This window comes from Streptomyces sp. NPDC006197 (assembly GCF_040613865.1).
Taxonomy (GTDB): Bacteria; Actinomycetota; Actinomycetes; order Streptomycetales; family Streptomycetaceae; genus Streptomyces.
The window spans coordinates 1-44,498 of sequence record NZ_JBEXSZ010000062.1 but is presented as its reverse complement, the minus strand read 5'-3'; the positions used below and the strand labels follow the sequence as shown (position 1 = coordinate 44,498).

Sequence of the window (44,498 nt, the reverse complement as noted above, 5' to 3'; positions counted from 1 at the left end):
CACGCCTCGGTGTGAGTGGAGTACAGACGGGTCCCCTTCCCACCGGCCCACCCGTACGGGACGAGGGGGTGGCCGGCGCCGGCCACCCCCTCGCTTCGTGCGGAACGCGGAACCCCGCGACTCAGGCCGTCCGCGCCCGGCGGGAGACCACCGCGCGCAGCACCCGGCCGCCCTCGACGGAGAGTTCACGCGCCCGGCGCAGTCCGGTCGGGCCGTGGGCGGCCGTTTCGAGGACGGCCTGCTGACGGCGGAGCTCCCCCGCGAGCAGCGGGCCCGCGCCGTCCGCGTCCCCGGCCCGGCAGCGCTCGACGAGCCCGTCGGACACCCCGGCCGCGTCGTACCGCCCGTGCAGGGCGAGCGCCGCGACGGAGCAGTCGCCGGCCCAGGCGCGCAGGGCCTCGGCGGTCCAGGCCGCCGGGGCCTGCGCGAGCATGCGGCGTACGGCCTCGGCGTCCTCCGTGCCGTCGCCGTCGAGGTCGACGCGGGCCTTGGCGACGGCTTCGCCCCACGCGCCTCCGTCGCCGCGCGCGACGGCCGCCCACACGGGGCGCAGGGCGTCGGCCCGGTCGGGGGCGAGCAGCGGCAGACAGCGGTCGAGGCAGGCGAGTCCGGCCGCGGCCAGCCCTCGCTCGTCGGCCCCGTCGATCAGTTCCAGCAGGCTCCGGCCGTTCCCCGACGTCATGGACGCCTCCTCGCCACCCGATGCGGACGCAGTACTTCCACTACTGCGCCGAGGGGCGCTTTTTCGTCACTGCGCGGCCGGAATCATGCCAGTGGCCTTGGCGTGCTGCATAGAGGTCAGACGCCGGACGACGAGGATCGCGAGGACGGCGGCGACGGCGTCGAGGACGTAGCTCGCGAGGGACCACTGGGCCGCGAGGACGTAGGCCTCGGGGACCTCCGTCGCTTCGGGGGTCTCCGCCGGGACGTACATCTTCTCGGCGATCCAGTCCACCAGGGTGCTGACGAGCCAGAGCGTCCACCAGCCGTTGAGCAGCGCCAGCTCCCGCCTGCCGTCGGCGGCGTACGGCTCCCTGCGGCCGGCCCGCCAGATCTCGACGGCGATCGACCGCGGGATCCAGAGGTTGCCGAACGGGATGAACCAGCAGCCGATGGCGTAGCCCGGCGTCCGGGTCTGCAGGTCGGCGGCCCAGACCTCGGCGTTCTTCCGCAGCCGGTGGAACCAGACGATGAAGACGATTCCTGTCGCCAGGAACAGCGTGAACGACATGCCGTGGAGCACGCCCAGGTCCGCCCCGCCGAAGGTGGTCGGTTCGGCGTAGCCCCAGGCTCCGCCGATCAGGTCGCGGACGTCGGCCAGGCCGAGCACGACGTCGAAGAAGATGTTTCCGGCCAGCAGGGCCACGACGGCCTTCGCGAGGCCGTTCGGATCCTTGAGCGCGAGCAATTGGTTCCCCCCAGGAACGTGCGGCGGCCCGATGGCCGCCGCCGGGGGAACGTACGTGATCCGGACCGATCGCGTCCACGGCAGGAGGTCAGCGCACCTTCGCCGCCAAGGCCTTGAACTGCGTCCAGGTCAGCGTCGGTGGCGTCGGGTCCCAGACCTTCTGGGCGAGGGCCGCGAGCGGCAGGCGGATGCCGTCCGCCACCTGGGCCGGCGTCTGCGCCCGCGAGATGTCGCACCAGACCGCGAGCCGGCCGCCGAGGATCTGGGGGTCGTACCGCGCCGGCACAGGGGTGGAGCCGCGCAGGACGCGCGGGGTCCACTGCTCGTAGATCCGGCGGCCGGTGGGGTACGGGAACTTATTGGGCTCGCCCAGGATGTAGTAGAGGTAGTCGTCGTTGAGGTTGACCAGCCTGCGGCCCTCGTTCAGGTACGAGACGGGCAGCCGGGCGCCGATCTCGCGGCCCGTCCAGTACTCGACCTGGAGGTCCTTGTCCGGGCCCACCACCCCGCCCGTGAAGAAGCCGTCGTTCCAGGCCTTGAGGGTCTTGCCGGTGGGCCGGACGACGGCCGCGCGGTCGTTGAGCCAGCCGGTGGCGAGGTCCTGGACGCGGCCGGAGGGCCCGTACTTCGCGACCGCGGCCCGCGCCAGCTTCGGGTAGCTCGCCTCGGGGTTCCTGGACATCAGGGCGACGTACTCGTCGCCGCCGAGGTGCCAGTACGCCCCGGGGAAGAGCCCGGTGTACTCGCGCAGCAGCTCGTCGACGATCTTCGCCGCGTCCGGGTTCGAGATGTCGACGGTCCCGCGCGGGGTCCGGCCGCTCCCGCTGACGAGCTGGAGTCCGGGGTGGGCGGCGATGACGGCGCCGAGGTGCCCCGGGGAGTCGATCTCGGGGATCACCGTGACGTGGCGGCTCGCCGCGAGGGCGAGGATCCGGCGGACCTCGGCCTTGGTGAGGTGCTGGGCCGAGACGACCTCGGGGTGACTGGAGGACTCGATCCGGAAGCCCTGGTCGTCGGAGAAGTGCAGCCCGAGCTGGTTGAGCTTCAGGTCGCTCATCTCGCGGATGCGGTCCTCGATCCAGGCGGCGGTGAAGTGCTTGCGGGCGATGTCGAGCATGAGGCCGCGCTGCGGTTTCGCGGGCCGGTCGGTGACGGTCCCCTCGGGCATGGCGCCGGTGGCCTTCACCGACTGCTTGAGGGTGCGGGTGCCGTAGAAGACCCCGGCCTCGTCGGGGCCGGCGATCCGGACGCGGCCGCCCGTGACCGTCAGGGTGTACGACTCGGGGGCGCCCGTCCCGCCGAGGGCCAGTTCGACGTCCCCGGGCGCGGCCGCGGCGGCGCCGCGGTACGGGACGCCGAGCTCCCCGGCGAGCAGCCGCCCCTCGTCGGCGAGGGCCCCGCTGTTCGCGGCGAGGACGACCCCGCCCGTGGGCGCGGGCTTCCAGCCGGGGCCGCGGGCGGCCTGGTGGGCGCGGACGGCGGGGACGGCGCGGGGCGCGGTGGAGAGGGGGTAGCTCTTCGAGGGCGTGGGGGTGGGGGTGGGGGTGGGCGTCGGTTCGGGACTGGGCGGCGCGGCGCTCGTGGGCGCGGCGCTCACGGACGCGCCCGTGGCGGCCGGGCCGGAGGGCGGGCCGGACGGAGAACTGTTCGAGCAGGCCGCCGCGGTGGCCAGCGCCACCACGGTCGCCAGGAGGGCGGGGGCCCGACGAGGCCCTCGGGGGGAGTACCGCATCATTCGGAATCCTCCCGTAAGGACGGGGGTCCGACCAGTCGACGGGGCGGAAGCCGATCGTCCATCATCTGTTCCGAAACTCTCCCTTCCGGGTGAAAATCGCGCATCCGTCGGACACTTCCCTCTTCCCGTCGATAACGTTGAGTCACGTCCACCCCACCCGTCCCGGAGTACCGGAGTCCACGCTGACCAGCGACACCCACGCCCCCTGCCGGAAGCCGGGCGCCGCGGACACCCCTGCCATACCTGCCCAGCAGACCCACTCCCGGCACACCGGCGGTCTCGTCGGGTTCAACGCGGCCTCACCCGCCGAGGCGGTGGCGCTGCTGCTCTCCTGCTGCCACAGCACACGTTGGGCCGAACGGGTGGCGGCGCACCGCCCGTACCCGACCGTGGACGCCCTGCTCGCCGCCGCCGACGAGGCCGGATACGACCTCTCCCGCGCCGATCTGGACGAGGCCCTGGCCGCCGAGTCCTCCGCGCTGCCCCATCCCGACGCCCCGCCGGCCGCCCGGACCGCGCTGCGGGCCGCCCACGCCGCGTACGAGAGCAGCTTCGGCCACGCGTTCGTGATCAGCCTCGACGGAGTGCGCCCCGGGGAGCGCCTCGACCAGTTACTGGCCGGTATCCGGTCACGTCTCGGCAACGAAGCGGAGGAGGAGCGGGTGGTCGCCGCCGACGAGCTCCGCCGGCTCGCCCGCGCCCGACTGGCCTTCCGGGTCACCCAGGGGCTCACACCACGACACCCCGGGCCGTGATTTCGTCCGCAATGCGGTGATTCAGGCCTGTGCGATAGCCCGTCCGTGCCTGTTTGATCACACCGATGGACCCCGGGCGAGCGAACCGACAAGTCGTCGCTACGATGACCGGGGCCGGTGGACCGTACCCGGCCGGGTCTGACCGACAGAGAAGCCGGCCGGCCCTGATCCCCGCTCCCGGAGGGTTTTTCCGTGCCGGCTGGAACGCTGTACCGCGGCCGGGAAGGAATGTGGAGCTGGGTGGCTCATCGAGTCACCGGCGTCCTCATCTTCTTCTTCCTGTTCGTACACGTGCTGGACACCGCTCTCGTCCGCGTCTCCCCCGAGGCGTACGACGAGGTCGTCGCGACCTACAAGACGCCGATCGTCGCTCTTCTGGAGTACGGCCTGGTCGCCGCCATCCTCTTCCACGCGCTGAACGGCCTGCGGGTCATCGCCGTGGACTTCTGGTCCAAGGGCCCGCGCTACCAGAAGCAGATGCTCTGGACCGTCGTGGGCATCTGGGTCGTGCTGATGGCGGGCTCCCTGTACCCCGTCCTCGGCCACGCCGCACGTGAACTGTTCGGGAGCTGACGCCAGACATGTCGACTGACACCACCTCCGCGATCGGACCCGTCGAGGGCGGCGCGCGCTACGACGCGGACAACCCCGCGCCGTACATCGAAGCCCCCCGCAAGCGCACGGGCAAGACCCCGCGCGCGACCCGCGGCAACTTCGAGATGGCCGCGTGGCTCTTCATGCGCCTCTCCGGCGTGGTCCTCGTCGTCCTGGTCCTCGGCCACCTGCTGATCCAGCTCTTCCTGGACGGCGGCGTCTCCAAGATCGGCTTCGCCTTCGTGGCCGGCCGCTGGGCGTCCCCGTTCTGGCAGGTCTGGGACCTGCTGATGCTCTGGCTCGCCATGCTGCACGGCGCCAACGGTCTCCGCACGGTCATCAACGACTACGCGGAGCGGGCCAACACGCGCCTGTGGCTCAAGGGCCTGCTGTACACCGCCACGGTGTTCACCATCCTTCTGGGCACGCTGGTGATCTTCACCTTCGACCCGAACATCCGCTAGGCACGGGGCTGAGGTAATCCACGTCATGAAGATCCACAAGTACGACACCGTCATCGTCGGCGCCGGCGGCGCCGGCATGCGCGCCGCCATCGAGGCGACGAAGCGCAGCCGCACCGCCGTGCTGACGAAGCTCTACCCCACCCGCTCCCACACGGGCGCCGCGCAGGGCGGCATGGCCGCCGCGCTGGCGAACGTGGAGGAGGACAACTGGGAGTGGCACACCTTCGACACGGTCAAGGGCGGTGACTACCTGGTCGACCAGGACGCCGCCGAGATCCTGGCGAAGGAGGCCATCGACGCCGTCCTCGACCTGGAGAAGATGGGCCTGCCGTTCAACCGGACGCCCAACGGGACGATCGACCAGCGCCGCTTCGGCGGTCACTCCCGGAACCACGGCGAGGCCCCGGTCCGCCGGTCCTGCTACGCCGCGGACCGCACAGGCCACATGATCCTCCAGACGCTGTACCAGAACTGCGTCAAGGAGGGCGTGGAGTTCTTCAACGAGTTCTACGTCCTGGACCAGCTGATCACCGAGGTCGACGGCGTCAAGAAGTCCGCCGGCGTCGTCGCGTACGAGCTGGCCACCGGCGAGATCCACATCTTCCAGGCGAAGGCCGTGATCTACGCCTCCGGCGGCACCGGCAAGTTCTTCAAGGTGACGTCGAACGCGCACACCCTGACCGGTGACGGCCAGGCCGCCTGCTACCGCCGCGGTCTGCCCCTGGAGGACATGGAGTTCTTCCAGTTCCACCCGACGGGCATCTGGCGCATGGGCATCCTGCTGACGGAGGGCGCCCGCGGTGAGGGCGGCATCCTCCGCAACAAGGACGGCGAGCGCTTCATGGAGAAGTACGCGCCGGTCATGAAGGACCTCGCGTCCCGTGACGTCGTCTCCCGCTCCATCTACACGGAGATCCGCGAGGGCCGCGGCTGCGGTCCCGAGGGCGACCACGTCTACCTGGACCTGACGCACCTCCCGCCGGAGCAGCTCGACGCCAAGCTCCCGGACATCACCGAGTTCGCCCGTACGTACCTCGGCATCGAGCCGTACACGGACCCGATCCCGATCCAGCCCACCGCGCACTACGCCATGGGCGGCATCCCGACCAACGTCGAGGGTGAGGTCCTGAGCGACAACACGACGGTCGTCCCCGGCCTGTACGCCGCCGGCGAGGTCGCCTGCGTGTCGGTGCACGGCGCCAACCGCCTCGGCACCAACTCGCTGCTCGACATCAACGTCTTCGGCAAGCGCTCCGGCATCGCCGCCGCCGAGTACTCCGCCAAGAACGACTTCGTCGAGCTGCCGGAGGCCCCCGAGGCCTTCGTCGTCGCCCAGATCGAGAAGCTCCGCAACTCCACGGGCAACGAGCGGGTCGCCGACCTGCGCCGCGAGCTCCAGGAGACGATGGACGCCAACGTGATGGTGTTCCGCACGGAGCAGACCATCAAGACGGCCGTCGAGAAGATCGCCGAGCTGCGCGAGCGCTACGAGAACGTGTCCATCCAGGACAAGGGCAAGCGCTTCAACACCGACCTCCTGGAGGCCATCGAGCTGGGCAACCTGCTCGAACTGGCCGAGGTCATGGCCGTCTCGGCCCTGGCGCGCAAGGAGTCCCGCGGCGGTCACTACCGCGAGGACTACCCGAACCGTGACGACGTCAACTTCATGCGCCACACCATGGCGTACCGCGAGGTCGGCGAGGACGGCTCCGAGACCGTCCGTCTCGACTACAAGCCGGTCGTCCAGACCCGCTACCAGCCGATGGAGCGTAAGTACTGATGGCTACCCCCGTACTGGACAAGGTCGAGGCGGACTCCGCCGCCTCCCCGTACATCACGGTCACGATGCGGATCCGCCGCTTCAACCCCGAGGTGTCGGACGCCGCGGTCTGGGAGGACTTCCAGATCCAGATCGACCCGAAGGAGCGTGTGCTCGACGCCCTCCACAAGATCAAGTGGGACGTCGACGGCACGCTGACCTTCCGTCGCTCGTGCGCGCACGGCATCTGCGGCTCGGACGCGATGCGGATCAACGGCAAGAACAGGCTCGCCTGCAAGACGCTGATCAAGGACATCAACCCCGAGAAGCCGATCACGGTCGAGGCCATCAAGGGCCTGACGGTCCTGAAGGACCTGGTCGTGGACATGGAGCCGTTCTTCCAGGCGTACCGGGACGTCATGCCGTTCCTGGTCACCAAGGGGAACGAGCCGACCCGCGAGCGCCTGCAGTCCGCCGAGGACCGCGAGCGCTTCGACGACACCACCAAGTGCATCCTGTGCGCCGCGTGCACGTCGTCCTGCCCGGTCTTCTGGAACGACGGCCAGTACTTCGGTCCGGCCGCGATCGTCAACGCGCACCGCTTCATCTTCGACTCGCGTGACGAGGCGGGCGAGCAGCGCCTGGAGATCCTGAACGACAAGGACGGCGTGTGGCGCTGCCGCACGACGTTCAACTGCACGGACGCGTGCCCGCGTGGCATCGAGGTCACGAAGGCCATCCAGGAAGTGAAGCGCGCGCTGATCACGCGTCGTTTCTGACCACCGGTGTGGCGGGAAAGCCCGCTTCTGTACGCTGCGGCGTGCAGGAGCGGGCTTTTCCATCGCCGGGCTCTCCCTTGCCGGGCTTTTCCAATGCACAGAGAATCGGGGACTGATGAGCGAGCCGAACCCTTACGCGGACGGTGAGTACAAGTGGGGGCCGGGGCAGCAGGGCGGGACGCCCGGGAGCCCGGCGTACGGATATCCGCAGGACGCGACGCCCGGGTACGGGTACCCGCAGACGCCGCCGCCCTACCAGCCGACCCTGCCGGGTGGCGTGCCGGTGCCGCCGCAGCACGGGCCCGCGGGCGGGGGCGCACCGGTGCTGAGCCTCGGTGACATCACCGTGGTCGGCGACCAGATCATCACGCCGGCCGGGAACATGCCCCTCAAGGGCGCCGTGTGGAACGCGATGGACATGTCGCGGACCGAGGAGAAGATGCCGACGGTCGCGATCGTCCTCGCGGTCATCTTCTTCCTCTTCTGCCTGCTCGGCCTGCTGTTCCTGCTGATGAAGGAGAAGCAGACCACCGGCTTCATCCAGGTCACGGTGACCAGCGGCGGGCGCCACCACTCGACGATGATCCCGGCGACGGGCCCGGACACCTTCCACTGGGTCATGGGGCAGCTGAACTACGCGCGCTCGCTCAGCGTGTGACGCGCCGGGAGCCGGGGGTCAGCCGCCCACGAGGGGGACGAGTCTGAGGAAGACGACCTCGGTCTCCGGACCCACCGTCACCGTCTCGTCGAGCTCCTCGACCTGACGGTCGCCCACCAGGACCAGGAAGCCGTTGCGCCCAAAGGCCTCGACGGCCCGGGTGAAGGCCGCGTCACCGGCTTCCTCGTGCTCGACCCTGCGGCGGATCAGCTCCCGCAGGGTGAGCCGTTCTTCCGCGACGGGCAGGCGGGGGCCGGCCGTGCGGCCCCCCGTGGTCGTCTCGTCGACGAAGGTCACCGTTCCCATGCCGAGCAGGGTAGGGACGGCCACTGACAACGCCCCCGTCAGGCGTGCCAGCCCTGGGCGGGGCCGCCCGCCTCCGCCTCGACCATGATCCGGCGCAGCATGCCGTTGAGCAGGTCGCGTTCCTCGGGGGTGAGGACGCCGAGGAGCCGTTCCTCCTCGTGGCCGAGGACGTCCATCGCGCCGAGCCAGGTCTCGCGGCCGGAGGCGGTGAGTTCGACGACGACCCGGCGGCGGTCGGTCGTGGACTGGGTGCGGCGGACGAAGCCGCGTTTCTCCAGGGCGTCGAGGCGCCCGGAGACAGAGGCGGGGGCCAGGTCGAGGTCCTGGGCGAGTTCGGAGGGGGCGGCGCTGCCGCCGCGCCCCGCGAGCTTGTGGAGGGTGTCGAACTCGTGGCGTTCCAGGTCGAAGTCGACGAGGGACTGCTCCCTGACCCGGCGCAGATGGACCGAGAGCTTCTTCATCCGGGTGACCGCGCCTTCGACGACGGGGTCGAGGCGGGGCAGGACGGGCTGCCAGCGGGCGACGTGCTCGTCGGTCCAGTCGCGCGGTTCCTGCTGTTCCTCGGGGTGCGCCATGGGGTGATCGTACGTCGGCGGCGGCATCCGCCCCCCTCGAAGTATTTCGTTGACGAATTATTCGGCACCGAAATACTCTGCGGTCCATGGCCACCGCCCCCGAGCGCTCTCTCGTGTCCCCACCCGTCCCCCACCCCCTCCGCACCCGCCCCTTCCGCCTCCTCTTCACCGGCCGCGCCCTCTCCCTCCTCGGTGACGCCGCCATCCCCGCCGCCCTCGCCCTCGCCGTCCTGGAGGCCACCGGCTCCACCTCGGCGCTCGCCCTGGTCCTCGGCTGCGCGATGGTCCCCAAACTGCTCCTGCTGCCGCTGGGAGGCGTCGCCGGAGACCGCTTCGACGCCCGCACGGTCGCGCTCACCACGGACCTCGTACGCTGCGCCACCCAGCTCCTCGTCGGCGTCCAGCTGCTCGGCGGCGCCCCCAGCCTCGCCGTCCTCGCGGCCGCCGAGGCCCTCGGCGGCGCCGCCGGAGCCTTCGCCATGCCGACCGGCTCGCCGCTCGTGAAGGGCACGGTGCCGGAGGAGGCCCTGCACCGGGCCAACGCGGCGATGGGCGTCGCCCAGAGCGCCACCCGCCTCGCGGGACCCGCGCTCGCCGGCACCCTGGTCCTGACCGTCGGCCCCGGCTGGGCGTTCGTCCTGGACGCGGCCACCTTCGCCGTCAGCGCCCTGCTCCTGACCGCCGTACGGGTGAAGCGGGTCCCGATCCCGCGCCGCTCGCTCCGCGCCGACCTCGCCGAGGGCTGGCAGGAGGTCCGCTCCCGGGACTGGTACTGGACCAGCCTCGTCGGCCACAGCGCCTGGAACGGAGCCGCCGCCGTCCTGATGACCCTCGGCCCCGCCATCGCCGTGGACCGGCTCGGCGGCGGCACCACCTGGGTCGTCCTCCTCCAGGTCGGCGCCGTCGGCTTCCTCCTCGGGACGCTGCTCGCCGACCGGGCCCGCCCCCGGCGCCCGGTCCTGACCGCGAACCTCGGCCTCGCCACGTACGCGCTGCCGCTGGTGCTGCTCGCCCTCGCCGCGCCCGCGCCGGTGACGATCGCGGCGTACGGGCTCGCGCAGGCGGGGCTCGGCTTCCTCTCCCCCGTCTGGGAGACCGCCGTCCAGCGGGCGGTGCCCGTCCACGCGCTCGCCCGGGTCACCTCGTACGACTGGCTGCTCTCGCTCGCCGCGATGCCCCTGGGGTACGCCCTCGCCCCGCTCGCCGCCTCGGCCTGGGGCCCCGAAGTACCGCTCCTGGCAGCGGCGCTGGCGGTGGGCGGCTGCTGCGTGGGGACGGCGCTGGTGCCGGGGGTGAGGCGGTTCAGGTAGGGCTGTCAGTGGGGTCCTCTAACGTCGTGGGCATGGTGGGGATCACGGGCAGCGGACTGGATGAGGCGCTTGCGGAAGGGCCGGAGGTGGTCGGTGAGTTGATCGGCTCCCTGGGAGCGGAGGGGCGCCGGGAGTGGGCGCTCGCGCTTCATCTGCGGGCGTGCGGCCGCAGGCCGGACCAGGCATCGGCGGTCCTCGACGACCTGTCCCGGCAGGAGTTGGGCTGGAGCACCGAGGAGTCCGACGAACTCCTCGCGCGGCTCGTCGGCCGGGACGCGAAGGTCTCCCCGTACGAACTGCGGGGTTCGTTCATGACCCTGGTGCCGATCGCTCTCTCCGCGGCCGAGCAGGCGCAGGAGTTCGACTGGGCCCGGATCCGGGCGCTGCGCCGGACGGCCGAGTCGCTGCGCGCGTACCAGAGCGCCGAATTCGCCGTGATACGGGACCGGATGGACGTCCTGCTGCGCCGCGGGACAACGGCCCCGCAGGGCAGCCTCCCCCGCCACCTCCTCGACGGGCTCGACGAGTACGGCCCCGCGATGCGGGCCGCGCACCCGGAGCTGCTCACGGGAGCGGGGGTGGCGGACTTCCTCGGGCACTGCGGCCTCCTGGACAAGCCCAGGGCGACGCGGGCCTGGCGCAGGCGGGCGGCAACCCTGCTCGCGGAGACCGAGCGCGGGACGGAAGTGGTGCGGCTGCTCCTCGAAGGGATCGCCGCACAACCGGAGCACCGGGTGACCGACCTCAGCGAATTCGGCATGCCTCTTTCCCATCTCGCCGGCGACACCAACACCTCCCTCGTCCGCGGCCTGATGTGGGCGGCGCTCGACGTCGACGCCGACTGGGTCGTGCCGCTCGTCGGGGCCGTCGCGCTGCACGCCGGGACCGGGCTCGGCGGCTCCGGCGGGTTCTGCCGCAGCCAGACGCTGGCCACCACCGCCGTCGCGGTGCTCGGGGAGTGCGGCGGCGCCCGGGGCGAGGAGGCCGTGCAGTGGCTCGGGCGGCTGCCGAAGAAGGTGAAGAACCGGACGGTGAACAAGGGCATCGCGAAGGCCCTGGAGGCGGTGGCGGCCCGCTCCGGGCTCACCCCCGCGATGCTCCGCGAGCGCGGGGTGGCGACGCTCGGTCTGGACGGGCGCGGGGTCCGGGAAGTGCCGCTCGGGGCGTACACGGCGGAGCTCTCGGTACGGGAGCCGGGCGCGGTCGCGCTGTCCTTCAGGGGCCCGGAGGGGAGGCCCCTGAAGACGGCGCCGAAGGCGGTCCGGGAGGCGCGCGCGGAGGAGCTGAAGGAGGTCAGGGCGGGCCTGAAGGAGCTCAAGGGCCTGGTGGCGGCCGAGCGGTCCCGGCTGGAGGAGCACCTCGCGGCGGGGACGGTCTGGCCGGCGGAGGACTGGCAGCGGTACTACGTCGACCATCCGGTGACCGGGGCCCTGGCCCGTGCGCTGCTCTGGGAGGTCGCGGAGGGTTCGGCGGACGGCGGGTGGACGGCCGGCGTCCCGGAGCGGGCGGGCGGCGGCTGGACCCTCGCGGGGTACGACGGGACGGCGTGCCCGGTCGGCCCGGGCGCCCGGCTGCGGCTGTGGCATCCGCTGCGGGCCGGTGGCGAGGAGGTCGCCGAGTGGCGGGCCGCGCTGGCGGAGCGGGAGGAGCGCCAGCCGTTCAAGCAGGTCTTCCGCGAGGTGTACCCGCTGACTCCGGCGGAGCTCGCGACCGGCTCGTACTCCAACCGCTTCGCGGGGCACGTCCTGCGGTACGGGCAGGCGCGGGCGCTGATGGCCGAGCGCGGCTGGGCGGGGAACCACCTGGGGTACTTCTCGGACGGCTGGTCCTCGGAGCTGGTGAAGGAGCTGCCCGCGCCGGGTGAACTGCCGGCCGGGGAGGGGACGCGCTGGCGGGCCCGGTTCTTCGTGGAGCTGGTCGACGAGGGGGCGCGCGGGGGCGGGGTGGCCCGGCTCTGCTCCACGGACCAGGTGCGCTTCGAGTGGCGGGCGGGCGCGGCGGGGGCGCGGGGCGCCTGGACGGCGGCCGCGCTGACCGACGTACCGGCGCTCGTGCTCTCCGAGGCGCTGCGGGACGTCGACCTGTTCGTGGGGGTGGCGTCGATCGGGGCGGATCCGCAGTGGCGGGACCGGGGGGAGGACCGGGCCTACGACGGGTACTGGGAGAGCTGGTCGTTCGGCGAGCTGACGGAGTCGGCGCTGATCCGGCGCGAGACGCTGGCCCGGCTGCTGCCCCGGACGCGGATCGCGGACCGGGTGGAGCTGACCGACCGCTTCCTGCGGGTCCGGGGCGAGCTGCGCGCGTACCGGATCCATCTGGGCTCGGGGAACGTGCTGATGGAGCCGGGCGACACCTATCTGTGCGTGGTGGAGGACCGCGTGCGGGACCGGGGGAAGGTGTTCCTGCCGTTCGAGGAGGACGGCGGGCTGCTGTCGGTGATCCTGTCGAAGGCGCTGCTGCTCGCCGCCGACGACCGGATCACCGACCCGACGATCACCTCGCAGATACGCCGCGGCTGAGCTCGGCGGCCACCTCCGCGAGAGCCGTATCCGCGAGAGCCGCCTCCGCGAGAGCCGTCTCCGCGAGAAAGGCGACGAGCAGCCGGGGTGGTCGAGGAGCTCGCGCACGTCCTCGACGTGGGTGTGCGGGGCGTCCACGGGGCCGTCGCCGGCCAGGTCGTGAGAGAGCGTCACCCTCCGGTCCCCAAGGGGCGGTGCATGACCGGGACATCTCATCCCCCAAGCGACTTGAACACGTTCAAGAGGAGGTCTACAGTCATGACTGCCAGCTTTTGAACGCGTTCAAGGGAGGGTGGGGCATGGACCTCACTGTCGTCGCGTACATCGTCTACCTGCTGATCAGCGTGGCCCTCACCATCTGGGTCGCCCGCACGCTCAGCCGCAACGGAAGGATCTTCCTCTCCGACGTCCTGCACGGGAACGAGAAGCTCGCGGACGCCGTCAACCACCTCCTGGTGGTCGGCTTCTACCTCGTCAACTTCGGCTTCGTCGCCCTCTACCTGAGCCAGGACGCCGCCGTCGTCGACGCCCGGGCCCTCTTCGAGGCCCTCTCCGTGAAGCTCGGAGTGGTCCTGCTCGTCCTCGGCGTGATGCACCTCGGAAACGTCTACGTGCTCAACAAGATCCGCCGCCGCGGGGTCATGGAGCGCGAACAGGTGCCGCCGGTCGGCCCCCAGGGCTGGACCGCCACCCCCAAGGGCGGCCCCTGGGCCCCGCCCGCACCCCAGGGCTGACCGCGATGCCGGGACCGGTGACCCCCACGACCCCCGTGGGACGTTTGACCGTGCTGTACGACGCCGACTGCCCGCTCTGCGTGCACCTCAGGCACTGGCTGCTGCGCCAGCGGCAGCTCGTCCCGCTCGACTTCGTACCCGCCGGCTCGCAGCAGGCACGACGCCTCTTCCCGGCCCTCGACCACACCGCCACCCTGCGGGAGATCACCGTGATCGGGGACCGGGGCCAGGTCTACCGCGAGACCTCCGCCTGGATCGTCTGTCTCTGGGCCCTGGCCGACCACCGGCCCAAGGCCCACTGGCTGGCCACTCCCGCCGGACAGCCCTTCGCCCGGGTGACCGTCCTGGCGGCAGCGAAGTGGCGCGAGGCCCTCAAGGCGCAGGGGCCGGACGACGGGCCCTGCCGGGACGGGCACTGCGAGGTGCCCGGTCCGCCCGGTTAGGCTCGGCCCTGTGAAGGACGTGAAGGAAGAGACGAAGGCCGACGAGAAGAAGGCCCCCAAGAGCGAGCAGACCCGCACGCTCATCCTCGAAACCGCGCTCCGGCTGTTCAAGGAGCGCGGTTACGACAAGACGACGATGCGGGCCATCGCCCAGGAGGCCGGGGTCTCCGTCGGCAACGCGTACTACTACTTCTCCTCCAAGGAACACCTCGTCCAGGGCTTCTACGACCGGATCGCCGAGGAGCACCAGGCGGCCGTCGAGCCCATCCTGACCGGCCCCGAGAAGGACCTGACCGCCCGGATCCGCGGGGTCTACCTCGGCTGGCTCGACATCGCGGAGCCGTACCACGAGTTCGCGGCCCAGTTCTTCAAGAACGCCGCCGACCCGGACAGCCCGCTCAGCCCCTTCTCACCCGAGTCGGAGGGCCCGCGCGAGGCGGCGATCGAGGTCCACCGGCGGGTCATCTCCGGCGCCTCGGTCAAGGTCGACCCGGAACTGAAGGAAGCGCTCCCGCAGTTGCTCTGGCTCCAGCAGATGGGCCTGGTGCTGTTCTGGGTGTACGACCGCTCGGAGGGCGCGGCGAACAGCCGGCGCCTGGTGGAGCGCCTCGCGCCGGTCACCGCCCGCGCGATCTCGCTCTCCCGCTTCCGGATCCTGCGCCCGCTGGTCAAGGAGACGCACGAGCTGCTCTCCGACTTCATGCCGACGGCGGCCGGAATGGCGGCCTCGGGCAAGCCCAAGAAGCGGACGAGCCCGAATCCGCAGGGCACCCCCTAGGGGGCGTCTTGCCCCTGATCCACCGGGCGGGCCCTAGACCCAGTTGAGCTCCCACAGGCGCCAGATGCCCGTGCCGTCCGACAGGTACTGGGAGCCGGTGACCGCCTCCGTGGAGAGGACGTAGTCCTTCTTCTGCCACAGCGGGACGAGCGGCACGTCGGCGGCGACCTCGTTCTGGATCTCCTTGAAGTCGTTCGTCGCCCGGCCCCGGTCGCTGTACTGCTGCGTCGAGGCGATCAGGTTGTCGATCCGCTTGCTGGAGAAGCCGTTGTGCAGGGTGTTCGCGGTGCCGACGAGCGGGGCGGTGAAGCTGTCGGAGTCGGGGAAGTCGGGGAGCCAGCCGACGGGGTAGGCGTCGTAGCTGCCCTTCGCGTACCCCTTCTGGAAGCTCTTCCAGTCGACCTCGAGGACCTTCACCTTGAAGAGGCCGGTCCCGTCCAGCTGCCGCTTGATCTCGGCGGCCTCGGCGACGTAGGTGGCGTCCTTGCGGACGCCGAGGGTGAACTCCACCGGCGTCTTGGTCCCGGCGTTCTTCAGGAGCTCCTCGGCCTTCTTCCGGCTCGGCTCCGGGTAGACGTCGAAGAAGGCGGTGCTGTGGCCGACGAAGCCCTGCGGGATGAGGGAGTAGAGCGGCTCGACCGTGCCCTTGTAGGCGCCCTCGGTGATCGCCGGGCGGTCGAGGACGGCCGCGACGGCCTGCCGTACGGCCTTGTCCGCCATGGGCGAGCCGGGCCGGACGTTGAAGTTGAGGTTGCGGATCTCGGCGCTCTCCGCCTCGGTGATCCGGGTCCCGTCCTTGGTGCCCAGGGACGAGATGAAGTCCGGCGGGAGCTGCCGGTGCGTCACCTGGACCTCCTTCGCCTTCCAGGCGTTGGCGAGGTCCTCGGACTGGCCGAAGTACTTCACCAGGACCGTGTGACCGGTCCTGGTGATGGCGCCCCTGTACCGCGGGTTGGGCTCCAGGCGCGCGGACTTGCCCTCCTTGTACTCCTTGAGGACGTACGGCCCCGAGCCGTCGACCGCGGAGTCCGTCCGCAGCCGGTCGGCCGGGTAGTGGTCCTTGTCCACGATCGAGCCGGCGCCCGTGGCCACCTTCAGCGGGAACGTGGCGTCACGGCTGCTCAGGTGGAAGGTGACGGTACGGCCCTGGGCCGAGACGTTCTTCAGGGTCGGGAAGAGCGGCTGCGGACCGACGTCGGTCTTGATGCGCAGCATCCGCTCGAAGGAGTACTTGACGTCCTCGGCGGTGATCTTGCGCCCGCCGGAGAAGGTGAGGTCGTCGCGGAGCGTGCACTGGTACGTGGTGAGTTTGGTGCCCACGAACTTGCAGCTCTCGGCGGCGTCCGGGACCGGCTGGGTGAGTCCCGACTTGAACGTCAGCAGCGACTGGAAGACGTTGCTGTACATGGCCCAGGAGCCGGCGTCGTAGGCGCCCGCCGGGTCGAGTGAAGTGACCTCGTCGGTCGTGCCGACGGTGATCGGATCGGTCCGGACGCCGTCGGAGGGCAGGAGTTGCCAACCCCCCACTCCGGCGGCCACCAGTACTCCACAAGTGATGAGGATCCGCAGACGGACCGTCGACCGCATTGCCGTGCTTCCTTTTTTTGATACCACCCCAGATGCGACGGCCCCCGGAAAACGCCGCGTGGCTGCATCCCATCACACGGCTTTCACATGGGGAAGGGGAAACTTTCACACGACAGGTATATGTCCGGGATATGAGAATTTAAGTCGATGAGCAGTACGCGTCGGTCTCAGCGCGAGGAGTGACCGCGTCCGCTCAGGCCTGCTTCGAGGCGAGTTCGACGATCGTGATGTCGGAGGGCGCCCCGACCCGGACCGGGGGTCCCCAGGCGCCCGCGCCCCGCGAGACGTACAGCTGCGTGTCCCCGTACCGCTCCAGGCCGGCGACGGTGGGGTTGGCGAGCTCGGCGAGGTAGTTGCCGGGCCAGAGCTGGCCGCCGTGGGTGTGCCCGGAGAGCTGGAGGTCCACGCCGTGGCGCACGGCGTCGTGGACGACGATCGGCTGGTGCGCGAGGAGCACCGCGGCGCGGGCCCGGTCGCGGTCGCCGAGGGCCCGCGCGAAGTCGGGGCCCTGGCCCTCGTTCTCCCCCGCGACGTCGTCGACGCCGGCGAGGTCGAAGCCGGCCGGGATCTCCACGCGCGCATTGCGCAGGGGACGCAGGCCGAGCTCGCGGACGTGGTCGACCCAGGCGTCGGCGCCCGAGAAGTACTCGTGGTTGCCGGTCACGAAGAAGGAGCCGTGACGGGCCCGGAGCCGGGCGAGCGGCTCGGCGGCCGGGCCGAGGTTCTCGACGGTCCCGTCGACGAGGTCGCCGACGACCGCGATCAGGTCCGGCTGGGCGGCGTTGATCGAATCGACGATCCGCTGGGTGTGGGCGCGCCCCAGGATCGGCCCGAGGTGGATGTCGGACACGACGGCGATCCGGTAGCCGTGCGCGGCGCGCGGGATCTTGGCCAGCGGCACGGTGACCCGCTTGACCCGGGGACCGCGCAGCACGCCGTACGTCCCGTACCCGACGGTCCCGACGGCGACGGCGGCCGCGGAGCCCCCGACGACCCGGGAGACGAACAGCCGCCGGGAGAGCTCGGACTCCCGCGGCCCGGCCACGGGCGCGGGCACGTGCTCCGCGGGCTCGGCCACGGGCTCCGCCGGAGCTGCCGTCACGGGCACGGATACGGGCTCCGCCGGGGCGGCGACGGCGGCACGGCGGCCCGTCCAGGCGCGCAGGAGCGGCCGGACGGCCTCGCCGACGACCAGGGCCAGGACCAGGTACAGGAGCACGGCGAGCCAGAGGAAGCCCGGCCAGGCGACCGCCTGCTGGAGCCGGAAGGGCGCGCCCGCCCGCGAGGAGACCAGGGCCGCGAGCGAGAGCAGCGGCAGGGCCACGACGACGCCCGTGCCGAGCCGGCGCGCGAGGCTCCCGGCCGTCGTGACGTCGCGCACGAGACGCCGCCACACGTACCAGTGGACCGCCCCGAGCAGCGCGAGCACCACGACCAGGACCAGCAGAAAGACGACCACGCCCCCGGAACCCCTCTTCTAGGCGTCCGCGCGGCGCGCGGCGCGCACCCCGCGCAACCCGATCACGCCGATCGTCGTCCCCGGGACAGAGGACGTGACGGCAAGCAGCAGATGGACCCAGAAGTAGGCCGTCGGGTCGCCCGCGTCGTCGAAGGCGGGGCCGCTCCCGTCGTTCCAGAGGTTCTTGACGAAGGTGATCCACAAGCAGCTCACCACTAGCGTACAGAGACCCAGCCGCAAGATCGCGGCAGGCCCGTTCGATACTGGCAGGGCACGGCCACCCCACTCCGAAGGGCACCCCATGAAGCTCAGCCGCCGCGTCTCCTGGTTCCTGCTCGCGTTCGGCGTCTGGTCTTGGGTGATCTGGGTGACCTTCGCGAAGAACCTCTGGAAGGACGGGAGCGGTCTCGCTTTCGACGACGCGGGAAACCCGACGGCGTACTTCTGGGTCCACCTCGCCCTCGCTGTCACGTCGTTCATCCTAGGGACGGCCGTCGGCGTGATCGGACTGAGGGGCGTGCGAGCGAACGCGGGCAAGTAGAAGTCCCGCCCGTGCGCTACGAGGGAAGCGCACGGGCAGGGCTTCCGGGGAGTCGTCCCGCTCAGTGCTCGCGCCGCCGGACCGGCTGACGAGTGGCGGCGTCGCGCAACCACCACAGCCCCCGGCAGACGTTCTCTGCGTGCCCGCCCCCGGACTCGAACCGGGAACCTTCGCGGTCTAAGCGCGACGCCTCTTGCCTCTGGGCCAGGCGGGCCGGTGGTCGTGTCTCGGATTCGTGGAAGTCGTTCATCAGGGCATGAAGAAGATCGTTACTGCTGCTCTTGTCGTCGCGGGCGTTGCCCTCGCGGCCCCTGCCCACGCCGACGACGACGCGAATGTCGCCAGTCCCTTCGGCTCCGCCGGCGCCGTGTGCACCCTGGAGGCCGCCGTCGTACCCGTACTCGCGGACACCACGGGCTATGTCGGGGACCACAACGACAACTGTTCCAACGGCAACGTGCTCGACACCCCGTAGCCAGAGCAGCGAACTGGCGTGGCCGTCCTCGCCGTACTCCCTGCGGGTGACATTGCGGATGGTCGCCGCTGCCTCGGGTACGCAGTTCGCCGACAGCCAAGCAGCAGCGAAAGGCGAGAACTGTGCAAGCGAACGTCGGAGACCGGATCATCATGGCCGTACACGGTCGTGAGCAGAGCGCAGAGGTAGTGGAGGTGCGAGGAACGGACGGGTCCCCTCCCTACCTCGTGCGCTTCCCCGATGGACGGGAACAGCTCGTCTACCCCGGCCCGGACACGCAGGTCACCCCTGGCGCTTAGCGCGCTGTCGGCCTCGCCGGCGGGGCCGGGCCGGACACGGTGGGGACTGCACGCGCTTACAACCCCTTTCGGCGACTCGCGGACGAGCCGTTGCTCATGGGCGGTGCAGTCCCCCACGCTCTGCCACACGCCCCCTGCGGCCACCCCGGTGACGCGGGGGCGTGGTGCACGGGCAGAGCTGGTGTGAGGGTCGGGCACTCGGTCCGCCGAGATCCCCCTTGGGGTGGGTGCGCGGTAGTCCCGCCCTCACCGTGGTGTTCAGAGAGCGGCCGGCGTCTCTTCGTCGTCCTCGTGGTCCTCATCCGTCTCGAGGTGCCGCCAGTGGAGCGTCACGCGTTCCTCGATCGCGATGTACTTGCGGGACTCCGGGTCCCGGCCGGGGCCGATGGAGACGCCGGAGAGGAAGAGGTCCAGGAACTCGCGTCGCTTGAACACGTCCCACGCCGCCCAAGGGGAGCCGGCGCCCAAGGGGTCCTCGCCCGGTTCGAACCAGTCCGGGGGAACCTGAACCGCTGCCGTGGTCTGCTCGTCCAGTTCTTCCAACCTGACCGTGCACCGGTCCTCGAAAGTCCGGTACTGCGTCATCGTCGCGCGCCACATGGCCAGCTCGTCCCGCCCCCGGTAGAGCCCCGCCTTGCGGTCGGCCTGGAGTTCGGCGACGGAGTTCCGGACGTGCTCAAGGTGCGCCGCCGTCTCGCGCCGCTCCTCCCGGACTCCGGACAGTTCGCGCTGAAGCGCGAATCGGAGTGCCGCCTCCGCCAGCCATTCCCTGTCCTCGTGGTCGTCGACGTCCGCGGCGGCAAGACGTGCCCAGACGCGCCGGGCCACGTAGTCGTCGGCGTCTTTGCGCTTGATGCTCAAGCCGCCGTGGCCCTTGGGATTGGCGCACATGTAGTAGTCCTGCCCGCCGTTGTTCTTGGTCTGTCCCATGGACCCCGTGCAGATTCCACAGGTGGTGAAGCGCCACCCGCTCAGGAGTGTGGGTGCGGCCTCTCCGCCGGGCCGCCTATTGGTCTTGTTGCGCTTGCTTCGCTGTTCCTGGAGCTCCAGCCACTCGGCTCCCGCGATGACACCCCGGTGGGGAGTCAGGGGCGACCCGCCCTCATCCCGGGCGATCACGTTCACGTATGCCTTGCCCCGCTTCACTCGTTCGCCGGCGAAGCCTCCGATGGCCGGGTGGGAGAGGATCCACCGCACTGTCTGGGCACGCCAGCGGATCGGGCTGTCCTCCGTCGACACGCGACGCTTCTTGATGGACCGCATCCGCTTCTCGGTGGCGCGCCGCTCCGCCTCGCCGGGGGCCGGGACTCCTTCTGAGTCCAGCGTCGTCGCGATCCTGTTGTCCGAGACGCCGTCGAAGGACATCTCCACCATGCGCTCCACGATCGCGACATGCTCCGGGTTGTCCTCGTCCGGCTCAAGGACGGACACCACGAGGTTGCCGATCTTCTCCCGCACCGCCCTCATGCCGTACGGGGCCGAGCTGGAGTGCCGGCCGCCGACCGCCCTGATCTCGTCCTTGGCTCCGCGCAGGCGCTCCGCCTTGGTGTCGCTGTCCTGCTTCGCAAGAGTGTTGATCAGAGCGAAGATCGCGACGCCGACCGGATTCGAGGTGTCGAGGAACGGCTCCAGTACGGAGACGAAGCGGACTCCGTACTTCTTGAACTCCTTGTCGATCTCCAGGGCATCGTGTGCGCCCTTGCGGGTCAACCGGGACAGTTCGTTGACCACCACCACGTCGACCTCGCCCGCGCGGACAGCGGACATGAGGTCTTCGAACCCCGGGCGGATGGCGTGGGGATCCCAACCGGACCGACCGACGTCCTTGAAGGTGTGAACGACCTCCCACCCCCGGCTCACCGCCAACGCCTCGCCGGCTGCCACCTGCGCTTCCGGCGACGCTTCGGACGAGTCCGGGCGCGCCTTGGACTGCCGGGCGTAGACGGCCACCCGCACCGTGTCCGGTTGCCCGGCTCCCACGGGCGAAACGAGGGGGGTCAAGGTCTCTCACCTGATCTTCTCTGTCGTTGAAGCTCTACAGGTTAACTACATGTGAAAAGCGTGCCAGATGAACCAGAACCACACCCCGAACGCGAGCAGGAACCAGGAGACGCGGCGGCTGAGCTTCATGGCCCCGGTACCACCATCGGCCTCCCGGCCCCCGCTTCCGGGTGGAGGAGGGCGGGCGAACCGCCTGCCGGGGTTCGGATCGGTTGCGCGTACCTGTACGTTCTCGACCGTGTCTGCTTCGAAGAAGACCGCTTGGGCGGTCGCCGCTGCTGTGCTCCTGCCTCTCGTCACCGCCGCGCCCGCGGCACACGCGGACGGAAAGGACGAGAAGGACAAGCAGCCCAAGCCTCCGGCCGTGATGTCCAAGGTCGGCGGCGCCCTGCTCGGCAAGCCGGGGACGCAGGTGCGGCTCGGTCCCGGTGCTCCGGTGCTGCCGAAGGAGCTGTCCGGCCGCTCCTGGATCGTCGCGGACGCGGAGAGCGGGCAGATCCTCGCCGCGCACAACGCGCACTGGCGGCTCGCCCCGGCCTCCACGCTCAAGATGCTCTTCGCGGACACCCTGCTGCCGAAGTTCGGCAACAAGACGCAGAACCACCTGGTCACCACCGCGGACCTGGCCGGGATAGGGGACGGCTCCAGCCTGGTCGGCATCAAGGAGAAGCAGACCTACAGCGTCCGCGACCTGTGGCTCGGGGTGTTCCTCCGCTCCGGCAACGACGCCGTGCACGTGCTGACCAGCATGAACGGCGGTCTCCAGCGGACCGTGACGGAAATGAACGAGCAGGCGGCCGAACTCCAGGCCCTCGACACCTTCGTGGTCACCCCGGACGGCTACGACGCCCCGCGCCAGGTCTCCTCCGCGTACGACCTGACGCTCATCGCCCGCCACGGGATGCAGAACCAGGACTTCCGCGCGTACGCCGCCACGGCCCGCGCCGCCTTCCCCGGCGAGGCCAAGCCGGGCAAGAAGCGCGAGACCTTCGAGATCCAGAACACCAACCGGCTCCTCACCGGAGACATCGGCGTCGCCCCGTACCAGGGCCTCGCCGGGGTCAAGAACGGCAACACCACGCACGCGGGCGCCACCTTCACCGGGATCGCCGAGCGCAACGGCAGGGTCCTGCTCGTCACCGTCATGAACCCCTCCTCGGAGGAGCAGCACGCGGTCTACCGGGAGGCCGCCCGGCTGCTCGACTGGGGCTTCGCCGCCTCCGGGAAGGTGACGCCGGTGGGCGAACTGGTGCCGCCGCTCTCGGCGCGCACGGCGTCCCCCGCGCCGAAGGACGTCACGGCTCCGGCGCCCGGGAAGGACGCCCTGCAGAAGCCGGTCCACGCGGCCGCTCCCGCCGGGTGGGCCGACGGGGTGGGGATCGCGCTGGCCGTGGCGGGGGGCGTCCTCGCCCTCCTGGCCGCGGCCGCCTTCCTGGTCAACCGCCGCTGGCCGCTGGCCGGGGCGGCGGCGACCCGTCGGCGCCGTTCCCCGTCCCCCGAGGAGCCCCTGGAGAAGTCCCCGGAGCAGACCCCGGCTCCGGATCGGGAGGGCTCTGCCGACGCGACTCCGTAGCCGTCCAGGCCGCGCAGAACAGCAGCAGTTTCGCGGTGAAGTTGATCCAGAGGAGCAGGGCGACCGGGACGCCGAACGCCCCGTACATCGACTTCGCCGCGACCCCCTTCATGTAGCCGCCGAGCAGCAGCTTCAGCAGCTCGAAGCCGACCGCGCCCACCAGTGCCGCCGTCACGAGGTCCCGGCGGCCCGGTTCCACGCCCGGCAGCAGCGTCAGCACGTACAGCAGGATCAGGAAGTCGGCGACGACGGCGACGAGGACGGCGGCCACCTGGAGCAGGATGCCGCCCGCTCCCCCGCCCGAGATGCCGAGCCGGTCGGCGCTCCAGCCGACGGCGGTGGAGCCGAGCCAGGACGCGGCGAGGGAGCCGAGCGCGACGCCGCCGAGGCCGAGGAGGATCAGCGCGTCCTTGCCCTTGAGCAGGATCGGGTTGCCCTCGACGCCGTCGAGTCCCCAGACCGCGCGCAGGCACTCCCGCATGGAGCCGATCCAGCTGATGCCGGTGACGAGCAGGACGGCGCCGGCGACGATCCCGATGGTGCCGGCGTTGGCGACGAGTCCGCCGATGTCGAGCTGGTCGGAGATGCCGGGCACCTGGTCGCCGATCTTCTTCTCGATGGTGTCGAGCTGGTCGTCGGTGAGGAGTGCGGCGCCGATCGCGGCGGCGACCGTGATCAGCGGGAAGAGGGCGATGAAGGAGACGAAGGTGATCGCGGCGGCCAGCCGCGTCCAGTGCGCCGCGTCGAGGGTCTCGTACGCGTGCCAGCCGTGGGTCCGCATGAGGCGGGCGATCCACGGGCCGATGACGGGGAGTCCGGTCAGCCAGTCCATGTCGTACGTCTGCTCCTCGCGCCGTCGATCACTCGGGTCACTCGGTCACTCAGGTACGAGAATCCCCCGTCGGGGCTCGGGGGCCCGCGACCGACATCCCGTACGGAGCGGCCGGTGCCGGGCCGTGAGGGTTCCTTCCCGGTGTTCCTTGCGTTCCTTCGGGCATCCGTTCCGACGAGCCGCTCAGCAATACCGGCATAAGCGCCATATCCGGCTATACGGTCACCTCCATGGCTGTCGAGACCCGCGTCCCGGACGAGGACTGCGAAGCGATCAGCGGCTGGGGCCGCACCGCCCCCACCCTCGCGCGCGTGCACCGGCCCCGCGGGCACGCCGAGGCCGTCGAGGCCGTCCTCGCCCCCGGCCGCCGGGGCGTCGTCGCCCGCGGCCTGGGCCGGGCGTGCGGCGACGCCGCGCAGAACGCCGGCGGCACCGTCCTCGACATGACCGGCTTCGACCGCATCCTGGCCGTCGACACCACCGCCGGTCTCGTCGCCTGCGAGGCGGGCGTCACCCTGCACCGGCTGATGGAGGCGCTGCTGCCGTTCGGCTGGTTCCTCCCCGTCGCCCCCGACACCCGGTACATGACCGTCGGCGGTGCGATCGGCGCCGACGTCCACGGCGGGAACCACCCCGACTCGGGTTCCTTCGGCCGGCACGTGACCGCGCTCGAACTCCTCACCGCCGACGGACGGATCCGCACCGTGCCGCCGGGGACCCCGCTCTTCGACGCCACCACCGGCGGCCTGGGCCTGACCGGCGTGATCCTCTCGGCCACCCTGCGGCTGCTGCCCGTCGAGACCTCCCTGATGCGCGTGGACACCGAGCGCGTCCCCGACCTCGACGCGCTGATGGCCCGACTCGCCGACGGCGGCCCGCGGCACCGCTACTCCGCCGCCCGGATCGACCTGCTCGCCCGGGGCGCCGCCACCGGCCGCGCCGTCCTGACCCGCGGCGACCACGTGCCGTACGACGCGCTGCCCCGCCGCCACCGGGCCCGCCGCGCGCCGTTGGACTTCCGGCCGGGGCGGCTGCCCGCGCCGCCGCCGTACGTCCCCGGCGGACCGCTCGGCCGCACGTCCGTCGGGCTCCTCAACGAGCTCTGGTACCGCGGGGCTCCCCGCGCCGCCACCGGCCGTCTCCAGCCGCTGCCGGCCTTCTTCCACCCCCTCGACCGCATCCCCCACCGGAACCGGATCCACGGGCCCGAGGGCTTCGTCCGGTACCGGTTCGTCGTCCCGTACGGGCAGGAGGACGCCCTCCGGCGGATCGTGCGGCGGATCGCGGACCGGGGCCTCCCCTCCTTCCCCGCCGTCCTGAAACGGTTCGGCGCGGGCGGCCCCGGCCCGCTCTCCTTCCCCCTCCCCGGCTGGGCCCTCTCCCTCGGCCTCCCCACCGGCCTGCCCGGGCTCGGGCGCTTCCTCGACGCGCTCGACGAGGAGGTCGCGGGCGCCGGCGGCCGGGTCGACCTCGCCGAGGACTCCCGGGTCCGGCCGGAGGCCCTGGCCGCGATGTACCCCCGGCTCGACGAGTTCCGGGCGCTGCGCGCGGCGCTCGACCCGGGGTCCGTCCTCACCTCGGACCTCGCCCGACGTCTCGGCCTCTAGAACCTCTAGGGCCCCAGGACCTCAAGGAGTTCACGTGAAGGACGCCTTCGGTGCCCCGCAGTCGCTGCTCGTCCTCGGCGGCACCTCCGAGATCGGGCTCGCCACCGCCCGCCGGCTGATCGCACGCCGCACCCGCACGGTCCGGCTGGCCGGCCGCCCCTCCCCCGCGCTCACGGCCGCCGCCGACTCGCTGCGCGGGCTCGGTGCGGACGTGTGCACCGTGCCCTTCGACGCGCTCGACACCGCGTCGCACGAGGAGCGGCTCGGGAAGGTCTTCGCCGAGGGGGACGTCGACATGGTGCTGCTCGCCTTCGGGGTCTTCGGCGACCAGGCGCGCGACGAGTCGGACCCGGCCGCCGCCGTCCGGGTCGCGCAGACCAACTACACGGGCGCCGTCTCGGCCGGTCTGGTGTGCGCGGGCGCGCTCCAGGCGCAGGGGCACGGTTCGCTGGTGGTGCTCTCGTCGGTGGCGGGCGAGCGGGCGCGCCGCGCCGACTTCATCTACGGCTCGTCGAAGGCGGGGCTCGACGCCTTCGCGCAGGGCCTGGGGGACGCGCTGCACGGCACGGGCGTGCACGTCATGGTCGTACGGCCCGGGTTCGTGCGCTCGAAGGCGACGGCCGGGCTCGCGGAGGCGCCGCTCGCGACGACCCCGGAGGCGGTCGCGGGTGCGATCGAGCTGGGGTTGCGGCGGCGATCGGAGACGGTGTGGGTGCCGGGCTCGCTGCGGATGGTGATGGCGGCGGTACGGCACGTGCCGAGGCCGCTGTTCCGGCGCCTGCCGGTGTGACGTACGGCTCCGGCCCGCCCGGAAGGCCGGGCCCGGCGGGTCAGAAGGCCCGCCCGGCGGGTCAGGCCGTCGGCGTCGGGGTGTCGACCGGGCTGCCGCCCTGGGCGGGGACGGCGGCGATCGGGCGGCCGCTGCCGAACTCGTAGTCGTACAGCTTCCGCCAGATCCCGTCCGGGCCCTGCTCGTACAGCGCGAAGGAGCGGCAGGTCCAGGCCGCCTCGTACCCCGCCAGCTCCTCGAACGCCCGGTCCATCCCCTCCTCGGAGATGCCGTGCGCCACGGTGACGTGCGGGTGGTACGGGAACTGGAGCTCGCGCACCAGCGGCCCGGCCTCGTCGCGGATCCGGTGCTGGAGGCGGTGGCAGGGGGCGACGCCCTCCTCCACCTTCACGTAGACGACCGGGGAGAGCGGGCGGAAGGTCCCGGTGCCCTTGAGGCGCACGGGGAACGGCTGGTGTTCGGCGGCGACGCCCGCGAGGTGGGCCTCGATCTCCGGCAGCCGCTCCTCGGGGACCTCGGTCGGCGGGACCAGGGTGACGTGCGTGGGGATGCCGTACGCGGCCTGGTCCCCGAAGCCGGCGCGCCGCTCCTGGAGCAGGCTGCCGTAGGGCTCCGGGACCGCGATCGAAACGCCGAGCGTTACGGTCCCCACGTCGTTCTCCTCCGTCGTCCGTCGAGATGTGTACGGGTGGTGCAGCGCCAGTGTGCGGCCTGCACCACCCTTTCGGCCAGGGTCCTCGGACTCAGTGCTTGGCGGGCAGGAAGCCCATCCGCTCGTACGTCTGCGCCAGCGTCTCCGCGGCGACCGCGCGGGCCTTCTCCGCGCCCTTGGCCAGGACCGAGTCCAGCGTCTCCGGGTCGTCCAGGTATTCCTGCGTGCGGGCCCGGAAGGGCGTGACGAAGTCCACCATGACCTCGGCGAGATCCGTCTTCAGCGCGCCGTACATCTTGCCCTCGTAGCTCTTCTCCAGGTCCGCGACGGACGTGGCGGTGAGCGTGGACATGATGGTGAGCAGGTTGGAGATGCCGGCCTTGTTCTCCGGGTCGAAGCGGATCACCGTGTCGGTGTCGGTGACGGCGCTCTTGACCTTCTTGGCGGTGGTCTTCGGGTCGTCCAGGAGGTTGATGAGGCCCTTCGGCGTGGACGCCGACTTGCTCATCTTGACCGCCGGGTCCTGGAGGTCGTAGATCTTCGCCGTCTCCTTGAGGATGTACGGCTTGGGGAGCGTGAAGGTGTCGCCGAAGCGGCCGTTGAAGCGCTCCGCGAGGTCGCGGGTCAGCTCGATGTGCTGGCGCTGGTCCTCGCCGACCGGGACCTCGTTGGCCTGGTAGAGCAGGATGTCCGCGACCTGGAGGATCGGATACGTGAAGAGGCCGACGGTGGCGCGGTCGGCGCCCTGCTTGGCGGACTTGTCCTTGAACTGGGTCATGCGGGAGGCCTCGCCGAAACCGGTGAGGCAGTTCATGACCCAGCCGAGCTGCGCGTGCTCCGGGACGTGGCTCTGGACGAAGAGGGTGCAGCGCTCCGGGTCGAGGCCGGCGGCGAGCAGCTGGGCGGCGGCGAGCCGGGTGTTCGCCCGCAGCTCGGCCGGGTCCTGCGGCACCGTGATGGCGTGCAGGTCGACGACCATGTAGAAGGCGTCGTGGGTCTCCTGCAGGGCGACCCACTGGCGGACGGCGCCGAGGTAGTTGCCGAGGTGGAACGAGCCTGCCGTGGGCTGGATTCCGGAGAGCACGCGGGGACTGTCAGAGGCCATGCACATCATTCTCTCAGGTGCGGGAGGCGATCCCCGCCCGCCGGTGCGTGAGACCGGGAACACGGTGCGTCCCGGCGGCCCCGCGCTCCTGTGGACCGGGAGCGCGGGAGCCGTCGGGGCGGGCGGTCAGACCGGGAGGCCCGGGGCGGGGTGGGCGGCCATGAGGTCGGCGACCTCGGCGCGGACCGTGCGGAGGGTGTCCTCGTCGCCCGTGCCGGCGGCGGTGACGGCGCGGTCGATCCACTCGGCGACCTTCGCCATGTGGTCCGGCCCAAGGCCCCGGGAGGTGAGGGAGGGGGTGCCGATGCGGATGCCGGAGGGGTCGAAGGGCTTCCGCGGGTCGTAGGGGACGGTGTTGTAGTTGACGACGATCCCGGCCCGGTCGAGGGCCTTCGCGGCGATCTTGCCCGGGACCTGCTTGGGGGTGAGGTCGATCAGGATCAGGTGGTTGTCGGTGCCGCCGGAGACCAGGTCGAAGCCGCGGGCGAGGAGCGCCTCGGCGAGGGCCTTGGCGTTGGCGACGACGGCGTGGGCGTAGTCGCGGAAGGAGGGCAGGGAGGCCTCGCGGAGGGCGACGGCGATGGCGGCGGTGGTCTGGTTGTGGGGGCCGCCCTGGAGGCCGGGGAAGACGGCCTTGTCGAGGGCCTTGGCGTGCTCCTCGGTGGACATCAGCATGGCGCCGCGCGGGCCGCGGAGGGTCTTGTGGGTGGTCGTGGAGATCACGTCGACGTGGCCGACCGGGGACGGGTGGGCGCCGCCCGCGATGAGGCCGGCGATGTGGGCGACGTCGGCGACGAGGACGGCGCCGGACTCGCGGGCGATCTCGCCGAAGGCGGCGAAGTCGATGGTGCGGGGCAGTGCGGTGCCGCCGCAGAAGATGACCTTCGGGCGCTCCTTGAGGGCGAGGTCGCGGACCTGGTCGAAGTCGATGAGGCCGGTGTCTTGGCGGACGCCGTACTGGACGCCGCGGAACCAGCTGCCGGTGGCGGAGACGCCCCAGCCGTGGGTGAGGTGGCCGCCCATGGGCAGGGCCATGCCCATGACGGTGTCGCCGGGCCGCGCGAAGGCGAGGTAGACGGCGAGGTTGGCCGGGGAGCCGGAGTAGGGCTGGACGTTGGCGTGGTCGACGCCGAAGAGGGCCTTGGCCCGCTCGATCGCGAGGGTCTCGACCTGGTCGATGTTCTGCTGGCCCTCGTAGTAGCGGCGGCCGGGGTAGCCCTCGCTGTACTTGTTCTGGAGGACGGTGCCGGAGGCTTCGAGCACGGCGGCGGAGACGTAGTTCTCGCTGGGGATGAGGCGCAGGGTCTCGGCCTGGAGCCGTTCCTCGGCGCCGACGAGGGCGGCGAGCTCGGGGTCGGCGGCGGCGAGCGCGGGGTGCTGCTGCGGGGCGGTCATGGCGGTGTCCTCCGGGCGTTCGGCGGATCGGTCCCGGGGCGGGGTGCCGCACGGGACGGGGGTCCCGTGATACCCAGGCGAGCGGCACCTCGTGTTCGTGGAGCGCGCGCGGCTCCCCCGGGGTCGCTTCCCCGTACGCCAGTCGCCGTGCGTGTTTCCACAGTAGCTGGCGTGCCGCCGCCGAGGTTTCCCTGTCCGGCATCCGAGCGACGATAAGAAGGGGGCCACAGCCCCCTGGGGGACGAGCACTCCCCGAGCCGCAGGACGAACGGAGATCCCGTGTCGAGGACAGAAGAGGCGATCGCTTCCGCGGACGCGCACAGCGCGCACAACTACCACCCCCTTCCGGTCGTCGTCGCCTCGGCGGACGGCGCCTGGATGACCGACGTCGAGGGCCGTCGCTACCTCGACATGCTCGCCGGGTACTCGGCGCTCAACTTCGGGCACGGCAACCGGCGTCTGATCGACGCGGCGAAGGCGCAGCTGGAGCGGGTGACGCTGACCTCGCGCGCCTTCCACCACGACCGGTTCGCCGAGTTCTGCGCGCGGCTCGCGGAGCTGTGCGGCAAGGAGGCGGTGCTGCCGATGAACACCGGGGCGGAGGCGGTCGAGACGGCCGTGAAGACCGCCCGGAAGTGGGGGTACGAGGTGAAGGGCGTGCCGGACGGGCACGCGAAGATCGTGGTGGCGGCGAACAACTTCCACGGCCGGACGACGACGATCGTGAGCTTCTCGACGGACCACGAGGCGCGGGACCACTACGGGCCGTACACACCGGGGTTCGAGATCGTGCCGTACGGGGACCTGACGGCGATGGAGGCGGCGGTCACCGAGAACACGGTGGCCGTGCTGCTCGAACCGATCCAGGGCGAGGCGGGGGTCCTGGTCCCGCCGGCCGGCTACCTGGCGGGGGTGCGGGAGCTGACGCGCCGGCGGAACGTGCTGTTCATGGCGGACGAGATCCAGTCGGGCCTGGGCCGGACGGGGCGGACGTTCGCGTGCGAGCACGAGGGCGTGGTGCCGGACGTGTACGTCCTGGGGAAGGCGCTGGGCGGCGGGGTGGTCCCGGTGTCGGCGGTGGTGGCCGACCGCGACGTGCTCGGGGTGTTCCGGCCCGGCGAGCACGGTTCGACGTTCGGCGGGAACCCGCTGGCCTGCGCGGTGGCCCTGGAGGTCATCGCGATGCTGCGGACGGGCGAGTTCCAGGAGCGGGCGGCGGAGCTGGGCGAGCACCTCCACGCGGAGCTGGGGCTGCTCGTGGGCGGCGGCGCGGTGGAGGCGGTGCGCGGGCGCGGGCTGTGGGCCGGGGTGGACGTCGTGCCGTCCAGGGGCACGGGGCGGGAGATCTCGGAGAGGCTGATGGAGCGGGGGGTCCTGGTGAAGGACACGCACGGGTCGACGATCCGGATCGCGCCGCCGCTGGTGATCTCGAAGGAGGACCTGGACTGGGGGCTGGAGCAGCTGAGGTCGGTGCTGTCGGCCTGAGGCCCGGGACGGCGCCCCTGCCGGGGCGGCGGCCCCGGCCGTACCGGGGCGGCGGCGGTCACAGGATCACGTGCGGGAGGAAGCGGGCGTATTCGTCGGTGACGAGGCCCGTCGACTCCCGGATGCCCAGCCCCGCCGCCTCGTCCTCCACGACCCACGCCCCCAGCACCACCCGGTTGCCGTCGAAGTCCGGCAGGGGGGCCAGCTCCTGGTAGCAGCAGGCCTCCCCGTCCCGTACGAAGGGTGCCGTGCCGGCCTCGTGCAGGGTGACGCCCGCGCCCTCGCGGCCGAGCAGCGGCTTGGCGACCCAGCCGGTGGTGGAGGCGAGTTCGCGCGGCCCGTCGAGGTAGGCGGGCAGGAGGTTGGGGTGGCCGGGGTTCAGCTCCCACAGGATCGCGAGGAGTGCCTTGTTGGAGAGCAGCATCTTCCAGGCGGGTTCGATCCAGCAGGTCGTGCCGGTGCCGCCGCCGTTGTCGAGGGTGGCGAGGACGTGCGGGCCGAAGCGGTCGGTGGTCAGCCACTCCCACGGGTAGAGCTTGAAGCAGCTGCGGATGAAGCGGAGCCGGTCGTCCACGAAGCGGCGCGAGAGCCGGTCCCAGCCGATCCGTTCGACGGAGAGCGCCTCGGTGTCGAGTCCGGCCTGTTGGGCGGTCTCGCGCAGGTACGCGACCGTCATCAGGTCCTCGCCGAGTTCGTCGCCGTCCGAGTGTGCGAAGTGGACGGGGCCGGGCGGGAGGAGGTGGGCCTGGCGCTTCCAGGCGTCGACGAGCCGCTCGTGGAGGGAGTTCCACTGGTCGGCGCCGGGGAACCGCTCCTCCATCCAGAACCACTGGGGGCTCGCCGCCTCCACCAGGGAGGTGGGGGTGTCGGCGTTGTACTCCAGCATCTTGGCCGGTCCCGTGCCGTCGTAGCGCAGGTCGAAGCGGCCGTACAGGGAGGGGAGTTCGGCCCGCCGCCGCCAGGACTCGGCGACCAGCCCGGCCAGCTTCGGATCGGTGATCCCGAGCTCGGCGAAGCGGTCGTGCTCGACGATGTGCGCGGCCGCCGTCAGGCACAGCGCGTGCAGTTCCTCGACGACCTCTTCCAGGGCCTCGACCTCGGGCAGCGAGAAGGAGTAGTACGCGCTCTCGTCCCAGTACGGGCGCAGCGAGCCGTCCGGGTAGCGGGTCAGGGGGTAGACGAGTCCCTGTTCCTCGACCGTCCGCTGCCAGTCGGGCCGGGGCTCGATGGTGTGGCGTTCCACGGTGCCGTGCCCGTCTCAGCCGCCGCCGGTGCCTGAGCAGCCGAAGCCGCCGCTGTCGACCGCGGTCTTGTCGAAGCTGCCGCCGCTGACGCGCTTGTCGCGGACGGATCCGCCGTAGTAGTACGCGCCCCGGGTGGTGCTGTCGTCGTCGCTTCCGCCGCCGCTCTCGCACCGGTAGCTGGGCAGTTCCTCCCGGGTCAGCGGGTCCACGCACCTCCGGTCCGGCTCCGAACCGCACGCGGTGATCGTCGCCGCGAGCACACCCATCCCGCCGAGCACCACCGTGCTCGACCTCAGCCTGCGCATGTCCGTCGCTCCCCTTCGCTGTCGCGAACCCGTCACGTCCGTCGCGACCGCACAGTGTAGGCCGGTGTTTTCCGGCCTCACCCCCTAGAGTCGTTTCGTGCTATTCGGGATGATGTGCGCGCTGGCCTCGTCCGTCTGCTTCGGCGCGGCATCGGTGCTCCAGGCGATGGGGGCCCGCGCCGCCGAGCCGGGGACGGGGGGCGGCGTCGATGTCGCGCTGATGGGGCGGGCCCTGCGGCAGTGGCGCTATCTCGCCGGTCTCGGGATGGACGGTCTGGGCTTCGTCCTGCAGATCGTGGCCCTGCGGACGCTGCCCATCTACGTGGTGGGCGCGGCCCTCGCCGCGAGTCTGGCGGTCACGGCGGTCATCGCCTCCCGGGTGCTGAAGGTGCGGCTGAGCCGGGTGGAGTGGGCGGCCGTGGCCGTGGTCTGCGCGGGGCTCGCGATGCTGGCGCTCGCCTCCGGCAAGGAGGGCCACCGGGACGGCTCGGCGACGCTGGACTGGGTGCTCCTCGGGATCTCCTTCGGGGTCCTGCTGGTCGGCGTGGTGGCGGGCCGGCTGCCGGTGCGGTCCCGTGCGCTCGTCCTGGGGCTCGGGGCGGGTGTCGGCTTCGGGGTGGTGGAGGTGGCGGTCCGGCTGATCGACGGCGTCGACTTCGCCGATCCCGTCTGGTACGCGCTCCTCGTCGGCGGCGGGGCCGCGTTCGTCCTGCTGACCTCGGCGCTCCAGCGCGGCTCGGTGACCACGGCGACGGCGGGCGCGGTGCTCGGCGAGACGATCGGGCCCGCGATCGTCGGGGTGGCCTGGCTCGGGGACCGCACGCGGGACGGGCTCGGCTGGCTGGCGATCGCCGGTTTCGCCGTGGCGGTGGCGGGCTCCCTGACCCTGGCCCGTTTCGGCGAGGCCCCGGCACCGGTCTCGGCCCCGGAGTCCGCCACGCCGTAGCGGCCCTTCACGTCGTAGCGGCTCTTACGGCAGCACCCCGCACAGGGCCCGGAGGGCGCCCTGCCAGCCGCTGTCGGGGGGTGTGGCGTAGCCGACGACGAGGCCGTCGAGGGTGGGCGGCACCGCGGGGCGGCGGAACCGGTTGACGCCCTGGACGGCGAGGCCGCGCCAGGCGGCGGCCCGCAGGGTGGCCTGCTCGGCGCCGGGCGGGAGGGTCAGGACGGCGTGGAGGCCGGCCGCGATCCCGCTGACCCGGGTCTCCGGCGAGTGGGCGGCGACGGCCGCCACCAGCTGGTCGCGGCGGCGCCGGTAGCGCAGCCGCATCGCCCGCACGTGCCGGTCGTACGCCCCGGAGCGCAGGAACTCGGCGAAGGCCAGCTGGTCCGGCGCGCTCGACGACCAGTCCACGGCTCCCTTGGCCGCCGCCACCTCCCGCGCCAGCTCCCGCGGCAGGACCATCCAGGCGAGGCGGAGCCCGGGCGCCAGGGACTTGCTGGCGGTGCCGAAGTAGACGACGCGGTCGGGGTCGAGGCCCTGGAGGGCGCCGACCGGCTGCCGGTCGTAGCGGAACTCCCCGTCGTAGTCGTCCTCCAGGACGAAGCCGCCGGAGGCGCGCGCCCAGTCGACGACGGCCGCCCGCCGGTCCGGGGGCAGGGCGCCGCCCAGCGGGTACTGGTGGGCGGCCGTCATGAGGACGGCCCCGCATCCGTCGAGGCCGGCCAGCTCCTCGGTCCTCGTGCCGCGCTCGTCGAACCCCAGGGCGGGGGTGCCGAGTCCGGCCCGGCGCAGGAGGTCGTCGTGGAGCCACAGTCCGTACGACTCGACGGCCACGTCCCGTACGCCCCGGGCCCGCAGCACCTCGCCGATCAGCGTCAGGCCGTGCACGAAGCCGGCGCAGATCACGATCCGCTCGGGCCGGGCGTGCACGCCCCGGGCGCGGGCGAGGTACTCGGCGAGCGCGGTGCGCAGTTCGGGCCGGCCGCGCGGATCGCCGTACCCGAAGGCCTCGTTGGGGGCGTCGGTGAGGGCCCGGCGGTACGCCTTGAGCCAGTCGGCGCGCGGGAAGGAGGCGAGGTCGGGGGTGCCGGACTGCAGGTTGTGCACGAGTGCGGCGGTCCGGCCGCGGCCGGTGCCGGACGGCGGCGACGGCGGGGCCGGCGGCTCCGGGGGGCGGGGCGCGGCACGGCGGGCGACGCGGGTCCCGGAGCCCTGCCGGGCGGTGAGCCAGCCCTCGGCGACGAGTTCGGCGTAGGCGTCGGCGACGGTGTTGCGGGCCATGCCGAGGTCGGCGGCGAGCGAGCGGGAGGACGGCAGTCGGGTGCCGGCCTCCAGGCGTCCGCTGCGGACCGCCTCCCGCAGGGCGTCCATCAGGCCCGCGCGGAGCCGGGTGCCACGGAGTTCCAGGTGGAGGTCGGACCCGAAAGTGGCCCGGTCGTTCGCCATGGAAATGGACCATACAGCTGCGCCAACGGCTTCGTACGGTGGTCGGCATGACGACGACGGAAACGATCGAGCAGACCGTGTACGCCCACGAGCACGCGCCCCGCCTCCCCCTCGCCGAGCACCTCCCCGAGTTCTACCGGGCGATGATCCGGCTGGAGACGGCGGCCGCGAAGGACATCGACCCGACCCTGTACCACCTGATCAAGCTCCGCGCCTCGCAGGTCAACCGCTGCGCGTTCTGCATCGACATGCACAGCAAGGACGCGCTGGCCGAGGGCGAGAGCGTCGAGCGGATCGTGCAGCTCGCCGCCTGGGAGGAGTCCCGACACTTCTACACCGAGCGTGAACTCGCCGCGCTCGCCCTGACCGAGGCCGTCACCGTCCTCACCGACGGCTTCGTGCCCGACGAGGTGTACGCACGGGCCGCCGCGCACTTCGACGAGACCGAACTCGCCCAGGTTATCGCCGCGATCGTCACGATCAACGCCTGGAACCGGATCGGCGTCACGACGCGCATGACGCCGGGCCACTACACCCCGAAGTCCGCGTCGTGAACGCCCCGGTGAACGCCTCGGAGGCCACATCGGCGTCCGCTTCGAAGGCGGACGCTCCGAAGACGGACGCTCCGAAGACGGACGCTCCGAAGGCGGATGCTTCGAAGAACGCCGAGGTCCTCCGCGCCCTGCACCACGACCGTGCGGCCGGCGACCCGCTCGTGCTGCCCGGCCCGTGGGACGCGGCGAGCGCCCGCACCTTCGAGGCCGCCGGCTTCCCCGCCCTCGCCATCCCGAGCGCCGCCGTCGCCGCGTCCCTCGGCCACGAGGACGGGGCGACGCCCGCCGACGAGATGTTCGCCGCCGTGGCGCGCATCGTCCGGGCCGTGTCCGTCCCCGTCACGGCGGACCTGGAGGGCGGCTACGGGCTGTCCGCCGCCGAACTCGTCGAGCGGGTGCGGGAGACCGGCGCAGTCGGCGTGAACCTGGAGGACAGCGACGCCGGCGTCCTCAAGGACCCCGAGGCGCACGCGGAGTGGCTGGCGGAGGTACGGGCGGCGGCCGGGCCCGGCCTCTTCGTGAACGCGCGCGTCGACGCGTACCTCCGCGAGGGCGTCGCCGACCCGGCCGGGGAGGCGCTCGTCCGCGCCCGCCTCTACGCGGCGGCGGGCGCGGACTGCGTGTACCCGATCGAGGCCCCGCCCGCCGACCTGCCGGGCCTGCGGGCGGCCCTCGGCGACCTGCCGGTCAACGCCCTGTCCCTGCCGGACGGCCCGTCCTTCGCCGAGCTCGGCCGCCTGGGCGCGACCCGCGTCACCTTCGGCCCCGGCCTGCTGCTGCGGTCCCTGCGCGGGCTCGCGGAGCTGGCGGCCGAGGTGCGGGGCCGGGCTCAGTAGGCGCCGGGACGGAAGAAGTCCAGGGCCACGCGGAGCCGTTCGCGCTGCTGCGGCCAGTCGGCGTCCGGGCCGGCGGCCAGGATCGCGTACTGGTTGCCGTCCTCGGCGGTGAAGGCGCGGTCGACGACCTTGCGGCGGCCGCCCTCACGGTCGTACGCGTACACCAGCTCGGCGGAGTCGGCGGGCGCGTCGGGCTCGCCCGCGACCCGTCCGAGGCTGATCTCGGTGTAGCCGGGCTTGTTGGTCCGGCCGTCCTCGGAGGCGCCGCGCAGCGCCTCGTACGGCGTCATGCCCGCCTCCTGGATGACGAAGACCTGGATCAGGCTCCGCCCGTCCGGCGCGTTGTAGAACACGCCCTGCTCGGACTCGGTGCGGTTCCAGCCCTCGGGGACGGCGATCGTGAAGCCCTTGAGGTCCTCCTGGGCGCGGTAGCCGGGCGGGGGCACGTCGTCCGGGGGCGTGGACGTGACGGACGGGGACTCCGAGGGGGTCCCCGACGGAGCCCCGGACGCCGGGCCCTCCGTCTCCGCCGTGGCCGGGACGGAGGCCGGGGGACCGGCCACCGGGCCCGCCCCCTTCTCGCTCCGGCCCCAGACCATCCAGGCGCTCACGGCACCCGCCGCGAGGACGGCCGCCGCCACCCCGGCCGCCAGGACGGGGACGACCCGCGAACGGGCCCGGGGCGCCGGGACGGGCGGCGCGGGGTACTGCAAGCCACCGGCGTCGGGGGCGTATCCCGGGGGACCCGGGAGATGACCTGGCATGTACCCCGGGCCGTGGTCCGGCGCGTACTCCGGAGGAGGGGGCGGCGGCGGAGCGACGGGCCCGGCGGGCCCGGCGGGCCCGACGACCTGCGGAGCCGAAGGCCCGACGGGGGCCACGGGCCCGACGGGCCCGACGCCCTCCGGGACTACAGGCCCCGCGAACCCAGCCCCCTCCGGGACCACAGGCCCGACCGCCCCAGCCCCCTCCGGAACCACGGGCCCGGTCGGGTCTTCGGTTCGTGTGGGGGCGGGGGTGGTCTCCGGCGCCCCGCTCTCCGCGCTCTCCCAGCTCTGCGTCTCGTCGTTCCAGCGGGCCCCGCCCGCCGGAACGCCCCCGTGACCGCTCATCTCATCCTCCGAGCAGGGCGCCGACGGCCTGTCCCACGGCCACGCCCGAGGCGAGGATCCCGGCCACCGCGCCCGCGTCCGTGAGGGCGCGGCGCAGGGCGGCGAGCCGTCCGGTGCCCGCGCGTCCGGTGCCCTCGATCTCGTCCTCGGCGTCGGAGAGTTCGGTGTCGAGCGCGGTCGTCTGCTCGGAGGGGACGACGCCCTCCAGGTCGGCGCGGAGCCGGCGGATGGCCTGGAGGAGCTCCTCCTGCCGGGGGTCGCGGGCGGGCGGCGTGCCGTTCACCGTGCTGGTGACGGTGTTGTTGTCGCCGATGGTGACGTTGCCGCTGGTGTTGGTGACGTGAATGCCGTTCGGGTGGTCAGCCACGGACGCCTCCGGTCGTGGAAGTGGTGAAGGTCTTGCTGGTGACGGTGTTGTGGTGCCCGACGGTGACGTTCCCCTTGGTGTTCTCGATGAACGTGCCGCCCTCGGCCACGTGGACGATCTTCTGCTCGAACTCGGCGGTCTCGTAACCGGCTTCGCGGAGCGCGAGCGTCACGCCGTTCGCGACGCGGTCCTGCACGCTCTTCAGGTAGCGGCTGACGTCCATCTCCTGGAAGAGGGAGGCATCGTCGTCGGAGCCGAGCTCGCGGACCGAGATCCACGGCCCCTCGGGCAGCGCGCTCGCGTGGCCGGCGGTGAGCACCCGCCACAGCTGGGCGAGCGCTCGCCAGATCGTGGCCACGGCCTGTCCGGCCGAGCGCGGGGTCTGCCCGAGCGCCCAGACGGCCTTGCCGAAGTGGTGGTTGTGCCGGTAGCGGTGGGCGATCCGGTCGGCGTACCGGTAGAGCGGCTTCACCGGCCGCAGGACGTGCGGGGCGACCTCCAGCATCAGCATGCCGCCCTGGGTGTGGACGCGGACGAAGACCGTGGTGACGATCTCCTCGCCCCAGCCGCCGACCCGGATGCGGAGGAAGTGGCGGCGGGTCTCGCCGCCCTCCTCGATGGCGCGCGAGCGGTGCGCCTCGAAGCCCTCGGGGGTGTACGGGGCGGCCGCGCGGGCCGGCAGCCCGTCGACGGGCAGGAAGACGACCTCGTCGATCTCCAGCTCGCGCAGCCGGTCCCGTACGGCCGCCTGGAGCTGCGGCGAGCCGTGGAGGGAGGGCACGCGGAGCGCCTCCAGGAGGGGGACGACGTGCCGCAGGACGGCGCTGTTGTCGAGCGGTTCGGGCGCCTTGCCGTCGAGGTTCTTGCGGGGGCGCAGCTCGACGGAGAGCGACCAGGGCTCGTACGGGGAGCCGGCGCCGCAGAACGGGACGTCGGCGTCGTACATGATCAGCCGGGCGTGCTGTTCGACCCGGATCCGGTCGCGCAGCCGGCGGAAGCGGGTGCCCTCGGCGAGCTCGGCCGGGTCGGATCGCTGGTCGGCGAAGCGCTCGCGGGACAGCTCCTCGGTGAGCGCGCGGGCGAACTGGCCGCGCTGGGTGGCCACCGCCCAGGCCACGAGGAGCGGCACGGCGATGGTGATCCACACCTCCAGCGGGCCGATGTCCCACATCTCCTGGGCGGCGAGTTCGACCGCGAGGCCGACGAACTCCCCGGCCTCGCCGGTTTCGCCGAGGAACTCCCACCCGGACTCGTCGTCGCCGAACGCGAGGAGGAAGAGGAGCAGCGCGGACTGGAGGAACATGAGCCGGCCGTACCAGCGCAGCAGGAAGGCGGAGACGATCCGGTAGACGGGGGCGGTGGCGGACCGGCCGCGCACCCAGCGGGCGATGCCGAGCACCAGGAAGGGTGTGATGAGGAGCGCGATCAGGCCCTTGGTGAGGGGGATCGCGACGATCCAGAGGGCGAGGATGCCGGCGGCCCAGGCGAGTTCGACGCGGCGGGCGCGCAGCGCGTGGGCGAGGACGCGGCTCGCGTCGTAGCCGAGGGAGGGGGCGGCGAAGCGCTCCTCGTGGACGTACAGCTGGTCGATGACCGCGTCACGGAATCCGTCGTCGAGGTACGTACCGGCGCAGAGCAGCCTGGTCGCCTCGCTGGCGGCCGGTAAGCGGCGCGGGTCGACGGCGGACGAGGGTCCGCCGGACTGGTGAGGCACGAACGACTGCGACAAAACTCCCCCGATGGTGTGGAACCGTCCATGTTTCCGGCCCAGTTGGCCGGGAACCGAGGGGACAGCATAGGGGAGGCGGGAGTTCCGTGTCGGCCCGGAAAACGGCGCCCCCGGGCCGTACGGTCGGTCGTACGGTCCGGGGGCGCCGGGAGTGTGGAGCTGAATTCAGCTTCAGATCAGGCCGAGCTCGCGAACGGCGTCGCGCTCCTCGGAGAGCTCCTTCACCGAGGCGTCGATGCGGGCGCGGGAGAAGTCGTTGATCTCCAGGCCCTGGACGATCTCGTACTTGCCGTCCTTGCAGGTGACGGGGAAGGAGGAGATGAGGCCCTCCGGGACGCCGTAGGAGCCGTCGGACGGGACGCCCATGGAGGTCCAGTCGCCCTCGGCGGTGCCGTTGACCCAGGTGTACACGTGGTCGATGGCGGCGTTGGCGGCGGAGGCCGCGGAGGACGCGCCACGGGCGTCGATGATCGCGGCGCCGCGCTTGGCGACGGTCGGGATGAAGGTGTCGGCCAGCCACGCCTCGTCGTTGACGGCCTCGGCGGCGTTCTTGCCGGCGATCTCCGCGTGGAAGATGTCCGGGTACTGGGTCGCGGAGTGGTTGCCCCAGATGGTGAGGCGCTTGATGTCCGTGACCGAGGAGCCGGTCTTCTGGGCCAGCTGCGTCAGCGCGCGGTTGTGGTCCAGGCGGGTCATCGCGGTGAAGCGCTCGGCCGGGACGCCCTTGGCGGCGGACTGGGCGATCAGGGCGTTGGTGTTGGCCGGGTTGCCGACGACGAGGACCTTGATGTCGTCCGCGGCGTGGGCGGCGATGGCCTCGCCCTGCGGCTTGAAGATGCCGCCGTTGGCGGCGAGCAGGTCGCCGCGCTCCATGCCCGGGCCGCGCGGGCGGGCGCCGACGAGCAGGCCGATGTTGGCGCCCTCGAAGCCCTTCTTCGGGTCGTCGAAGATGTCGATGCCCTTGAGCAGCGGGAAGGCGCAGTCGTCGAGCTCCATGGCGGTGCCCTCGGCGGCCTTCACGCCCTGGGGGATCTCGAGGAGGCGCAGCTTGACCGGCACGTCCGCGCCGAGCAGGTGGCCGGAGGCGATGCGGAAGAGCAGCGCGTAGCCGATCTGGCCGGCCGCGCCGGTCACGGTGACATTCACGGGAGTGCGGGTCATGGCGATCTCCGTAAGACAGCTGGCGGTGGGGGTCCCTGCCCCTGGTGCGGGATAGCTCTCTTGATCGATCGGTGTCTCGACATGAAGAGATATCCAGCGGTCAGGCTATCCGACCCGGACCCTCCCGAATCCCCAACCCCTTGTGGTCCGGCTCACTGCCACCCGTCCGGGCACCGCCAACCGCCCCGACGCCGGGCCGAGGTAGCGGAATGGTCACTTCCGTGCCACAGCGCCCCGACGGAGCTTGAACCGTCTTGGTGCGTACATGACCCTTGATCGTGACGGCGCCCGCCCTCCCACGGGGGAGAGGGCGGGCGCCGTGCCTCACGCGCCGGACGGCTACGTCACCGTCAGGTGGAGCACGTCCTCCAGGAACGGGATCCGCAGCCACGGTCCCGGCTGCACCATGAGCGCGAGCAGCACGATCAGACTGCCCATCACCCCGTACGTGATCATGTCCGTGAAGCGGGAGCGGACGGCCAGCATGCCGACGGACGGCAGCGCCCGCCGCAACGCCGCGCCCGTGAGGAGCGCCGCGCCGACCAGGATCGCCCCGATCCGGAAGGACTGCGGGAACGGGTCCGTGCCCACCACGAGCAGGCCGAGTCCCGCAAGCACGAGGACGGTGAGCAGCGGCCACTGGCGCGCGGGCGCCGGCGCGTCGCCGGGGGCCGCCCGGCCGCCGCCCTCGGGGCGCGCGGTGTCGGTGGTGAGCTGCTGCCTCGGGCCGCGCTTCACCCCGTCCTCCGCCGCGCCGTCCGTACCGACCACGGTGTCCGTGCCGTCGACGGCGTCCGCGCCTTCCACGGCGTCCGTGCCGTCCGGGTTGCCGGGCGTCCCCGGGGTCCCGGAGGTCACCTCAGAGCGCCGCGGCCGCGCGCTCGGCGGCCTCGACGACGTTGACGAGGAGCTGCGCGCGGGTCATCGGGCCCACGCCGCCGGGGTTCGGGGAGATCCAGCCGGCCACCTCGGCGACGCCGGGGTGGACGTCGCCGACGATCTTGCCCTCGTCGTTGCGGGAGACGCCGACGTCGAGGACGGCCGCGCCGGGCTTCACGTCCTCGGGCTTGATCAGGTGCGGCACGCCGGCCGCCGCGACGATGATGTCGGCGCCCCGCAGGTGGGCCGCGAGGTCCCGGGTGCCGGTGTGGCACTGGGTCACGGTCGCGTTCTCGGAGCGGCGGGTGAGCAGCAGCGGCATCGGGCGCCCGATGGTGACGCCGCGGCCGACGACCACGACCTCGGCGCCCTTGATCTCGACGCCGTGCTTGCGGAGCAGCTGGATGATGCCGTACGGGGTGCAGGGCAGCGGCGCGGGCTCGTTGAGGACCAGCCGGCCGAGGTTCATCGGGTGCAGACCGTCGGCGTCCTTGGCCGGGTCCATCAGCTCCAGGATGCGGTTCTCGTCGATGCCCTTGGGCAGCGGCAGCTGGACGATGTAGCCGGTGCAGGCCGGGTCCTCGTTGAGCTCCCGTACGACCGCCTCGATCTCCTCCTGGGTGGCGGTGCCCGGCAGGGTGCGCTGGATGGAGGCGAGGCCGACCTCCGCGCAGTCGCGGTGCTTTCCGGCGACGTACTTCTGGCTGGCCGGGTCGTCGCCGACCAGGACCGTGCCGAGGCCGGGCGTGATGCCCTTCTCCTTGAGGGCCGCCACACGGACGGTCAGATCGGACTTGATCGCGGCTGCGGTGGCCTTGCCATCGAGAATCTGGGCGCTCATGGAGACATCCTCCCGGATGACCCCCGCCTTGTTCCAATTCGCCCGCGAGGAGAGGCCGGCGATGCGGAACGGTGAGTTGCATCTGCACAACTCCGCGCCGTACCGACTGGACAAGCGGTCGGCGTTGCGACGACGATGAGCCGCGTAGTACCGCGGAAAGTGCCGGGGGGAAATCCGCTCAAATGCCGTGAAAGTCCTCCGCGCGGGCCGCGTCGTCCCCGCACAGAGAAATTCACGGAGGAATCCCGCGATGAGCTTCGGCGATCCGAACAACCCCTACGGCCAGCCGCAGGGACAGGGACAGCAGCCGGGCTACGGCTACCCGCAGCAGGCCCCGCAGGGCGTGCCGCAGCAGGGCTACGGCTACCCGGCGGCCCCGCCGTACGGCGGCGGCTACCCGCAGGCCCCGGCCACGATGCCCGGTCTGATGAAGGCCGCCCGCGTGCTGCTGTTCGTCATCGGCGGCCTGCAGACCATCGTGGCGATCATCGCGGCCATCGGGATCGCCGCGGCCTCCAGCACGATCGACGACTCGGACGCCGCGGCCGGACTGGCCGGGCTGGGCTTCGCCCTCGTCATCCTGCTGGCGGTCTTCGCCTTCCTCGCGATCTTCCTCGGCGTGAAGTTCGCCAAGGGCGGCACCGCGATCCGCGTCATCACGATCATCTACGCCTCGCTGATGATCATCGGCTCGCTCGCCAACTTCGCCCAGGGTGAGCCCAACGGCATCTTCGGCGGTGTCATCAGCCTCGCCATCAGCGGCGTCATCCTGGCCTCGATGGTCAACTCGCAGGCGTCGGCCTGGTTCAACCGCCCGCGGTACTGAGCACACGGCACGACGACGAGGAGGGCCCCGTTCCGAGGAACGGGGCCCTCCTCGTCATGTGGGCCTCACACCCGCTTCAGGACCGCGAAGCCGTCCGAGCGGTAGGTGATCTCGTACCGCGCCTCCGGGTGCAGTTGCGAAGCCAGTTGCGCCGGATCCGACACCTGCTGCCCCCAGCCCCGCAGGTCGAAGGCGAGATAGTCCGGGGTGGCGCCCTTCGACGTGCCCACCCAGTAGACCCGGTGGTCCGCCGTGAGGTGCGCGAGGAGCGAGACGTCCGCCTCGACGCTCGCCCCCTCCGGCACGGCGTCGACCGCCGCCCGCGCCTCCAGGGTCCGGGTGTCCGTCCGGTACGTCTCCGACTTCATCAGCTCCCGCAGCGGCAGGTTCGCGGCGAGGACGAGCGCGACCGCCGTCGCGACCGGGACGACGACCTTGCCGTACGAGACGAGCCAGGGGCGCGGCGAGGTGCGGACCGAGCGGACGCCGTCCACGAGGGCCAGGAAGACGACGGGCATGAGGACCGCGCTGTAGTGCCAGTGCATGCCCCAGTGGTTGGCGTCCTGGGAGAGGAAGCGCCAGCCCAGGGTCGGCAGGACGAGCAGGACCAGCGGGGAGCGCAGGGCGAGGAAGCCGGTGATCGCGAGCAGGTAGAACACCATCTCCCACCGCTCGCCCGAGACGAGGGCGTCGCCGATGACCTGCCCGAAGGAGGTGTCGGCGCCCTGGCCGGTCTTCTCGATCTTGGCCCAGTAGTCGTACTGGCCGAGCCGGCTCGCCGCCGGGATCAGGACGAGGACCGTCAGCGCGAAGGCCGCCACGCCGAAGCCGGCCAGGGCGGCGCCGAGCCGCCTGCGCCCCTTCAGGAAGAGGACCGCGCCGACCATGGCGACGGTGAGGCCCATGTCCTCCTTGACGAGGACGAGCGGGACGGACCAGGCGGCGGCCGCGGTCCAGCGCCCGAGGAGCAGGGCCCGGCAGGCCAGGGCGAGCAGCGGGACGGCGAAGGCGATCTCGTGGAAGTCGGACTTGACGGCCTCCTGGAGCCCCCAGGAGAGGCCGTAGGCGACGGTCAGGCCGATGCCGGCGGCCCGGCTGCCGAGGACCTGCTGCGTGGTGCGGCCGACGACGACGGCGGAGGCGGCGAAGAGCGCGGCCTGACCGAGGAGCAGTGCTGCGGGCGAGGGCCAGATCCAGTAGAGCGGGGCGAGCAGGGCGGTGACGGGGCTGAAGTGGTCGCCGAGTATCTGGAAGCCGGGGCCCTTGATGTCGACGACGGGGGCGCGGAACTCGGCGTACGCCCGGACGGACTGCCCGAAGATCCCGAGGTCCCACGAGGGCGTGCGGAAGTGCGCGTACTGCACCCAGGAGTACAGGAAGTACAGGCCGCAGAGGACGCCCGCGAGGATCAGGTACGGGCGGAGCGGGGCCGGGGCGAGGCCCTCGGACGGCTCCGTGTCGGTGGTGTCCGCCGGGGGCCTGTTCAGTACGTCCAACACCACGTCCCCCACTACCGGCGGCCGACAAAAGAGCAACCCATTACGCGAGCGCCGCCGCGGTCAGTTCCCCGGCGGTGGCGTCGGCGCGGTAGTGCTCCATGGCGGAGGCCTGCGCCGCCGTCCGCTCCGCCACCGTCT

Annotated in this window: 44 protein-coding genes, 1 tRNA gene, 1 pseudogene and 1 riboswitch; of the genes and pseudogenes, 22 read left to right on the top strand and 24 right to left on the bottom strand. The window is 72.1% G+C overall.

The window, feature by feature from the left end:
* Positions 1-121: 121 nt before the first annotated feature.
* The 3 genes from ABZ318_RS20550 to ABZ318_RS20540 all read right to left on the bottom strand — a co-directional run bounded on the left by ABZ318_RS20550 (position 122) and on the right by ABZ318_RS20540 (position 3,143).
* Positions 122-682, bottom strand: coding sequence for a hypothetical protein (locus ABZ318_RS20550; RefSeq protein ID WP_356903892.1), 561 nt, complete (start codon positions 680-682; stop codon positions 122-124).
* Positions 683-748: 66 nt separating this feature from the next.
* Positions 749-1,408, bottom strand: coding sequence for a DUF4328 domain-containing protein (locus ABZ318_RS20545; protein ID WP_356903891.1), 660 nt, complete (start codon positions 1,406-1,408; stop codon positions 749-751).
* Between the two features lie 88 nt (positions 1,409-1,496).
* Positions 1,497-3,143 carry a glycoside hydrolase family 20 protein gene (locus ABZ318_RS20540; protein ID WP_356903890.1) on the bottom strand — a complete coding sequence of 549 codons (1,647 nt, stop codon included), beginning with the start codon at positions 3,141-3,143 and terminating at the stop codon, positions 1,497-1,499.
* A 137-nt stretch (positions 3,144-3,280) separates the two neighbouring features.
* Here ABZ318_RS20540 and ABZ318_RS20535 point away from each other — a divergent pair, with 137 nt between their 5' ends.
* From ABZ318_RS20535 to ABZ318_RS20510, 6 genes are all read left to right on the top strand, one after another.
* Complete coding sequence (locus ABZ318_RS20535) at positions 3,281-3,898, top strand: 2-oxo-4-hydroxy-4-carboxy-5-ureidoimidazoline decarboxylase (RefSeq protein ID WP_356903889.1); 618 nt, start codon at positions 3,281-3,283, stop codon at positions 3,896-3,898.
* A 192-nt stretch (positions 3,899-4,090) separates the two neighbouring features.
* Complete coding sequence (sdhC, locus tag ABZ318_RS20530; RefSeq protein WP_015035721.1) at positions 4,091-4,471, top strand: succinate dehydrogenase, cytochrome b556 subunit; 381 nt, start codon at positions 4,091-4,093, stop codon at positions 4,469-4,471.
* 8 nt (positions 4,472-4,479) lie between these two features.
* Positions 4,480-4,956, top strand: a complete 477-nt coding sequence (locus tag ABZ318_RS20525; protein ID WP_356903888.1) for a succinate dehydrogenase hydrophobic membrane anchor subunit — start codon at positions 4,480-4,482, stop codon at positions 4,954-4,956.
* Positions 4,957-4,981: 25 nt separating this feature from the next.
* On the top strand, positions 4,982-6,736 hold the full coding sequence (gene sdhA, locus ABZ318_RS20520; protein WP_356903887.1) for a succinate dehydrogenase flavoprotein subunit: 1,755 nt from the start codon (positions 4,982-4,984) through the stop codon (positions 6,734-6,736).
* On the top strand, positions 6,736-7,494 hold the full coding sequence (locus ABZ318_RS20515; protein WP_356903886.1) for a succinate dehydrogenase iron-sulfur subunit: 759 nt from the start codon (positions 6,736-6,738) through the stop codon (positions 7,492-7,494). The genes sdhA and ABZ318_RS20515 overlap by 1 nt, the downstream gene beginning before the upstream one ends.
* A 115-nt stretch (positions 7,495-7,609) precedes the next feature.
* Positions 7,610-8,152, top strand: coding sequence for a hypothetical protein (locus ABZ318_RS20510; RefSeq protein WP_030687534.1), 543 nt, complete (start codon positions 7,610-7,612; stop codon positions 8,150-8,152).
* Positions 8,153-8,170: 18 nt separating this feature from the next.
* Here ABZ318_RS20510 and ABZ318_RS20505 read toward each other — a convergent pair whose 3' ends face one another.
* Both ABZ318_RS20505 and ABZ318_RS20500 read right to left on the bottom strand, forming a co-directional pair.
* On the bottom strand, positions 8,171-8,458 hold the full coding sequence (locus ABZ318_RS20505; protein ID WP_356903885.1) for a hypothetical protein: 288 nt from the start codon (positions 8,456-8,458) through the stop codon (positions 8,171-8,173).
* Between the two features lie 38 nt (positions 8,459-8,496).
* The gene (locus ABZ318_RS20500) at positions 8,497-9,033 is read right to left on the bottom strand and encodes a MarR family transcriptional regulator (RefSeq protein WP_356903884.1); all 537 of its coding nucleotides are present in this window, start codon (positions 9,031-9,033) and stop codon (positions 8,497-8,499) included.
* A gap of 86 nt (positions 9,034-9,119) precedes the next feature.
* On the opposite strand from ABZ318_RS20500, the gene ABZ318_RS20495 reads away from it, so the two are divergent.
* The 5 genes from ABZ318_RS20495 (at position 9,120) to ABZ318_RS20475 (ending at position 14,817) form a co-directional block, all read left to right on the top strand.
* Positions 9,120-10,343 carry an MFS transporter gene (locus ABZ318_RS20495; protein WP_356903883.1) on the top strand — a complete coding sequence of 408 codons (1,224 nt, stop codon included), beginning with the start codon at positions 9,120-9,122 and terminating at the stop codon, positions 10,341-10,343.
* A gap of 32 nt (positions 10,344-10,375) precedes the next feature.
* Positions 10,376-12,862: a DUF4132 domain-containing protein gene (locus ABZ318_RS20490; RefSeq protein ID WP_356903882.1), complete on the top strand. Its 2,487-nt coding sequence runs from the start codon at positions 10,376-10,378 to the stop codon at positions 12,860-12,862.
* Between the two features lie 299 nt (positions 12,863-13,161).
* Positions 13,162-13,596: a hypothetical protein gene (locus ABZ318_RS20485; protein WP_356903881.1), complete on the top strand. Its 435-nt coding sequence runs from the start codon at positions 13,162-13,164 to the stop codon at positions 13,594-13,596.
* A 5-nt stretch (positions 13,597-13,601) separates the two neighbouring features.
* Positions 13,602-14,039 carry a DCC1-like thiol-disulfide oxidoreductase family protein gene (locus ABZ318_RS20480; RefSeq protein WP_356903880.1) on the top strand — a complete coding sequence of 146 codons (438 nt, stop codon included), beginning with the start codon at positions 13,602-13,604 and terminating at the stop codon, positions 14,037-14,039.
* Between the two features lie 10 nt (positions 14,040-14,049).
* Entirely contained in the window at positions 14,050-14,817 is a 768-nt protein-coding gene (locus ABZ318_RS20475) for a TetR family transcriptional regulator (protein ID WP_356903879.1), read from the top strand.
* Between the two features lie 33 nt (positions 14,818-14,850).
* Here the strand turns inward: ABZ318_RS20475 and ABZ318_RS20470 are convergent, their stop codons facing one another.
* The 3 genes from ABZ318_RS20470 to ABZ318_RS20460 all read right to left on the bottom strand — a co-directional run bounded on the left by ABZ318_RS20470 (position 14,851) and on the right by ABZ318_RS20460 (position 18,166).
* A complete protein-coding gene (locus ABZ318_RS20470) occupies positions 14,851-16,404 on the bottom strand; it encodes an ABC transporter substrate-binding protein (protein WP_356903878.1) in 1,554 nt (517 codons plus the stop codon).
* Positions 16,405-16,597: 193 nt separating this feature from the next.
* Positions 16,598-17,863, bottom strand: a complete 1,266-nt coding sequence (locus ABZ318_RS20465) for a metallophosphoesterase (RefSeq protein WP_356903877.1) — start codon at positions 17,861-17,863, stop codon at positions 16,598-16,600.
* Positions 17,864-17,881: 18 nt separating this feature from the next.
* The gene (locus tag ABZ318_RS20460; protein WP_356903876.1) at positions 17,882-18,166 is read right to left on the bottom strand and encodes a hypothetical protein; all 285 of its coding nucleotides are present in this window, start codon (positions 18,164-18,166) and stop codon (positions 17,882-17,884) included.
* Here ABZ318_RS20460 and ABZ318_RS20455 point away from each other — a divergent pair.
* Positions 18,165-18,404 (top strand): SCO4848 family membrane protein, encoded by a 240-nt coding sequence (locus ABZ318_RS20455; protein ID WP_030687556.1) that lies wholly within the window; start codon positions 18,165-18,167, stop codon positions 18,402-18,404. The genes ABZ318_RS20460 and ABZ318_RS20455 overlap by 2 nt on opposite strands.
* Positions 18,405-18,544: 140 nt before the next feature.
* Here the strand turns inward: ABZ318_RS20455 and ABZ318_RS20450 are convergent.
* Positions 18,545-18,618, bottom strand: a tRNA-Leu gene (locus ABZ318_RS20450).
* A 42-nt stretch (positions 18,619-18,660) separates the two neighbouring features.
* Here ABZ318_RS20450 and ABZ318_RS20445 point away from each other — a divergent pair.
* Positions 18,661-18,879: a hypothetical protein gene (locus ABZ318_RS20445; RefSeq protein WP_356903875.1), complete on the top strand. Its 219-nt coding sequence runs from the start codon at positions 18,661-18,663 to the stop codon at positions 18,877-18,879.
* Positions 18,880-19,001: 122 nt separating this feature from the next.
* Entirely contained in the window at positions 19,002-19,178 is a 177-nt protein-coding gene (locus ABZ318_RS20440) for a DUF1918 domain-containing protein (protein WP_356903874.1), read from the top strand.
* A 258-nt stretch (positions 19,179-19,436) separates the two neighbouring features.
* On the opposite strand, the gene ABZ318_RS20435 is transcribed toward ABZ318_RS20440, so the two are convergent.
* The gene (locus ABZ318_RS20435; RefSeq protein WP_356903896.1) at positions 19,437-21,128 is read right to left on the bottom strand and encodes a recombinase family protein; all 1,692 of its coding nucleotides are present in this window, start codon (positions 21,126-21,128) and stop codon (positions 19,437-19,439) included.
* Positions 21,129-21,417: 289 nt separating this feature from the next.
* Between ABZ318_RS20435 and ABZ318_RS20430 the strand changes: the two are divergent.
* Positions 21,418-22,647, top strand: a pseudogene (locus ABZ318_RS20430) (D-alanyl-D-alanine carboxypeptidase); the annotation flags it as partial.
* On the opposite strand, the gene ABZ318_RS20425 reads toward ABZ318_RS20430, so the two are convergent.
* On the bottom strand, positions 22,616-23,584 hold the full coding sequence (locus ABZ318_RS20425; RefSeq protein ID WP_356903873.1) for a YihY/virulence factor BrkB family protein: 969 nt from the start codon (positions 23,582-23,584) through the stop codon (positions 22,616-22,618). The pseudogene ABZ318_RS20430 and the gene ABZ318_RS20425 sit on opposite strands and share 32 nt — an antisense overlap.
* Positions 23,585-23,814: 230 nt before the next feature.
* Between ABZ318_RS20425 and ABZ318_RS20420 the strand changes: the two genes are divergently transcribed.
* Positions 23,815-25,191, top strand: a complete 1,377-nt coding sequence (locus ABZ318_RS20420) for an FAD-binding oxidoreductase (RefSeq protein ID WP_356903872.1) — start codon at positions 23,815-23,817, stop codon at positions 25,189-25,191.
* A gap of 34 nt (positions 25,192-25,225) precedes the next feature.
* Positions 25,226-25,981, top strand: coding sequence for a decaprenylphospho-beta-D-erythro-pentofuranosid-2-ulose 2-reductase (locus ABZ318_RS20415; protein ID WP_356903871.1), 756 nt, complete (start codon positions 25,226-25,228; stop codon positions 25,979-25,981).
* A 61-nt stretch (positions 25,982-26,042) separates the two neighbouring features.
* Here ABZ318_RS20415 and ABZ318_RS20410 read toward each other — a convergent pair whose 3' ends face one another.
* The 3 genes from ABZ318_RS20410 to glyA form a co-directional block, all read right to left on the bottom strand.
* On the bottom strand, positions 26,043-26,633 hold the full coding sequence (locus ABZ318_RS20410; RefSeq protein WP_356903870.1) for a 2'-5' RNA ligase family protein: 591 nt from the start codon (positions 26,631-26,633) through the stop codon (positions 26,043-26,045).
* Between the two features lie 91 nt (positions 26,634-26,724).
* Positions 26,725-27,738 carry a tryptophan--tRNA ligase gene (gene trpS / locus ABZ318_RS20405; RefSeq protein ID WP_356903869.1) on the bottom strand — a complete coding sequence of 338 codons (1,014 nt, stop codon included), beginning with the start codon at positions 27,736-27,738 and terminating at the stop codon, positions 26,725-26,727.
* A 126-nt stretch (positions 27,739-27,864) separates the two neighbouring features.
* Entirely contained in the window at positions 27,865-29,133 is a 1,269-nt protein-coding gene (gene glyA, locus ABZ318_RS20400; protein ID WP_356903868.1) for a serine hydroxymethyltransferase, read from the bottom strand.
* Positions 29,134-29,197: 64 nt separating this feature from the next.
* Positions 29,198-29,289, bottom strand: a riboswitch (ZMP/ZTP riboswitch).
* A 123-nt stretch (positions 29,290-29,412) separates the two neighbouring features.
* Here glyA and rocD point away from each other — a divergent pair.
* Positions 29,413-30,618, top strand: coding sequence for an ornithine--oxo-acid transaminase (gene rocD / locus ABZ318_RS20395; protein WP_356903867.1), 1,206 nt, complete (start codon positions 29,413-29,415; stop codon positions 30,616-30,618).
* A gap of 58 nt (positions 30,619-30,676) precedes the next feature.
* Here the strand turns inward: rocD and ABZ318_RS20390 are convergent, their stop codons facing one another.
* On the bottom strand, positions 30,677-31,861 hold the full coding sequence (locus ABZ318_RS20390) for a glutathionylspermidine synthase family protein (protein ID WP_356903866.1): 1,185 nt from the start codon (positions 31,859-31,861) through the stop codon (positions 30,677-30,679).
* Between the two features lie 15 nt (positions 31,862-31,876).
* A complete protein-coding gene (locus ABZ318_RS20385; RefSeq protein ID WP_356903865.1) occupies positions 31,877-32,167 on the bottom strand; it encodes a hypothetical protein in 291 nt (96 codons plus the stop codon).
* Between the two features lie 109 nt (positions 32,168-32,276).
* Here ABZ318_RS20385 and ABZ318_RS20380 point away from each other — a divergent pair, with 109 nt between their 5' ends.
* The gene (locus ABZ318_RS20380) at positions 32,277-33,113 is read left to right on the top strand and encodes a hypothetical protein (RefSeq protein ID WP_356903895.1); all 837 of its coding nucleotides are present in this window, start codon (positions 32,277-32,279) and stop codon (positions 33,111-33,113) included.
* Between the two features lie 24 nt (positions 33,114-33,137).
* Here ABZ318_RS20380 and ABZ318_RS20375 read toward each other — a convergent pair whose 3' ends face one another.
* A complete protein-coding gene (locus ABZ318_RS20375; protein ID WP_356903864.1) occupies positions 33,138-34,556 on the bottom strand; it encodes a PLP-dependent aminotransferase family protein in 1,419 nt (472 codons plus the stop codon).
* A gap of 47 nt (positions 34,557-34,603) precedes the next feature.
* On the opposite strand from ABZ318_RS20375, the gene ABZ318_RS20370 reads away from it, so the two are divergent.
* Positions 34,604-35,110: a carboxymuconolactone decarboxylase family protein gene (locus tag ABZ318_RS20370; RefSeq protein WP_356903863.1), complete on the top strand. Its 507-nt coding sequence runs from the start codon at positions 34,604-34,606 to the stop codon at positions 35,108-35,110.
* Positions 35,111-35,238: 128 nt separating this feature from the next.
* Positions 35,239-35,946: an isocitrate lyase/phosphoenolpyruvate mutase family protein gene (locus tag ABZ318_RS20365; RefSeq protein WP_356903894.1), complete on the top strand. Its 708-nt coding sequence runs from the start codon at positions 35,239-35,241 to the stop codon at positions 35,944-35,946.
* On the opposite strand, the gene ABZ318_RS20360 is transcribed toward ABZ318_RS20365, so the two are convergent.
* The 6 genes from ABZ318_RS20360 to ABZ318_RS20335 all read right to left on the bottom strand — a co-directional run bounded on the left by ABZ318_RS20360 (position 35,940) and on the right by ABZ318_RS20335 (position 42,035).
* Positions 35,940-36,659, bottom strand: a complete 720-nt coding sequence (locus tag ABZ318_RS20360; protein ID WP_356903862.1) for a hypothetical protein — start codon at positions 36,657-36,659, stop codon at positions 35,940-35,942. The two genes, ABZ318_RS20365 and ABZ318_RS20360, sit on opposite strands and share 7 nt — an antisense overlap.
* A 400-nt stretch (positions 36,660-37,059) precedes the next feature.
* Entirely contained in the window at positions 37,060-37,425 is a 366-nt protein-coding gene (locus ABZ318_RS20355) for a hypothetical protein (protein ID WP_356903861.1), read from the bottom strand.
* Complete coding sequence (locus tag ABZ318_RS20350; protein WP_356903860.1) at positions 37,418-39,139, bottom strand: hypothetical protein; 1,722 nt, start codon at positions 39,137-39,139, stop codon at positions 37,418-37,420. The genes ABZ318_RS20355 and ABZ318_RS20350 overlap by 8 nt, the downstream gene beginning before the upstream one ends.
* A gap of 186 nt (positions 39,140-39,325) precedes the next feature.
* Entirely contained in the window at positions 39,326-40,315 is a 990-nt protein-coding gene (locus ABZ318_RS20345) for a malate dehydrogenase (protein ID WP_356903859.1), read from the bottom strand.
* A 339-nt stretch (positions 40,316-40,654) separates the two neighbouring features.
* The gene (locus ABZ318_RS20340; protein WP_356903858.1) at positions 40,655-41,173 is read right to left on the bottom strand and encodes a DUF3017 domain-containing protein; all 519 of its coding nucleotides are present in this window, start codon (positions 41,171-41,173) and stop codon (positions 40,655-40,657) included.
* A 1-nt stretch (position 41,174) separates the two neighbouring features.
* Complete coding sequence (locus ABZ318_RS20335; RefSeq protein WP_356903857.1) at positions 41,175-42,035, bottom strand: bifunctional methylenetetrahydrofolate dehydrogenase/methenyltetrahydrofolate cyclohydrolase; 861 nt, start codon at positions 42,033-42,035, stop codon at positions 41,175-41,177.
* Positions 42,036-42,285: 250 nt separating this feature from the next.
* On the opposite strand from ABZ318_RS20335, the gene ABZ318_RS20330 reads away from it, so the two are divergent.
* The gene (locus ABZ318_RS20330; protein WP_356903856.1) at positions 42,286-42,861 is read left to right on the top strand and encodes a hypothetical protein; all 576 of its coding nucleotides are present in this window, start codon (positions 42,286-42,288) and stop codon (positions 42,859-42,861) included.
* 65 nt (positions 42,862-42,926) lie between these two features.
* Here the strand turns inward: ABZ318_RS20330 and ABZ318_RS20325 are convergent, their stop codons facing one another.
* On the bottom strand, positions 42,927-44,348 hold the full coding sequence (locus ABZ318_RS20325; RefSeq protein WP_356903893.1) for a DUF2079 domain-containing protein: 1,422 nt from the start codon (positions 44,346-44,348) through the stop codon (positions 42,927-42,929).
* Between the last annotated feature and the right edge of the window lie 150 nt (positions 44,349-44,498).

Excerpts from the sequence above, each read along its gene's own strand:
- ABZ318_RS20500 (WP_356903884.1), bottom strand. The coding sequence starts at position 9,033 with ATGGCGCACCCCGAGGAACAGCAGGAACCGCGCGACTGGACCGACGAG.
- glyA (WP_356903868.1), bottom strand. The coding sequence starts at position 29,133 with ATGACCGCCCCGCAGCAGCACCCCGCGCTCGCCGCCGCCGACCCCGAG.
- ABZ318_RS20380 (WP_356903895.1), top strand. The coding sequence starts at position 32,277 with ATGATGTGCGCGCTGGCCTCGTCCGTCTGCTTCGGCGCGGCATCGGTG.
- ABZ318_RS20460 (WP_356903876.1), bottom strand. The coding sequence starts at position 18,166 with ATGGGGTGCCCTTCGGAGTGGGGTGGCCGTGCCCTGCCAGTATCGAAC.
- ABZ318_RS20335 (WP_356903857.1), bottom strand. The coding sequence starts at position 42,035 with ATGAGCGCCCAGATTCTCGATGGCAAGGCCACCGCAGCCGCGATCAAG.
- ABZ318_RS20370 (WP_356903863.1), top strand. The coding sequence starts at position 34,604 with ATGACGACGACGGAAACGATCGAGCAGACCGTGTACGCCCACGAGCAC.
- ABZ318_RS20505 (WP_356903885.1), bottom strand. The coding sequence starts at position 8,458 with ATGGGAACGGTGACCTTCGTCGACGAGACGACCACGGGGGGCCGCACG.
- ABZ318_RS20470 (WP_356903878.1), bottom strand. The coding sequence starts at position 16,404 with ATGCGGTCGACGGTCCGTCTGCGGATCCTCATCACTTGTGGAGTACTG.
- ABZ318_RS20540 (WP_356903890.1), bottom strand. The coding sequence starts at position 3,143 with ATGATGCGGTACTCCCCCCGAGGGCCTCGTCGGGCCCCCGCCCTCCTG.
- ABZ318_RS20525 (WP_356903888.1), top strand. The coding sequence starts at position 4,480 with ATGTCGACTGACACCACCTCCGCGATCGGACCCGTCGAGGGCGGCGCG.
- ABZ318_RS20485 (WP_356903881.1), top strand. The coding sequence starts at position 13,162 with ATGGACCTCACTGTCGTCGCGTACATCGTCTACCTGCTGATCAGCGTG.
- trpS (WP_356903869.1), bottom strand. The coding sequence starts at position 27,738 with ATGGCCTCTGACAGTCCCCGCGTGCTCTCCGGAATCCAGCCCACGGCA.
- ABZ318_RS20330 (WP_356903856.1), top strand. The coding sequence starts at position 42,286 with ATGAGCTTCGGCGATCCGAACAACCCCTACGGCCAGCCGCAGGGACAG.
- ABZ318_RS20425 (WP_356903873.1), bottom strand. The coding sequence starts at position 23,584 with ATGGACTGGCTGACCGGACTCCCCGTCATCGGCCCGTGGATCGCCCGC.
- sdhA (WP_356903887.1), top strand. The coding sequence starts at position 4,982 with ATGAAGATCCACAAGTACGACACCGTCATCGTCGGCGCCGGCGGCGCC.
- ABZ318_RS20455 (WP_030687556.1), top strand. The coding sequence starts at position 18,165 with ATGAAGCTCAGCCGCCGCGTCTCCTGGTTCCTGCTCGCGTTCGGCGTC.
- ABZ318_RS20420 (WP_356903872.1), top strand. The coding sequence starts at position 23,815 with ATGGCTGTCGAGACCCGCGTCCCGGACGAGGACTGCGAAGCGATCAGC.
- ABZ318_RS20490 (WP_356903882.1), top strand. The coding sequence starts at position 10,376 with ATGGTGGGGATCACGGGCAGCGGACTGGATGAGGCGCTTGCGGAAGGG.
- ABZ318_RS20445 (WP_356903875.1), top strand. The coding sequence starts at position 18,661 with ATGAAGAAGATCGTTACTGCTGCTCTTGTCGTCGCGGGCGTTGCCCTC.
- ABZ318_RS20480 (WP_356903880.1), top strand. The coding sequence starts at position 13,602 with ATGCCGGGACCGGTGACCCCCACGACCCCCGTGGGACGTTTGACCGTG.
- ABZ318_RS20495 (WP_356903883.1), top strand. The coding sequence starts at position 9,120 with ATGGCCACCGCCCCCGAGCGCTCTCTCGTGTCCCCACCCGTCCCCCAC.
- ABZ318_RS20385 (WP_356903865.1), bottom strand. The coding sequence starts at position 32,167 with ATGCGCAGGCTGAGGTCGAGCACGGTGGTGCTCGGCGGGATGGGTGTG.
- ABZ318_RS20550 (WP_356903892.1), bottom strand. The coding sequence starts at position 682 with ATGACGTCGGGGAACGGCCGGAGCCTGCTGGAACTGATCGACGGGGCC.
- ABZ318_RS20375 (WP_356903864.1), bottom strand. The coding sequence starts at position 34,556 with ATGGCGAACGACCGGGCCACTTTCGGGTCCGACCTCCACCTGGAACTC.
- ABZ318_RS20345 (WP_356903859.1), bottom strand. The coding sequence starts at position 40,315 with ATGACCCGCACTCCCGTGAATGTCACCGTGACCGGCGCGGCCGGCCAG.
- ABZ318_RS20515 (WP_356903886.1), top strand. The coding sequence starts at position 6,736 with ATGGCTACCCCCGTACTGGACAAGGTCGAGGCGGACTCCGCCGCCTCC.
- ABZ318_RS20510 (WP_030687534.1), top strand. The coding sequence starts at position 7,610 with ATGAGCGAGCCGAACCCTTACGCGGACGGTGAGTACAAGTGGGGGCCG.